The following is a 57,671-nucleotide window of genomic DNA, read 5'->3' on the forward strand; positions in this document are numbered from 1 at the left end:
TTCGGGACTTTCACCCATTAGAGCGCGCCCATGGCGCGCAAACCAAATATCTGTCCCACATCTATGTGGGGCAGATATTTAAATTTTATCACTCTCTTTTTATTTTGCCACCATTTTCAGCAATTTTATCAGCCTCCGAACAGGTTGGATAATGAAGATGTCTGGCTCTGTAATTTAGACAATGCTGTCTCCATTGCAGAGAACTTCTTGTAATATGCGTCCTCCTGATCCTGCAGTTTCTGCTCCCACTTTTTGATCGTGGTGGTGTAATCACTGTATTCAGAAGCCATCTCTTTATCATTGTATACTTTATAAATACTGCTTAAAGTTGAAGATTTCATCTTCGTTCCAATTGCATCGTATAAATTGGTCGTAAGCTGCTGCATAAAGGAAACGACCGTATCCGGATCAGAGTTGATCATTGCCATCAACTTATCTTCGTTTCCGGAAGTTGCTGTATCGTCCTCGTCACCGTCAATATGATATGCATTCTGCTGGTTCTCCGGTGCATTCAAGAAACCTAATGTCTTGATTCCAAAACTTGACAGATAATATTTCTTGCCATCAATCGTAACCGGCTGACTCATGGCATTCGTCATCAGATTCATGACACTTTCCAGGCTGTCATCACGGCGGAGCAGTGAAGATTTAATTTTTTCTTCCCACTTCTCAACTTCTGAATCGGACATTGCACTCTTTTCATCATCTGTCAAAGGCTCATATCCCTTTGCCGTATCTGCGTTGTAAAGTGATGTCATTTCGTTGATCAGAGAATTGTACTGTGTCAGGAAACTCTTGATCTTGTCATAAATCGCCTGTGTATCGGTCGCAGTTGTGACAGTGATCGCATTGGTATCCCCATCTCCGGTTGCCTGCATTGCAGTAATGGAAAGTCCGTTGATAGAGTAGGTATTGAGCGAACTGGTGTATGTAATGCCGTTTAACTTAATCTCAGAATCACAGCCGTCAATCTTCTTTGCACCTGAGTTTGTTAATGTAGAACTCTGATCAAGGATCCTCTGTGAATCCTGTACTTTGTTTACAAATGCAGCCAAAGCTGTTGTATAATCCGATGAAGTCGAATCCATCGCAGCCAGATCTGCAAGTACCGAATTGTCATCCATTTTTTTCTGTGCAGTAGTCATAGCAGTCTGATTCTCGGTAATTTTCTCTGCATACTTGTTAGTTACCTCTGTAACTGCACTTGCACCGCCACTCTGATATGCCTGCTGGATGGAAGAGATAATATTCTTTTTTGAATATGTATCAGTGTCATCCAAAGAATCCTCAGCACTCTCATATACATTAACCTTCTCAATATTAGAGGTCAATTTGGAAACAACGTCATCGGTAAGTGTATCCTTATGATCTTCCCTGAACCTGCTCAGTAGATCTGCTGCACGGGTTGTATCAGACAATACTGTATTTCCATGACTGTAAGTTGTCTTAACTTCTTTTTTCTGATCTTCTGTAACTGTCGCTGTTCTTCCATTGCTAACCGCATTGCCATCGCTGTCGATTTCTGTAAACGTATTGTTTTCCAGCTTATAAGTTTTTCCATCGGATCCGGTATAGTTTCCTTTTTCATTTGACCTATAAACAATGCCATCATTATCTGTGTATTCCGTGTATCCTTTTTGTGCTACATCAGCCTGATAATAATTCGTTGTCTCATTTTTCATGGCAATTTTGGCTTCCTGTCCATCCGGAGCAGTGTAAACATAATATTCATTGCCGTCACTGTCCTTCTCACCGGTTGCCTTATAAACCAGACCTGCACCTGAATCTACATAGTTTCCATCTGCATTTTTAGTATAAATGTTGTTATGATCATCTTTTGCTGTCGTGATCGCCTGAATGTATTTTTTATCATTTCCACTTCCGTACTCATAAATAGTACTTCCATCATCCAAAGTCGTTGATTTGGTGTATACATTTCCAGACGCATCCATCACAGAATTCACTCTCTGTGTTGCGCTCATTCCAAGTAATGTGGTAAGTTTCTTCTGCTCATCTGTAGTTAAGCCACTATTTTTTAATGCATCCTGCATTTCAGAATATGCCGTCGCATATCCATATGCAGATGTAAGATTTGTATTCTGTCCAGATGCTGTCTTATAAGATTTCTGCGCGTCCTGATATTTTTGAATAGCATCCACTACATTCTGCTGTAATTTATTGCCATCTGCATCATAGTACTGCGTATAAGACTTATATGTTGCATTTGTTGCATCAGAACCAACACTGAGTCCTAACTGATACAGTGCTCTTGCGCCTTCCGTGTTTCCACCGGTCAGAGTGAAATCGTTATCTTTTCCGGTATCCTTTGAACTGATGAAGATACGATGGTTTGTCGCATCATAGTTTGCGCTGACTCCGGCATCTTTTAATGAAGCGATCACATCACCAACGGTTGATCCCTGTGTCAATGTAATCTCTTTTGTTGTACCATCACCCTTTGTCAGGTTGATCTTTGCATCTCCACCTGTATAACCTAGTTCAGCAAGTGTTGTGGATGTCGTCGTCTTGCTTGAAAGCTGTGCTCCGGTCAGATAACCTGCCTGCGCAACTTTGATAATATTTAACTGTTGTGTTCCGGTCGGTGCATTATTTCCTGCCTTTACCGTTGCTTTGGTAGAATCGGAAACAGTTGTTGATTTTAAATTATATGCGGTAGATAATTTCATGCTGCCGACGCTGCTGTAAAGACTGTAAATCTTCGTATTCAAAGATTTCCACGCATCCTGTTTCCAGGATAATTTTGTCTGCGCCTTTTTGTACTTATTTGTCTTATAGTTGTATGAAGATACCAGAGCTGAAATGATTGACTCTGTATCAAGACCTGATGTCAGACCGGTAATTCTGATTGGCATATTATCACTCCTATCTGATGAAAATTCCATCTGTTATTGTGTATACTCTATAGACAGTCCGTACTGTCTTTGTTTACATTTTCTCGTCCACCAAAAGTCCTGCAACTTCCCAGACTTTTGCGATCATATCAAGTGTTTTCTCCGGCGGATATTCCTTTAAGACTTCTTTGGTGTCCTTGTCCACGATCTTGATCATAACACGGTTTGTAGCATCATGGATTCCAAAGACTGCTTCCGAATTGTGTGCTCTCTTATTGATCTCTTCTACAGCTTTTCGGATCTGGGTGTTGTTTCCTGCTCCTACGAGTGTTTCCTGTTCCTCATCCTTGTCGTTTCTGGCGCTCAGACTGTTTTTGGTTTCCGTACTGTTTTTGGTTTCTGCCTTCCATGGAGCCGTGATGTTCTCCACTGTCTGCGTTGTGCCGCCTGTAGCACTTCCGCTGCCTGCAGCACTGCTATTTCCTGCTGCAGCTGCCTCTACGGATTTGCCGTAAGATGCTGTCGATGTTTCCTGTATCCGTTGAACTCCCATGATCCTGACCTCCGTTTCCATGGTATTCTCAGCTTCTTTCTGCTGTAACCTGCACTTCCCTGTGTCTATCTGCGCTTGTCAGTTATATACCAAACTATGCGCATACTTTTACCTAATCTGCAATTTATATCGGTTTCTTTGCAGATAAAATTAATACCGGAGCCGCATTTTTCTGTCTGAATCAATAGAAATCACGCGCTGCGGACATTCTATCATCCTGAATTATGAGCTCCGGTATTTTTCAAAGCAGATCCTTTAAAGATGCGATTGCATCGATATTGAGAGCTGCCTTATTTTCATTCTGAATCTGAAGATATACTTCCTTGCGGTATATCGGCACTTCTTTGGGTGCTGATATGCCGATCTTTACCTGATCTCCGCGGATTTCAAGCACTGTGATCTCAATGTTATTGTTTACCACCAGAGATTCACCTTTTTTTCGTGTCAATGCCAGCATTTTTATTCCTCTGCTTTCTTTCTGCCTTTTACAGCTTCATATACATTAAACTTGATCGGATAATCATCCTCGACGATCACCTGGCAGCCTTTTCTGGTGTCTGTATTAATCACCAGCGGTGCCTTTAGATTAACAGTCGTATCTTTTTTATCCGCCGCTGCTGTGAGCGTTACAAGTATGTAGGTATTATCCTCTGTAAGATCTCCAAGTGGCGTTAGCATCTCATCGCTTACCGATGGTGCATAATCAGGTTTGATCTCATTCGGATGCATGACCGGAAATGCAATTTCCGGTTCGTCCATGGACTGAAACCACATGATCGAGGACGGTGTTCTCTCTTTTTCCTTATCAAAAATCAGGGTAAACTTTCTTAAATCCGGGAATCCGATCATTCCATTCTCTAAAGTAATGATCTTCTCCTCGTCAATATCTATCTCCCCAAAAAGCCTTGTATTTGCTTTCATTCCCTTTTCCTCCTGGTGCAATCTGTATGGTCACGACATGTATTCTAAGAATATTGCCGTTATTTCTGCTGTTAATATAATTTACAGATAGCTGAGCAGTGTCACCTGATTTACTTTGGAAGCTGCCTGCAGTGATGACTGATAAGCAGTATATGCCGCTGTATATTCCAAAATAATATCAGAGAGTTCACGATCTTCGTTCTTAGACTTCAGCTCTTCCATGGTCTCCTGCTCATTTGACATACGGTTTTTGGTCAGAGCAAGGCTCTGTCCTTTACTTCCGACATCCGTTAATGCAAGATTCACTTTGTTCAGGTATTTGTCACAGTTTCCGATGTAGCTGTTATAAAGTTTTTGCATATTATCATTTGCATAATCGCGCTCTTTTTCGGCTGCTGCGATCCACTCTTCTAATTTTGCCTGACAGTCATCGGAAGAATATTCCTGCATTTTCTTCATGGCATTTAAATCTGTCACTTTCTGTTCTGCGTCAAGTGAACGCTGTACAGCATCGATCAGCTCATCCACATCTCTGCTGAGTCCGTGATCAAATACATTTGATGCCTCTGTATTGACAGTAAGTGTCTGGTTTGCAGCCACTACATAATCGATATCCTGATAGATCTGATTGCCATCTTTATCATATTTCTCATACTTTAACTTATTGTTCGTATCTGTAATATTCGTGCAGTTGTAATAATATTCCGGGCGAAGTTCACCATTTGTAAATCCGGTCTTTGTATAGGAAATATCAAGAGATGCTTTATTAGTGGAAAGTGTATCTGCTGCTGTTTTGCTGAATACCATTTCTCCGGTATTACGGATCAGCACTGCCTCACCATCTGCAATGTCATATGATTTTGGTGTTTTCGTGGATGCTTCTAACCATTTATCATAAGAATCGTATACCGTGACGTTCATATTTCCAGTCTGCTTCGCACCTGCCGCATCCGTATAATTATAATCAATGGTTACTGTACTTCCATTTGCAGAGGTTTTCGTGGTAGTTCCTGTTGCATCTGTCACATCCAGACTGTCAATGCTGTCATAACCAAGACGGATTCTATTATAAGCAGCCTGGGTTGGAGAAGCGATCTTTGTGCCATCTAACACATCTGCCTGATTTCCCGGAACTGTAACATCATTTCCATAATACCGGTGTTCCTGCAGATCAGCATACGACATCTTCTGGTCGATCTCGTATGAAGTCTTTTGTTCGTCTTCCGTAAATGTCAGCTTTTTATTTGTGCGGTATCCGGTAAATACCGTTCTGCCGGCATAATCCGCATTTCCTTCTGAATATAATTTATCACGCAGTTTTTCCAGCTGTGTCAGGATCGTTTTTCTGTTGTCTGTTGTAAGTGAATCCTGTGCGCCGTATTCACACTGGGTACGGATCGTCTTGATAACGTCCTGCATACTGGAGATTGCAGTCTCCGTTACATCCAGCCATGATTCTGCATCTGGAATGTTCTTCTCGTAGTACTGGTCGATCTCGCTTAAGGTACTGCGCAGACGGAGTGCACGGATCGCTGTTACCGGGTCATCAGAAGGACGCTGTATTTTTTTCTGGCTGGTCATCTGATTGTTCAGTGTGTCCACATTTCCTTTATTTCCATTGATATTAATGGATGTATTATGCAATATGATATTATTTGTAATACGCATTGCCATTTCCTCCTGTTATAAATCCGTTTATACTCCGGTTTCCTCGATCAGTTTGTCATATACTTCTGCCATAACTGAGATCATCTTGGATGATAAATTGTAGGCATTCTGGAACTTGATCAGATCAAGTGCTTCCTCATCCTCATCCACACCGGAAACAGACATTCTCTGTGTCTCAAGCGCCGCCTGTATATTTGTATAATTGTTGCTGAAGATCGTAGACTGCTGTGTATCAATGGAGATATCAGAAATCATACATTTCAGGAATCCTGATGCATTTCCTGCACGGAATAAAACCGTATCACTCTTTAATTTTGCCAGATCTTCAACCAGTTTATACTTATCTACACCATCTTCTGTATCGGTCTTATACTGTGCAGCAAGTTTAGATGAATCTTTTACACAAATGGAAGAAACGCAGATATTGGATGCTGTCAGTTTGTAATATGAGCTGGCACCACAGTCTGTTGTGTTTCCATTATTCTTATCGCTCTTTCCTAATGCATATTCCTCGCCGGTTACCTGATCTGCCCCGGTAAAGAATGAATAATAATCGGTTGCATTTCCGTCTAAATCCTGTCCTTTTAACATAATATCATTAAACAAAGAACAGAAAGAACGTAAAAACTGGTTCATCTGTGACATGTAATACGGAACACCCATGGTATCAACAGAGTTTCCGATGGATGCCTGCATTCCATCTACCTTATTGGACTGCTGCTGGCTTAATGCATCCTCAAGTTCGAAAGTATAGGATGTGATCTTGCCATTGGCGTCTGTCTCAAAAGTAAAGTTTGTATAATTGTAATCTTTTCCGTAAATGGTGAGTGTACCGCTCTCCGGCACTGTCATTGCCTCAATATCTGTGATGGAAGGACTGACTACTTTCACATGTTTGCTGTCGATCACTCTTGCCTCACCGGTAAAGTTCTCTCCGTTGTTGCCATCACGGATATCAAACAATGCCTTTAAGGTACCTGACATGGAACTTGCGCCAGCTTTGAAGCTGTTGCCGGTTTTCTCCCATTTAACATCATATAAACCGTCCATATCGGACTGGTTTACTTTATTTTCCCTTGCAACACATTTTAATGTTTCATAATCGTAGGTATCTACCAGTACCTGACCACCGATCTTAACTGTAAAGTAATTAGCTCCTGTCGGCAGTTCCGGATCGTTTGAGTTCTGTACCGGAAGTTCCTCTGCCTCTGTCGGAACAATCTTGGATAGCTCATCGATCAGTAAGGCTCTCTGGTCACGCAGTTCGTTCGCATAACCACCCTGAATTTCAATGACGTTGATCTGATGATTTAAACTTGCAATCTTTTCTGCGATGGAATTGATATTCTGAACCGTGGATTTGATCTCCTCGTTGGCATTATTCTGAATATCTCCCAGACCGGATGCAACGCTGTTAAAGAATGTTGCAAAGTTCTGGGCACTTCCGATAAACTGCTGACGTGTATTCACATCTCCGGCATTGTTCTTTAAGGTATCTAAGTCATTAAACATCGTGTTTAAGATTGTTGAAAAACCTTTGGAAGAATCATCATCAATAAAATAATTTTCAATCTGCTTCAGGTAATTGAGCTTCGTCTCATATAAACCGACAGATGACTGGTTGTACCAGTATTTATTGTCATAATACTGGTTACGGAGCTGTTTGACAGACTCGGTCGTAACACCGGTTCCCATACTGCCGTATTTTGCATAGGCACGGATGGATTCGGAAGCAACACGGTTTGCCTGCTGTTTGCTGTATCCTTTTGTCTGTACATTCGATATATTATTTGCACTCGTATTTAAGGCAACCTGATATGCACTTAATCCTGAAGATGCAATCGTTAATCCAAAAAATGTTGATGGCATGTTAACCTCCTATGCTGCTATCCAAGCTGTGTGATCAGATGCTCGATCATCTCATTAATAACATTAATAAAACGGCTGGATGCATTGTATGCGTTCTGGTATTTGATCATATAAGTCAATTCTTCATCCGAAGAAACTCCGATTACCTGCTGTCTCTGGTTATCAACTGACTGTACCGTCTGGGACAGGTTTGTTGCAGTAGAATTGTATACATTTCCGTAGGTAGCAACCTCTCCGATCATAGCTGCATAATAGTCCTTAAAGCTGTATGCCTTTGTGTCATTCGGATTGACTGTAAGGCTTTCTTTATCCCACACTGCTGCAAGTGTCGCCATCAGTGACTGGTCTACATCTCCATTCTGCCGTAAATGTGGAAGTAGTGTTTCATCTGTGATCAATGCGCTGTTCACACTTGTACTTCCCATCGTGTACTGCTTTGTTGTATCAGCCGGATCTTCTTCATTGTATAAATAATAGGTCTTTGTCTCACCAGAAGCCGGATCTGTATAGGAAACCTCCGTATAACGTTCTGTTCCAAGTCTTGTAAATAACTCCTGTGGCGGAAGTTTGCCATCTGATCCCACTGCGCATTTATCTGCATCTAAGATCTTCGTATTTGCTGTCACGGTATAGGTATTGCCGTCTGCATCGGTCATGGTAACAGATCCGTTTCCTGTCAAACCTGTGATGTAATTCGATGCTTCCGTATTCGGGCATAAGATATCGTTGATCGCCGTTGCAATTCCATGGAACAACTGATCCATCTGTGCTTCTGCACGGAGCATAACAGACATGCCTGTCGTATCATCATAAGTCTTGCCGTCCACTCCAAGAATATCCTTGTAATTGGCAACTTTATCTCCTCTCGCAAGCACAAGAGCTTTGATCTCTCCCATATCGTTTTTATTTTCCGTGGAAATATCACGGTTAAAATTAAACAGATAGGTATACTCACCCTTGTCCGGATCTGACAGATGGGACCAGTATGGTGTCACAAATCCTGTCGCTTTGTCCGTCTGTTTTTCTACTTTATAGTAGCCGTTCTCATTGACAAACTCGTTGCCTTCCACGCTGACGCGCACGACACCGTTTACCTCTTCTTTATAAGAAATATCAACAAGACTTGCCAATTCATCTAATGCCAGATCTCTTGCATCACGCAGTGTCATTGCAGTTTCAATATTTCCTGCCTCGATCTTCTGGATCTGCAGATTTAGTTCACTGATCGTCTTTCCAAGTTCATTGACCTGATCAATGTCATCGGAAATCTGTGAATTGATATTATACTGATAACTCTTCAGTCCAGAATAAACAGCACTTGATCTGCTGGTAAAAAGCTGTGCCTTCTGAATAACAAGATTCTGATATACGCTATCCTCCGGGTATTTATATAGCTCCTGAAATGAGCCCCAGAAATCGGTTAATGCATCCTGAAAAGCCTGTCCCTCTAATTCCTGATAATAGTTCTGCACCTCTGTCAGTGCCTCACTGGTCGATGCATAAAAAGACTGACGGCTTGATTCCGTACGATATAACCGATCTAAGAATACATCTCTTGAATGGACAACATCTCCGATCGTTACACCAAGACCGGATTGCTGATTGCTGATTGCTGCTGTTGTATTAAATGTGACATAGTCACGGTCTGCAAACAAAACGCTCTGACGCACATATCCTGTTGTGTCTAAGTTCGCCAGGTTGTTTGATGTTACGTTAAGTGCATTCTGACTGCTCTGTAAACCGGCTACGCCGATAAACATACTTCCAAAACCATTTGCCATGGTAGTTCCTCCCTGCTTTTACTATTGCTTCGCGTCGAATCCACTGCTGCCTAAGATATCGCCTGTATTATAGGCATTCTTATCATAGTTGGCAGTCTCAGGTGCCTGTCGCGTACTTCTCAGCAAGGTAAGGTCAAATTCCACCATCTCCAATGCCTGTTTTAAAAGTGCTTCATTCTGTCTGTTTAGCTGCTGCATCTTAGCACCGGCCTCAAGCAGCCTGTCACGCTGTCTGGTAAGTGCTTCCTGTTCTTTTGGCTGCTTGTTAAGATATCCGATCATCTTTGTGATCGTCATCTCTTCCGGGCTCTGACCTAAGACAGTCGCCATATCCGTCAGGACACGGTTTCTTTTATTGGAAAGATTAAGAAGCACGCTCGCAGCATCCTGCTCTCTCGTCGTAACATCCGTAAGATGTTCGATATTGCCCTGCACCACTGCGTCTGTTTTTTCAGTCGCAAGTGTGATCAGTTCCTGATACTGCTTCTCCTCTTTACCCAGCACATCCAAAAGCTCTTCCATTAAACTAGCCACAGATTCATCCTCACTTTTACTTTACTAAAGCATTGTACTTTTCTAATAACTTATTCGCGAAATCATTCATATCCACGTTATAATTACCAGAGTCCAACCTTTCCTTAAGCTGTGCGACTCTATCTTCCCTGATATCCGAAGCATCTGCCACTGCCTGCTTTGCGATCTGGTAATCACGTCCCATAGAAGAGATCTGCACTTCATCGCGTCCGGTGCTCATCTGCTTTGTGTTCTGCACTTTCTGCGTTTTCTCTCTATTGTAAAGTTGTGCCACCTGATTATAAGCTTCTACTCGCATAATGGCATCTCCTTTCTTCCTTGAAATTCGCTTTCTAGTTTTTATATCGGACGAATCATTTTTTTCATTAGCGCAAATATGAAAAAAGAAAATGACAGGTCACCACTTTTCGCAGTATCCTGTCATTTTTCTACTGGTATTCACGGATCAGGCAGTATTGTTTCAGTGGGAAGTTCTTCTCCACAATTCCATACACCTGAAATCCAAAGTTTTTATAAAAATCTACATTTTTTTCATTGTGTGTTTCCAACGATATCATCATGTGGTGTTCCTGCGCATATGCGATCGTTTCGTCTAACAGTTTCGCAGCGATCCCATGGTGCTGCATTTCCGGATCGACTGCAAGATAAATAATATGAAGTCTCTGTGTCTGGTGCAGCTGATCGGTCCAGCTTGAGTTCAGGTAATCCCCACCCTTGATAAAATTGTGGAACGTCGCAAGTGTCGGATCTTCCTTGATCAGGAAAGCGTCCGTATGGATCGTCGCCCATGACTCTGTCAGGAAAAAATGAAACATATTGATGTGCTCTGCTTCATCCGACACAACAAGAATACTGTTTAGTTCCTCACTGTCCGCAAAAATCTCGCAGGTTTCATAAAATTCATCCATATCGCATTGAAACAGTTCCGGCATCAGCCTTTTTCTTACTTCGGCATCCGGGATCAGTGTTTCATAAAGCGGATCGTGTGCAAAGCAGCGGTATAAAAGCTGTTCTAATTTTGGCAGGTCCTCGCGCTGTACCCGGTATAATTTGTCCGATTTCATATTTTTCTTATCCCCTTTTTATTGTATCAGAACATTTCCTTTACCGTCTGACTGATTTCTTTTAAGGTCTCGCAGAGACGTCTGGTCTGTTTTTTATAGCATTCCTTTAAGTAATGCAGTTCTTCCCGGTAATCTGTGTCTGCTTCTTTTTTCTTTTTCAGCAGGCATTTTACCACATGATAAAGATCTTCATGCTCTAACAGCCTGCCGTAACCCCATTTCAGACGATCTTTGGGCTGATTGAACACATAGTCCGTAAAATGGCGGTAAACATATTCATCAAACATAAATGCATACGCATTGTTATCCACCTGATATATTTTTTCCAGTGCTTTATCCACATCAGATTGTTCCAGAGCGTTTACAGAGTCCTGCAATAAGCCAATATTTTTCCACAATATCTCATGTGGGAAAAATACCTCTCCATACCAGTCAATGCGGACAAAATGATCCTGCTCCTGTTTGAATTTTACAAGCAGTTGTTTTTCTCTTTCCCTGTTTTCCGCAAAGAGCTGTTCTGCCTCTTGCATGTTACCTTCTGCAAGAAGTGCGTGGTAGCGGGTATTGATAGCGGCAGTCTCTTCGTAAGACTGTTTTGCTTTTTCCTGTGCCTCTTCTGTTACCTGAATTAATTTTTTTGTGATTGCAGCGATCTGTTCCTGTGTTTCTTCCACTTTCGCTGTGATTTCACTGTCTCCGGCAAGTATGCGCTCTAACACCGGTGTAAAATCAAGCGGCACAACTGCCGTTTCATCCAGTGCTAAGATCAGCAGTGCGAACAGCTCATGGTGCAGCCGGTAAACCGCTTCATCATAGAAATCATCATTGTCAAACTGGGAATGGTAATGCGTCTCCATGAAACTTCCGCCGGTAAAATCATTGACCATGGATGGGATTCCTGCGATTGCCATCGAAAAATCATCTGACCAGGTTTCGATCGGTGCCGTCACGCTTGTCATCTCAGGATAAGCCTTTGTCAGTTCCGGAAGTCCGTCTAAATATTCTTTTATATAATGTACATATTCATAACAGCAGCGGATTCTTGCACGCGTGCCGTGTGCCAGCGCCGGCAGCTCAAAATTCAGATCTGCGATCACTTTTCCGACCCATTCCGGATGTGCGGTAAAAATCTGCTCGTAAGCTCCGGTCGACCAGTCAAAGTTGGAATCAACAACGCCCCATTCCTCTGCCGCCATCGCACAGAACACGATCGTGTTGTTCGGCTTGAATCCGCTTTCAATCAGCGTTTTTGCAATGCCAAACATCATGGCGACTGCCGTATTATCATCTTGAAATCCACTGAAATAGGAGTCATAGTGTGCAGATAACAATACCATGCGCTCCGGGTGTTTTCCCGGAATACAGCCTGAAATGTTATAAGTCGTGCAGTCACGTTTTACCCTGCTGTCGGCCTTCAACCATACGGTTGCTTCTTTCTCTCCATCCAGCAGTTCCCGCAATAATGCAGCATCCTCCCTTGAGATGGAAAATGCCGGTGCATCCTCCGGTCCGGCGATATCCTGTGCGTTGAGTGCCTTCGCATCGACTTCTCCATAACCGCCACACTGCACAGCGATCACTGCCGCCGCACCTTTTAAATGTGCCTGATAAACCGGATAATTGATCCACCACTCATCTCTCTGGTTGATATCCACTAACACCAGTTTTCCGGTTACATCTTTCCCTTCATAATCCGCTTCTGTTCCCTTTCCAAGATACATCAGGGAAAATGCCTGCTCACCGTCCGTTACAAAATCTGTCTGATATGCCCCGAGCAATGCGGTATGCCTTTTTCCCTCTTTCGTTTCAAACGTAAGCTCCGCATTTTTAAACTCCCAGCCATCCACGGTAACCGCATTTTTACATACATCCGACAGTCCAAGTTTTTGCATCTCATCCTTTAACATTTCCCCTGTCAGGAATTCTGCCTTCGAACCCGCAGGACGGTAACCGAGTTTCTCGTTTGAGCGAAACTGCTCCATCCGTTTTGCAAGCTGGTACGAGTAATCCGTATCAATATTTTTTATGACCGCTTCCTGCATTGTCATGTGTGTCACACCTTCTTTTTTGCTGCTATTTTTGCTGTTTTTTGTGTTATCTATTTCTTTTTGTGTTCAAATTATTTCCTGTTTTTGATTATAGCACACTTTTTTGTTATGAACAGTCTTGTGGGGGGATTTTGAGCCGATATAATTATGTGGATGGGTTCGATTCGGATGGACATGGCTGTCGGTATTATTATCGGCGGTGCTTTTACAAGTATTGTGTCGTCACTGGTCGAGGATATTATCAACCCGTTTCTTGGAATTTTCGGTGGCATGAATTTTGACAAGCTGCACTGGAATATTGTTGGGGATGTCACATTGAATTACGGAAAGTTTCTGACTGCTGTGATGAATTTCCTGATCATGGCTTTTGTTGTATTTATACTGGTGAAAGCGTTAAATACCGCTGCTTCGAAATTAGCGGTCAAAGAAGATGCGCCGGAAGAGAAAAAGCCAGCTAAGATCTGCCCGATGTGTAAAAGTGAGATTGCGATCGATGCCTGCCGCTGCCCGCATTGCACCTCTATCTTAGATGCAAAGGCAGTGGAAGCATTTGAGAAAAATTTGTAATTTTCATTTGCCACAGCAGATGAAAATTCAGGCAAGTAATTATACGAAATGTGAATGATACATTACACTAGTTCAGGCTGTCTGTCTTTGTGTCATGAACGATACAAAGCAGGCATGTCTGTCCATCCATTTTCCGATCAGTCCGATCACTTTTCCCATAGTAAATGCGGCTAAAATGGTTCCGATCCCAAGGCCGTCAAGATGTCCTAAAAATGCAAAGGTCAGTCCGGCTGTCACGGCAAGGCAGGTAACATCAAATCCAACTTTGATCTTAGAATAGGTAACGGATGTGATATCCGACAATTCTCTCGGGAATAAATCCGTCGGTATGATCGGCAGTTTGCATCGGTTCGACAAAGCAATTCCAATACAGAGCAAAATATAACTGATCAGAAAATAGATTACACGATATCCCGGCGTCAGCGGCAAAACATTGATCCAGCTCTCATGCACATCCAATAATTCGCTGAATGCAAATCCCACTACAAAACTGAACAGATACTGCGGCACAAATTTTTTCCGCAGGATCATGAGACTTAGCACCAGAAGTCCCTGAAATATATAAGTCCAGGTTCCAAGCGATACGCGTGTGAAAACTTCGGAAAATGCATACGGCACGCTTGATATTGCCGAGATGCCTGCACCGGAATGCAGCATCAGTACAACACCAAGACTGTTGATGGCAACTGCGACCATGAGTGCAAGTTCCCCGCGGACCGTGCGGCGGGATTTTTCTTTCTGTATTTCTGTTTCTTTCATTTTAAATATTTCCTCCCGGGGATGTTTTTACAGAAGTCCTGCTTCTGCATTTATGGCCATCCCCAAATTTCAGAAACACTTTACACCTTTCTAATTCATTTAACAAATCAATAGTTTTTATAGTTCGATAGACAGTATCTATTAATCGTGATAAAATGAGCAAAACAGGAAGGAAAATCCTCTCCTCGCCATTGGGCTCGGATTTTGCTTCGCAAAACAAGGAGGATTGCCATGAACTTATTCCAGCTTCGTTATTTTGTAACTTTAGCAAAAATGCAGCACTACACAAAGGCTGCACATGAACTTTGTATCACACAGCCGAGTTTAAGCCATGCGATCTCGCAGTTGGAGGCAGAACTTGGCGTGGCACTTTTTGAAAAAAGCGGACGCAATACTACACTCACAAGTTTTGGGGAAGAGTTTTTAATCTGCGCAAACCGCACGCTTGCCACATTGGATTCCGGAGTTTCATCCCTGCAGCGGAGCGCACGCGGTGACGGATTGATCCGGCTTGGCATGCTGCGTTCCCTCGGTGTCAGTTTCATTCCGCAGCTTGCCGCGCGTTATCTGGCATCCCATCCTGAGCATGATGTGCGTTTTACATTTCATACCGGCTCGACCGGCGATCTTGTCAACGGTCTCTCGGCAAGGGATTATGATCTGATTTTCTGTTCCATGCCGCCGGAGACAGAATCGTTAGACACTGTGCCGATCACCCACGAGGATCTGGTACTTATCGTTCCAGACCATCACCCACTGGCAGCAAAACAGTCCGTTGCATTGACGGAAACGCTCATCTATCCACAGATTTATTTTTCCCACGGTTCCGGTATGCGTGCCGTTGTGGACCATCTGTTTTCACAGATCAATGCAGTACCGCAGATTGCCTATGAGACAGAGGAAGCCGAGGTGATTGCGGGACTCACTGCACAGGGTTTTGGCATTGCCGTCGTTCCTTATATGGATCTTTTATTAAAGCTGGATGTGAAGATTCTGCAGATCAGTGCGCCTGTATGGGAGCGTAATCTGTATATGATTCATGACCGGCAGGCGTTTATGCCGCCTGCCGTAAGAAATTTTTGTGAATTTGTTTTAAAAGAATGTAAGTATCCTATGATACCAGATTAATTCTGCCACAGGATCTGTTGTTTTGTGAGCATTGGATAATGCACCGGAACACTTCCGTCAAGATCTTCTCTGTGCATGTCCACCGCCGTGATCTGGCTGTTGGAATATGTGGTGTAGTAATAAATTCCACGGCTTGCATTACAGCAGGAGGTGTAGATCGTGATCTCATATTTTCCATCGGATACCTCGCAGCAGCCTCTCTGCTGGTCGACAGATCCTAAGATATGGAAAAACTGTGCCACACTCTCCTCCTCGGAATCGTCAGAAACTGCGTTCATTTTTGTAAACGCGACTCTCGCAAAACGGGAAGCTGATGAAAGATCACCCGGCAGTCCTAATGCTCCCATGCCACGACTGTACATATTCAGATCCAGTTTATCCGTAAAATGATTTTCCGGCTGTTTTGGTGACAGTCCCATGTAATTATTCAGCATAAACATCTGCTGCTCAAATGGCGGATTGTTTGTCAGGACACCAACCGGATTTTCATGGATATGCAGTCCGTCTTTCATGGATTCTACTGTAATCGATCCACTCTTATCTGAGATGATCCAGTGTAGCATGCCGGACGGCAGATTTTCACTGAACGGCGTATCCACAATATTTAAATCTGCAATCAGCTCCCGCACCTCATCTAACGTTGCGCACTGCGCAAGCACCGATGGAATAAATTCAAAGGATGCCACATTTTTTTTACCGCTTTCTTCCTTATGATAATATGCATTGCCGACAAAATTAAGTCCCGCCATGCCGACGCCTTTTTCGTTCACCGCATCATAATAAAGCGGATAATCTCCTGCCATGTGCGCCATGCCAATGATCGCATAATGTTTTTCCAGATTTTCCGTGTGACGGAAATGAAATGGATAATTCCGCGGTGTCACCGCGATTTCCTCGCCATAAGAAAATTCATAATCTAATGTTCTTCCAAAATAAAAGTCTTTCGTCAGGTAAGTTGCTGCTGTACACATAAAATTCTCCATTCTTATATTGTTTTCAAGCCGGGGCTTTCGTACGAAAAATCTAGCCAATCTCGTCCACGTTTGCCCCACGCAGTTTAATTCCGTCTGTCTGTTTTAAATCCTGCTGGTATGGATTCGACTCATTATAATATCTGATCTGTGTGTCCGTCACACCACCGGAAATATAAGAACGGCCACATTCCGGGCAGATCGATGTCTGGACTCTGACGGATGCAGATACCACTTCGCCGTTTTGCGTGGCAGCTTTGTGATACGCATTGGAAACATGCTGCCCCTCATGTGCCCTGACAGCAGAAGATGCCGCTTCCGGTGAAATATGCGCAGCATTTTTAAAGGAAACGTTCGCTTCGTTAGAGCCATCAACATATTTGCGGTTTTTACAGGTCTGGCACTCTGTGGTCTTAGATTTATCGACCGCGCCTTTTTGTCCCAGTTCATCTTTATTATTAACATTATTCCGCTGATTTAAATTATTATCATAGGAATCTGTGATATTCCATTTGTATCCATCCACGCCACCGATCATAACGCTCCTCCCCTCCATCCCCATAGGTCTTTTATACCCAAGATTCATCATACGGCAAATCTGCAATTCAATATGCCAATTTTTACAGTTGAGATAATATGATTAGGGTGTCAAAAGGTGGTTCATAACTTAGCGATTGTCAAATTGCACAAAGCCGAGACTGTTTTTGTGACTTTGGGAGAAAATTAGAAAATCTTAGTATGCCTGTCTATTTACAGTAATGTTCTGCCACGGACGGCAGAACAAGGCTTCACGAGCCATGGAAGGCTCGTTGAATGCCGTTTACGTCACTCTGTGAAAAACTGATTCAGGCATACTTAGTTTTTCTTATTTTCGGACAACGGAACAAAACAAGTTCGGTTTTGTGCAATTTGACAGACCCAAAATTGAAAACCACCTTTTGACACCCGAATCATAATATGCGACAAATACGAAATTCATCCTACTAATTTTCATAACTGCAGGTTTCAAAATTGCTCGTTCACCTTTATTATACGCCCGATCTTACCGTCTTTCAATCCGTCTTCTGATTCTCATCCATAAAACAGCCGACAAAATGTTGCTGGTCACACACTCCGCTCAAAATGCCGTCTTTGCAGGTAACATATTGGATGGAAATGGAAAAATATTTACTTTTCTTTAAAAAATACCACAGGTAATAGATGCTTGCCAAAATATTTCCGATTGTCGTCGCAACTGCGGCTCCCGCAGCTCCCATTCCCATACCGCTGATCAACACCGGATCTGACACGATATTGGCGACGGTGCCGATCATTGCCTCCTTACTTGCACCCTCCGCGCGCACAACAAAGCTTGCCGCTGCCGACCAGATGATAAACGGCGCCCCGTATGCAATGTGAAAAGTGTATCCTTTTGCATAGAGAAACGTCTGCTCGTTTGCCCTGAACATATTTAAAACCGGCATCATAAATACCATTAAAATGACTGCAAGTGCCACACCGACGATCAGTGACGCATATGTCGCAAACGCGGATGCCTGTTTCATTCTTTTTTCATTTTTCCCGCCCATCGCCATGGAGGCAGGCGCACTGCCGTCCATTCCAAACATGTTAGCAAATGCCATAAACAATATGAAGATTGGATTTGTCAGGCTGACTGCCGCCACCTGCAGCGGATCGCCGGTCTGTCCGACGAAAAAAGTATCCGCCATGTTGTATACAACTGTTACCAGACTGCTGATCACACTCGGGATCGCCATCTTTGCAACCGCCTTCGGGACGGGAAGGCTGCTCATCAGTTCATTTTTTCTCCTTTCTTTCGGTGGTTTTTCATGAAAAAACGCTTTCACACTAATTACCATTTCTACACCGATATTATCCTCAATATATAATGGGCGAAAGTTCCTTTGTTCAAGTCCCTTTCGCCCATTTCTTCTTTCTTTTTAACATTTTCACAGTCTTTTCGGGCGAAACCATCTTCTGTTCTCCTGTTTTCGCCCTGATTTTTTCATTTTCGCGGGCTATTGGCTTCATCCTTATAACGCTTTCGCCCATTCTCTTCTAAATCTCCATTAGACTTCGGTAAAAATGGATGAATCTCTTTCATTTTCCGTTCACTTCGCCAATTTTTTCTTTCTTATACACCCTGCACGATTTCATTTAAGAAATACGCGTGCACCCTTGCATCTTCACTCACTTCCGGATGAAAACTGAGCGCAAGCTGGTTTTTGTAGCGGACTGCTACCGTATTGCCATCCACTATCGCCAATGTCTCCACCTGCGGATTTAAAATTTCATCAATATATGGTGCACGGATAAAATTCATCCGGTAGGTTCCAACGTGTGTGATCTCAGCATCCGTGACAAAGCTTCCGAGCTGTCTGCCATAGGCGTTGCGCTTCACGCTTACCGGCAGGGTTTTTAAATACGCTCTGTCATCGTTGGAAACACGCTCTGCTAAAAGGATCAGCCCTGCACAGGTCGCAAGCACCGGTGTACCCGCTTCGATCAGTTCTTTTAACTGGTCAAACATGCCAAGATCTCTAAGCAGTTTTCCCTGTACCGTGCTTTCACCTCCGGGAAGCACGATCCCCTGCAGTCCGCCATTCTGCACAGACTCTTCCAAATCCTTTTTCTGACGGATCAGGAATGTATCCGCGCCAAGCCCGTCAAGCATCGCCCGATGCTCCGCAAATGCGCCCTGCACCGCAAGGATTCCGATTGATACTTTTTCTGACATGATATTCTCCATTCTTGCGCTGTTTTTTGCGCATCTCAAGTTTGTGCGTAAGCACAAATCCTGCGTGTGAAAAATCTTATTTTTCACACTAATCTCCATTTCTGAGCAATTTATTTTCCACGCTCTGCCATAAGCAGCTGTATCTCGTCCTCGTTGATGCCGACCATCGCTTCTCCTAAATCTTCAGATAACTCTGCAATCAGTTTTGCATCATTGTAATTGGTCACTGCCTGTACGATTGCTGCTGCACGTTTTGCCGGATTGCCGGATTTGAAGATACCGGAACCTACAAATACGCCCTCAGCGCCAAGCTGCATCATCAGTGCCGCATCTGCCGGAGTTGCCACACCGCCTGCTGCAAAGTTTACAACCGGAAGTTTTTTGTGGTCATGCACATATTTTACAAGATCATATGGAACCTGAAGCTGTTTTGCTGCCTCGAAAAGTTCATCTTCACGTTTTGCCGCAACTGCCGCGATCTCGGAGTTGATCAGTCTCATATGATGTACCGCCTGAACCACATCACCGGTTCCCGGTTCCCCTTTGGTACGGATCATCGCTGCACCCTCAGCGATTCTTCTGAGTGCCTCTCCTAAATTTTTTGCTCCGCAGACAAACGGCACCTGAAATTTTGTCTTGTCAATGTGGTAAACATCATCTGCCGGAGAAAGCACTTCACTCTCGTCAATGTAATCGATCTCTAATGCCTGTAAGATCTGTGCCTCCGCAAAATGACCGATTCGGCATTTTGCCATAACCGGAATGGAAACCGCACCCTGAATCTCCTTGATCAGCTTCGGATCACTCATTCTTGCCACACCGCCTGCCGCTCTGATATCCGCCGGGATCCGCTCTAATGCCATAACCGCACATGCTCCTGCTGCCTCTGCGGTTTTTGCCTGCTCGGCATTTGTGACATCCATGATGACACCACCCTTTAACATCTGTGCCAGTTCACGGTTTAATTCATACTGCTCTTTTGTATTATTTATATTACTCATAACTAACTTCTCCTTTTTCAGACAACCAGTTTGATTTTCTGCGCAGTTTTTCAAACAGTTACTCTGTATCAATTTCTTTCCGGATCCTGATGTTATGAAGTATAAGAAAAAACTGGACGCATGAAAACATCCAGTTTTTTCTTTTTCAGCCATGCCAGTTTGTAATTAACATGATCTGAGCATTCATTTTTTATTTCAATCCATGATACCATATCAGCACCAATAAATCTTCTATGCCCGGACTGCCCAGCGCATCTTCGTAGACCGCGCTCTTCCATTCTGTGCACATTCCTGTGCACTCGGTCTTACAACATCTTTTGAATAATCTGCATAAATTCCTGCCCGATAGCCTTCTTTTAATGCTTTTTTGACCAGTTTATCCTCCCCAGAATGAAACGTGAGGATCGCCACACGTCCACCTGGTTTTAAGGCGTCTGGCAGTTTTTCCATGAATTCATATAAGACCTCAAACTCACGGTTCACATCGATGCGGAGTGCCTGAAATGTACGCTGACAGGTCTTTTTGATCGTGTCTTTTTTTTCTTTTTCCGGCAGAAAATCCAGTGTTTTTTCAATCACTTCGCGCAATTTTGTCGTCGTGTCGATCCGGTTGCCTTTTCGTATCTCGTCGGTGATCGCCTTCGCAAGCTCCTCACAGTAAGGTTCATCGGAATTTTCATAGAGCATTCCGGCAAGTTCCTCCCTTGTGATGGTATCAAGACGTTCTGCCGCGCTGATTCCTGCTTTCTGATTTAAGCGCAGGTCAAGTGGGCCATCCACCTTAAATGAAAATCCACGCTTTGGATTGTCGATCTGCATGGAAGATACACCCAGATCCGCTAAAATGAAATCAAAACCGCCGACTTCTTTTGCGATCTCATCGATCATACAGAAATTCTGCAGCCGGATCGTCAGGATATCCTCTCCGTACCCGAGTTCTTCCAGTCTCTTTTTCGTCTTGGCGGACTCCTCCGGGTCAACATCGGTTGCATAGATATGCCCCTGTCCGTTCAGACAGGCAAGCATTGCTTTTGTATGCCCTCCATATCCTAACGTAGCATCAAAACCGGTCTCGCCCGGCTGGATCTTTAAGGTATCAAGGATTTCCTGCACCATAATGGAAATATGCATTCCTGCCGGCGTATTTCCCTTTTTGATGACATGTTCGATCGTATCCTGATATTTTTCCGGCTGAAGTTCTTTATATTTCTCTTCAAACTTCTTGGGGTATTTTCCCTTGTAACGTACACGCCTCTTGTGCGGTGTCTGCTGTTCCTGTTCCATATGTCTGTCCTTTCTGTTTCCAAATCATGGTTTCAAAAAAATATTTCTTATGATGATCTCAAAACCATCCTTTTCCATCAGCAACTAATGTCTTTCATTATAATTGCTGGATTGGAACAATTCAATGCCTGATTGCTTTGCGCATTATAAAAAATCCCACAACACAAAAAATGCCCTCTTCTGAGAGACATTTACCCGCCTGCTTAGAAAAGAGCATTTTTACTTCATCTGAAATTGTATTCACTGACAAACTGCATGTAATCTCAAATTACATGTAATCTCAAATTACATGTAATCCCAAATTATATGTAAGCCTAAATTACATGTAATCCTAAATTACATAGAATCCCAAGTTTACACCATCATCCGTATCTACTAGATATTCAGCAGATCACTAAATACTTTCAGTGCACCGTCTGTCTCATGTGCAAGAACACGTTTTGCAAGGACTTTACCAAGCTGAACACCTTCCTGGTCGAAGCTGTTTACATTCCATAAGAATCCCTGGAACATGATCTTGTTCTCGAAGTGTGCTAATAACGCACCAAGAGAACCAGGATTTACCTGATCACCGATAATGATGCTGGATGGACGGCCGCCCTCGAAGTTCTTGTTGCGGTTCTCATCGGATTTACCACATGCAAATGCAACGATCTGTGCTGCAACGTTTGCACACAGTTTCTGCTGGCTTGTGCTGTCCTGGATCACAACATCAGTTCCGATCTGGTTATTTTTAAATCCAACAAACTGTAACGGAACAATATCTGTTCCCTGATGTAATAACTGATAGAAAGAATGCTGTCCGTTGGTTCCCGGCTCACCAAAGATTACCGGACCTGTCGGATAGTTTACAGGTTCACCGAAACGGTTTACAGATTTACCGTTTGACTCCATGTCAAGCTGCTGTAAATGTGCCGGGAAACGGTTTAATGCCTGGGAATATGGCAATACTGCGGTGCAAGGATAACCTAATACGTTACGCTCATATACACCGATCAAAGCATCGAGCATCTCCGGGTTCTTTAATACGTCTTCATTTGCAGAAAGTTTATCCTCAGCGGCTGCACCCTCTAAGAACTGTGCAAATACTTCCGGTCCGAATGCAAGTGATAAAACAGCACCGCCGACTGCAGATGTGGAAGAGAAACGTCCGCCGATATAATCATCCATAAAGAAAGCTGCCAGATAATCATCGCTCTTTGCCAGTGGAGATGTCTCACTGGTAACTGCGATCATGTGTTTCGAAGCATCAAGTCCTGCTTTCTTTAATGCGTCTTTTACAAAAGATTCATTTGTCAGTGTTTCAAGTGTGGTACCTGATTTAGAAACCAGTACGAAGATAGAATGAGCCACATCGATGGAATTTAAAACTGCTGCTGCATCATCCGGATCAACATTGCTGATGAATTTTGCTTCCATTTTAAAAGTATTATTTTTCTTTGCCCAGTTTTCTAATGCAAGATACATTGCGCGAGGACCGAGGTCACTGCCACCGATACCGATCTGAACAACTGTTGTAAACTTCTCACCTGCTGCATTGGTGATCTCACCTGCATGTACTTTGTTTGCAAAATCAGCGATTCTGTTCTGCTGCTCTACATAAAAAGCACGTTTGTCCACGCCATCAGCGTTTACAGCATCACCGAGCTGTCCACGTGTCATATGATGAAGTACCAGACGTTTTTCACCGGTATTTACAACTTCTCCATTGTAGAGAGCCTTAAACTTCTCTGCAAGCTGTGCCTCTTTTGCAAGTTTTACGAGTGCATCAAGCACGTCATCATCAACAGCTTTTGCTGCATAATTGTAAGAAAAGCCCTCCGCCATAGGAATGCTGTAATTTTTTACACGCTCTGCACCGTTCTCGCCTGACATTACTTCTGCAAGGTTTACACGGGAAGCCTTTGAAAGTTCCTTATAAGAATCAAGGGTATCTAAGTTGTTCCAGGTAATCATAATGTCCTCCTTGTTTTTCAGAGAAAATGTGCTTTCCATAAAAACACGCATTTTCATCTGTAAATAAATTTTTAATCACTTAAAATTTTTTTAGCTTAAGTGATTATACTATTAAATATCTGCAAGTTCAAGACTCTGCCCGAATATCACGAAAAATTACTAAAAAAATGTAAAAATCATGCACTTTTTACCATATTTATATTCTTTATATTGACATTATTCTACCTTTTTGAATGATATTTCTGATGTTTAATTTCTGATCCAGCAACAGCACATTTCCATAATTGCCAACTGCGATCTTACCATAATCTTCCTCCACGCCAATGGCTCCTGCCGGATTTTCCGTTGCCGCTAACACTGCCACTTCAAGTGGGATTCCCATGTTCTGCACACAGTTTTTCATGCAGTCAAACAGATTTGTGACACTGCCCGCAATGACACCCGGATCTTTTGTCAGGACTGCTTTTTTCCCTTTTACGGTCACATCCTGTCCACCAAGCTGGTAATCTCCGTCTAAAAGTCCTGTTGCTTCCATGCTGTCAGAAATCAGTATCACTTTATCTGCCCCGAAGATGCGGAATGTGGTTCTCACCATCGCCGGATGGATATGGATGCCGTCTGCGATCAGCTCCACCTCTGCCCCCGCCTCAAGTGCCGCTATGACTGGTCCCGGTTCCCTGTGATTGATTCCAGGCATGGCATTATAGAGGTGTGTCATGTGGCTTGCACCTTTTTTTAATGCCTTACACGCTGTATCATAATCACAACAGGTATGTGCAATGGAGATTTTTACTTTATCATGGCACTGCTCAATAAATTCCATGGCGCCCTCTCCCTCCGGTGCGATGTCTACCAGCCTGATCAGTCCGCCGCTTCTTTCCTGCAGACGCAGAAACATTTCTTTATCCGCCGGCATGATGTATTCCGGATTCTGTGCACCGGCTTTTTTTATATTGATAAATGGTCCTTCCATATTGATGCCGACTAAATCTGCTCCCGTATCTTCCTGATAGTCCGCTGCCTTATCCATGATATGTCCTAAAATTTCTTCATTATAAGACATGGTTGCCGGACAGATTGCAAGAACACCGTTTTTTGCTTCATACTCCGCTATTTTTAACAATTCCTCTTTCGATGCCTGACAAAAATCATAACCTACCGCTCCATGGAAATGGATATCCACAAGTCCCGGTATTGCATACATTTCCGCTCCATCAACCACATCCTCCTCTGTGGCTTCCAGTGCACCATGCTCTGCAATCTCTGCAATGCGCTCGTCTTTAATTCTGATATCCTTCTTTTCAAACCTGTGGTCTGATGTATAAACCATTGCATTTTTTATGATCATAATTAATCTCCATTCCTGCGCTGCTTTTAAGCGCATCACAAGTTAAATCTTGCATGTGAAAAATGTATTTTTCACACTAATCTCCATTTCTACGCTTCTTTTAGATCTCAGTAAGCGCTTCTTCATCTGCGATCAGTGTGAAATCCGGATGCATCTGCAGAATGGATGCCGGGACTTCCGGTGTGACCGGTCCGGTAAATGCTTTTTTGATGATATCCGCCTTATTTTTTCCATTTGCGATCATGATGACTTTCTTTGCCTGTACGATTGGCAGGATGCCCATGGTATAAGCCTGACGCGGAACTTCATCCTTACTCTCAAAAAATCTCTTGTTTGCCTCGATCGTGCTCTCCGTCAGTTCCACACAGTGTGTATTTTTTTCAAAATGATCCGCCGGTTCGTTAAAACCGATATGTCCGTCCAGGCCAATTCCAAGAAGCTGCATATCAATACCACCGGCAACTTCGATGATCTTGTCATATTCCCTGCAGACTTCCTCACTGTTAAGATTTTCTCCGTTTGGAATGAAAATGTGGTCTTCCCTTACATTTACATGTTTAAACAGATTTTCCTGCATAAAACTCCAGTAGCTCTGTTCGTGGTTTCTTTTGATTCCTCTGTATTCATCCAGATTGATCGTCGTAACCCCGGAAAAATCAACCTCACCGTTGTTATATGCTTCCACGATCTTTTTATATGCCCCCACAGGTGAACCACCGGTAGCAAGTCCTAAAACCGCATCCGGTTTTAAATTTACCTGTCCTAAAATCAAATTTGCTGTCTTTACAGAAACCTCATCATAGTTTTTCACTTTAATAATTCTCATGTTATTTTCCTCCCTCTCCCTACTGGTATGAATCATATGACATCATAAAACGTTCTTTTACCGGCTTTGTATCAACCCCACATAACAGGCAGCACATGATACATGCGCCATATACCGGCGGATAGTCCGGAACGTCTAATTCAATATCCGGATGCAGCATCTCTTTTAGCATTTCCCGGAATGCCGGTTTCTGTTTTAAAATTCCGCCGGATGCAACCACATATTTTCCGATATCATAATGATCCACGGCAAAATTGATAAGTTCCGCTAAACATGCTGCATTGTTCTTTAAAATCTGCTCGGCGATTTTATCCCCATTTTCATATGCCAGAAATACGCACGGCGTAAACGAAGCAATATAGGACTGGTTTTTACTGTAGATGTCCTGGATGCTCTCCCATACCGTATTCCCTAATTTTTCCTCAACAAGATCCGTCAGTATCGTATGTTCTCCGATCCCGTCCCTTGCATCCTGCGCTGCACAGATCGCATCCCGTCCGATGTGGTAGCCGCTGCCGCCTTTATCAAGCAGATAGCCGCGCCCGCCAAAATGCTTTAAATTTCCATTCTGGTTTGCGTAAATGATCATTCCGGTTCCGCTGATTGCAGCCACACACCGGTCAAGATTTTTTCCACAGGCAATGACGTTATAGATGTCATTTTCGCACTGGATTTTTACTTTCGGATATTTTTCTTTTAACATCTTTTTGATCTTTGATGTATTGTTTCCGGAATCTAATCCTGCAGCACCCACAAAGATTCCGCTGATCTTCCCTTTGATCTTCATGAGCGTATCAATGCCAAGCTGCAGGATGTTCATTGCCTCCTCCATTCCTACCGTATTCGGATTGCAGCCGTCTAATACGATCCGGTTTAAGATCCGTCCACTCTCAGAAAATAAGACAAACTCGGTTTTTGTTCCTCCCCCGTCAATTCCGATCATCATCTTTTCGCCTTCACTGCTCTCTCCGATCAGTGTATCAATGGATACATCTAAAATCTCTGAAATTACACAGAGATTCTCGATACTCGGACAGGACTGCCCGCACTCCCACTTCGATACTGCCTGCGGGCTGATCCCTAACTTTTCTGCAAATTCATACTGGTTCATTCCCCTTTTGTTCCGGTATGTTTTAATGTTCTCCGCCATTGTCATGATATCAAACATTTCGCATCCCCCATTTCGTTTTTTCTAATTTCATTATAAAACTAATAGTTGTTATTTCAAGCATGTACTAGTTGTTATTTCTATTTGTACATCAACCATTAGTTGATACATAAATAGAAAAACAGAGCGGACATCGTACAAGTACAATACCGCTCTGTAAAAGTTATACTTTTTAGTCCATATAAGCACCCTTCATCGCACTGGTCGCGTGCTGTGCATACAGTTTTAACAGACCACGTTTATATTTGCTGGTAAATCCTTTCCAGTTCTTTTTCCGCTCCTCTAAAATCTGTGCTATTTCTTTCTCCGTCTTTTCCTCACCTTTCACACCTACGATCGCAAGACGGCGGTTTGCAACATCAAGTTCAATGAGATCTCCCTCTTCCACAAATGCGATCGGGCCGCCGGCTGCTGCCTCCGGAGATACATGTCCTACGACCGGTCCTCTGGATGCGCCGGAAAAACGTCCATCTGTGATCAGGGCAACACTTGCTGCAAGTTTCGGATCAGAGCAGATCGCCTCACCGGTATAAAACATCTCCGGCATACCGCTGCCTCTCGGTCCCTCGTAACGGATAAATACAGCATCCCCCGGAACTACTTTACCCTTTAAGATCGCATCGATCGCTTCTTCCTCACTGTCATAAGGTTTTGCATTTAATCTTGCATGGAACATTTCTTTCGGACAGGCAGTGTGTTTGATGACTGCTCCCTCCGGTGCAAGGTTGCCACGCAGAATCGCAATACTTCCATCCGTACCGATCGCATGGTCAAAGTCTGCGATGATATCGGTACGTTTAATTTCTTTTCCGATCAGTGCTGATTTTTCTTTTAAAATTGCATCACAGTGTTCGTAAAAACCGTTTTTCTTTAACTCTTCTAAGTTTTCGCCAAGTGTCTTTCCGGTCACTGTCATCACATCAAGATGCAGCATGCTCTTGATCTCTTCCATAACTCTTGGCACACCGCCTGCATAGTAAAAATACTGTGCCGGCCAGTCTCCTGCCGGGCGGATGTTCAACAGATAATGCGCACCGCGGTGCATTCTGTCAAATGTATCTGCATCAATCTCAAAACCAAATTCGTGAGCGATTGCCGGAATGTGCATAACCGCATTGGTAGAACCTGAAATCGCTGCATGTACCATGATCGCATTCTCAAGGCTTTCCATCGTAACGATATCTTTTGTAGCAATGCCCATCTCGACTAATTTCATCAACTGTTTTCCCGCATCATAAGCAGCCTGCTTTAACTCCGGTGCAGTCGCCGGCATCAGCGCTGTTCCCGGAAGCATCAGTCCGAGTGCCTCCGCCATAACCTGCATCGTTGAAGCAGTTCCCATAAAGGAACATGCACCACAGCTCGGACATGCATTGTGCTTGTAATAACGAAGCTGTTCTTCCGGAATCTCACCACGCTCATACTGTGCGCTGAATTTTCCGATCTGCTCTAAAGTTAAAAGCTCATTGATCTTGCAGCCCGGATCATTTTCTACATATTCCGGTTTTACAACGGTTGCTTCCATAACTCCGCCGGTCACAACGATCGCACTCATTTCTTTTAAACGACCGATACTCATAAGCATCGCCGGCATTGCTTTATCACAGCTTGCGATAAACACTCCGCCGTCAAAAGTTGTTGCGTTCGCCTGTGCTTCCACAAGGTTGGTAATCGCATCTCGGTGTGCTAAGGAATAATTGATTCCATCATGTCCCTGTGACATGCCATCACACATATCTGTCGCATAATAACGCGCTGCTTTTCCGCCGTTTTCATCAACACCTTTTACTGCTTCTTCCACAAAAATATTTAAATGACTTGAACCCGGATGGCTGTTTCCATAAGTGCTCTCTATGATGATCTGCGGTTTGGAAAGCTCCTCCGCTTTCCATCCCATACCCATGCGGAGCGGATCCATCTCCGGTGCAAGTTCTCTTACTTTCTGACTTCTTAATTCCATATTAATCTCCATTCCTGCGCTGCCGTCCATCGCATCTCAGGTTTGTGCATAAGCACAAATTCTACATGTGAAAAATGTATTTTTCACACTAACCCTATTTCCTGCGCTGCATTCGCGCATCTTAAGTTTATTTTTCACATTTCTTCTATACAAAGAAAGAAATAATAAGTGCTACGATAAATCCGGTTCCACCAACTAATGTCTCCATGATTGTCCATGTTTTTAAAGTAGTTTTCTCATCAAGTCCGATCAATGATCTTACCAGCCAGAATCCGGAATCATTAAAGTGTGAGCAGACTGTCGCACCACCGGCAACAGCTGCAACCACACATGCAAGATACATCGGTGATAAAGATGCAATCTCTGGCATTGCTGCTACGATTCCTGCTGCCATGGTCATTGCCACGGTTGCAGAACCTACACAGATTCTGACAAGTGCTGCAACTAAAAATGCTACAACAACGATCGGCAGATTTACGGATGCGACTGCATTACCAATGATCTCACCTAAACCGGAATACTGTAAAATGTAACGAAGCACACCGCCGCATGCTGTCACAAGAAGGATCAGTCCTGTCGGCTCTAATGATTTTGTGAGGATCTTCTCTAATTCTGCCATAGAATAACCATGTCTGGTTCCAAGGATAAACATTGCTGCTAATGTTGCAATCAGGAGTGCTGCAAACGGCTGTCCTAAAAAGTTAAACAGCGGCTGTACACCTGCTAATGCCGGTACCACTCCTGCAACGGATTTTAATATGATAAGTACCAGAGGAATCATGATAATGGTAACAACGGATGCAAAACTCGGAAGTTTGGATTCATCGATATCTTCCTGATTTGCGATCTGCTCCGGAACCGGAACATAAAATTTCTTCCCACAGATTGCTCCCCAGACCGGACCTGCAACGATCATCGCAAAAAATCCACAGCATACACCGACTAAAATAACCCAGCCAAGTTCCACGTTTAACATGGTAGCAACTAAAACCGGTCCCGGTGTCGGCGGAATGAATGCATGTCCCACGGCAAGTCCTGCTAAAAGCGGGATTGCATAAAACAGGGATGATTTCTTTGTTCTTTTCGCAAGAGAAAATGCAAGCGGAATTAAAATGATAAGTCCTGCATCAAAAAATACCGGGATGGAAATAACAAGACCAGTGATTCCAAGCGCCCATGCAGCCTTCTCATCTCCAAATTTCTTTACCATTGTAACTGCCAGCGTCTGTGCTCCACCCGATGCTTCCAATATCGCACCAAACATGGAACCTAGTCCTACCAAAAGAGCGATTCCTTTTAGCGTGTTTCCTATACCATCATCGACCGCTGTTACGATCTCTTCAAATGGCATTCCTGCGATCAGTCCGATTGCAATCGCACCGATTAAAATGGAAAGCATGGCATGAACCTTAAATTTGATAATCAGAACTAACAACAATGCCAGTCCGATAATTGCTGCGATAACCAGTCTTGTGGTATCTAATTCTGCGACGTTACCCATGATATACCTCCTTATCAACTTTCGTATGACGTCTGATGTTTTGTTGTGTTTATTCTATTTTACAGGGCATTTTTTGTCAATACATCTGATGTCTAGTTCTTTAAAACCTCTTTTTTAGACAAAAAAACAAGGCTTTTCTCTTAAAAACAGCCTTGTTTTTTGTGTATTTTTCCGATATTGCCTTATATTATCAGCACCTGGCGGATGATCATAGGACGTCTTTGCATCTAATTCTCTTTTTTCAACGCCTCTTCCTGTTTTTTCAAAATCATCTGACGATTATAATTAAGGTGCATGATCATAGCATACTTTGCCCCTGCACTGTCCCCTCTTAAAATTGCATCCGTGATCGCACGGTGCGTATCGATCGTCTCCTCTTTTAACTGGCGGTGTGTCAGATTCACGAATGTAATGACTGCAGACTGGATGATCGGCACAAGTTTTTCGATCACTTTATTTTTGCTGCAGCGCGCAATGCAGGTATGAAATTCCACATCCTTCTGAAGGTGGTTCTCTCCTGCAAGATAAAGTGTTTCCACCTCATCACACAGACGTTTTAACTCTGCTTTTTCCTTGTCCGTGGCATTTTCGCTTGCTAACATTGCAATCTCCGGCTCTAACATCAGACGCACATTGCAAAGGTCAAGCGCCAGTTCAAATTTATCCGTAAACTTTGAAAGTCCAAGCGGATCATCCTCTAATCGGTTTGTCCCGATCACATAGGTTCCGGACCCCCGGCGGACTTCAAGCACTCCTTTGGAAACCAGGCTTTTTACAGTTTCACGTACCGTACTCCGCCCAACACCAAACAGTTCTGCCAGCTCAAATTCATTTGGCAGCTTCTCACCTATTTTTACCGGCGTATGTAAAATATAGTCCATCAATTCTTCTTCTACATGCGGTGCTAACAATTCCCGGCTCTTTTTCTCCATATTGTTTCATTTTCTCCTTTGTGCTGGATGATTTCTAAAGACATCATACCACTTTTTTCCGGATGTTTGGAAACTTTTATCTCGCCTTCGCAAAATATTCGTTTAATATCTCTTTGATATAGTGATAACGTCTCGCATAGGAATTTTCCACGCGGATGATCTGCATATGGTGTGCTTTGCAGATTTCATTTTTCTGTCTGTCCCTCTCCCGCACCACCTCATCCTCAAAATGCTCCTTGCCGTCAAGTTCGATCGCAAAAACAGGCATCTCCTGTTTTCCTCTTTTTTCGTAGACAACAAAATCAAATCTTCCCATATAAAACAGGTTATCGTAAGTGACATTTTCCTTAAACACCTGTGATATGGCGACCTCTTTGTGAATCGTGTATCTGTTTCTGGTGAGCCAGATATTTTCCAGCGCATGTGTCAGATTCTTTAAAAATGCAGTTTCTGTCTCTGTGGAAAACGGCTGTATTCCAAGTGCCCTCGAACTGACATGTTTTTCCGTGATCTTTGATTCACCGTTCGTTTTCACATATTGCACCAGCTCGTATAGGTCATCATCCTCATTTCCCTGATGAAGACGTTCTAATTCCTTTTCGTCTGCTAAAAGGATCAGCTTGTCTTTCGCCCGCGAAGTTGCGACATTGATCAGCTCTTTATTATTTTTAAGCCAGTCATAAGTGCCTTTCCCGGTCCGGTCACTGAGTGCTGTAGAAAACAGCACTACGTCCTTCTCATCTCCCTGAAACGCATGTACCGTCCCACACACAACATGTTCAAATCCATTTTCTCTGATCCCCTGCTCAATCAACATCCTCTGATTTACAAACGGTGTAATGACAGCAATGCTTTTATCCTGATTTTCCGCTGCATAATGCATAATCTCTTCCACTTCTGCGGGTGAGGTATTTTTGATGTCACTTTGACCTCCAGCCACATTTACATAGACAAGCGGCTGTTTTTCCCTGCTGTCAGAATGCACCTGCAGCTTTGAGTTATAATATTTTTTATTGTTAAAGTCGATAATTTTTTCATTACAACGGTAATGATTGCGCAGCAAAATCTCATCACTGACCGCATCACAGGCAAGATAAGTCTTATAAATAGAATTTTCGCGGTAATCATATTCATCTGCGACATGGTATTTTCTGCGCAGCCTGCGGTTAGTAAGCTCATCTAATAAGATCACAGGCTTTAACTGCTGCGGATCTCCCACCAGCATCAGTTTTTCGCCACGGATAATGGGCACTAACGAAATTGCTACATTGCACTGGCTTGCCTCATCCATGATCGTCATGTCAAACAGTGGTTCCGGTTCCCCTAATTTATGGGCGGAAATGCAGGTCGTTATCATGATCGGAAATACCTTCTGCAATTTTTTCACGTTCTCTGATTTCTGCAGATACTTGTTAAATGCCACCGCCTGCTCATTCGGATCGTCATCATCATCCAGAATTTCCCGCAGATCCCCAAATCTGTTACTTTCCAGCTCCTTAATGTATTTTGCTGACATATAAAATAGATACTGATAAAACTCTTCCTCATTACGGTCTAGGAGCACCATCGCATCCTGCTCGGATATCTCACCGATCTTTTTGATTTTTTCATCCAGATTCCGAAGCTGGCGTCCCTGAAGATCTGCATGAAAATGAAAGAGTGTTGCGACATTTTTCATCCGCTCCTGATATTCCATTACCTGTGTCAGCGTCTCTTTACGTTCTGTCAGATCTAAGATTTCCTCATACTCCTTTAATCTGCCGGAAAGCTGTTTTGCACGGTCGATCCTGTCACCCTTCCGCCGGTCTAACGTAGACGAAAACACTTTAATTCCCTGCACTTCTCTCCGAAGCTGATTAATATAGCGGATGCATTCTTTTACCTTATCCTGGTTTCCAAGGCGTAATACCGGAAATGCGATTCGTTTTCCTTTATAGGTCAGGGAACTTAATTTTTCAAATACGTTGTCTATGGGAACATTATTGTAGGATGCAAACAACACCGTCATATTATTAAAAAACGCCGTTACGATCGTATTTAAGATTGTATTTGTCTTGCCGGTTCCCGGCGGTCCCTGAATATAGGCAAGCGGATATTTCATGGCATTATTGATGGCAAGAAGCTGGTCAAGATTGATATTGCGATTTAACAGAGCGATCGGATACGCTTTCGTTCTTCGCGGCCGCTCTAAAAGATCTCCGAAAAAAGCACGGATTGGAAAAGTAATCTGTTCTTTTTCGTACATATCAAGGATTGCCTTATATTCCTCATGCAGGTTCAGTACACAGTCCATACCAAGTCCAATGACATAGGGCATATCATCCACAACCGATTTTGTTCTGCTTTTTTCTGCGATAGCATCTTTTATTTTTTCAAGATTTGTTTCAAAATCGGACAGCAGTTCATATTCATCCGCATCTAAATATCTCCGGATACTTTCCTGTGTTCCTCCTATGGTAAACTGCGTGCAGACCGTGATATCCTCATCCGGTTTAAACGCTTTATTTCTCACATCAAGATTCAGATTCCGGTATGCAAGTACATACAAACCCTTTTTCGTATGGATACTTAAAATATTAAGCGCCAGCTTCTTTATATGGAGTGTCTTTCCCTGTTTATCCTCCCGGCTCATCCTCCACTGAAAGTTCGTCACAATTTCCTTAAACTGCTCCTCCGACAACTGGTACTCTCCGTCACGCACCCGGTCGCCATCTATATAATGCACCAGCTCATAATCTGTGGTATACGGCGTGGCATCCAGTTTGCTGCACATTTCCAGATAACTTAGTATTTTTAAATTAGCCGTGTTTGCAAAAAGGTTCTGATAACGCTCCGGATGCAGTGCAATGTCTTCGGTCAGCTGTTTGTTTTCCGGACAATAAGAACCTTCTATAACCTCGGTAGACAGGATAGCATCAATATAAATTTTATCGTATTCTTCAATCGTGCACCTGTTCAGATGAAGTCCTTCTACTTTTAGTGTCCGGTTACGTGGATCTAAATCCCGGATTCCGATCCAGTAGTTTGTATGTTTGCCTTCTTTGTTCAGATATTCAATTTTCAGCCATTTTCCTTCATGAATGGCTTTGAAGATATCCCTGCATATACTGTTCATATAATCTACACTTTTATTGAATTCTTACCATTTCCGGATTAGTCTTAAAATAAGATGCCCTTGAAACTTTATTTTTTTCCAGATACTGATTTTCTACCAGATTTTCCAACACCTGTTTTCTGAAATAAGTAGAATCACTTACTCCCAGATACGATACAATCTCGGAAACCTTGTGTGCCTGATAATAACAAAATGATAACACCTTTTCATCATAGACCGTTCCATTTGGTACTGGTGCAAAAAGTATATTCGGTACACCACTGTCTTCCACTCCATCTGAATATGTCAGATCCGGAAGCACCAGTGTAAAATGATCTGATGAAGAATATATATATGGCCGATGTGTTTCATCGACATTCTGATATTCTTCCATAATTTTCTCAAATCCTGTCCCTGCTGCCTCCATAACATTGCAGTTTACCAATACAGACGTTATTAATTCATTTCTCCTTTTCGAAATGATTCCGGATAAATCATACGTTTTCCCAATTTTTTCACCTATGTAAAAACCTCCTGGGGAAGAAATTTCCAATCTGTCCTTAAACATATCCATCTGAATCTGTGTTCCGTCTAAAAAGTAATCACGATGTGCAACCGCATTGATCACACCTTCAAACAATGCACGTTTTGGATATGCATCTATATTTTTTCTTGTATTATCCAGTTTTATCATGGAATGATTCATTCTCTGTTCCACAAATTCTATCATGTAATTAATATCTGCAATTATATTTCCATGGAAACGGTTGACTGTAACAATCCGCTCACTTCCCTTATTAAACCCTGAGAACACAGAACATACAACCTCTGTTTTTTTTCCCTGATAGTCATCTCCAAAAAGCACTGCACCATTGACAAGCAGCCCATTTTCATTATAAAACCCCATCGACATTAAAGCTTTTTCCGATAATTCTTTTCCATTATTATGCAATGCATAAAATTCCTGAAGCGTCTTATAATTTTCTGCTTCGTATTTTTTATCCGACAAAAGAAGATCAAACTGTGTGTTCCTGCTTTTAACACTCATTTCTATAATCTCTTCGTAGGTTGCACCATTTGTAAATCCGTCCCGTCTCATAAAAATGGACGGAATATTTTTATACTTTAAAATGACCGGCTTTACAACTGATTCCGGTATATACACATGTATAATAAATCGTTCATTTCCGTTTGCCTCATAACGCACAAAAGATACTTTCATCTGTGGTCTCGGTGACAGATGTTCGTTCACTTGATTATTAAAATAATTCCGTTCATTGTCAGCTTCTTTTCTGTTAAAACCTATCAGCTTATTTGTTTTATCTTCGACTCCGATATAAAAATCTCCTCCGGAAGCATTTGAAAATCCGGCAATGCTTTTCAGCCATCCCACAACATCTTCCCGATTCAACCTGCTCTTACATTCACATTTATCACTTTCCAACTCGACGTTTTCTATAATCTCTTCCAAATACATCGCTTATCACCCCGGTTTTATACACAGTTTTAATATGCTTTATATTTTATTTCAATCATACTTCAAAGTCAACTTCAAAGTCACTTCAAATAGTTTCATTTTACTTTGAAGTATAATTCTATTATTTCCATACTACACATAATTCAAACTTTTTTGCGAAGTTCTTTCTTATTGGCTGATTTTTGGCTCATGTTCTCACATGTTATGTATTTTCCCCATCCCCCTTGCATACTCTGCCAGCTCCCTGTTTGCCTCATTGAACGGTCCAAACTCTTTCACTGTGCAGATGCAGGTCTTGCAATGATCGATCAGCTGTTTTGCTGCCTGCACTTTTTCCATTCCAATCGGGAAAAATGCCTTTTCCGACACGACTTCCGATGCTAAAGCCATTGCTGCATTGTACTCTACATCATTTTCCTGCAGGATTCCTGCCGCAAACGGAATAGCTTCGCGCCACAGTCTGTTGTATACCGGGATTCCGCTGCCTGCACCTCCGATCACAAACACCTGCGGGCTGACCGGATTTAAAATCTTATCGTCACTGCAAAAATCTTTGTTCTGGCAGCTATCGGCACTATGCTCCCAGAAACCTTCTGCATTTTCATATCCCGCACACAAAAAAATCTGCCCTGTTACCGGATCAAAACTTCTGTCTGATACTCCGTATAACTCCTGCACATAAGTCCCGGCAAAAATTTCTTCCGGCGTGCCGACACGGTCGATGCGGTCACCTCTGACACAGGCGATCGTATCGGAAACCTTCTGCGCAAGATCAAGTTCATGCAGCGACATGATGACTGCCATCTTTTTATCTCTTGCAAGCATACGGATATTTGTAAGAATATCCATCTTAAACCCCATATCCAGATAAGAAGTCGGCTCGTCTAAGATCAGTATCTTCGTATCCTGGCAGATCGCACGCGCAAGCATCAGACGCTGGCGCTGTCCGTCACTGATCTTCATAAAATCCTGATCCTGCACCTCTTTCGCATGGACGAGTGCGATCGCCTCATCCACTTTTACCCAGTCTTCTTTTGAGAGGATACCAAATCGCCCCGTGTAGGGATAACGCCCGGAAGCCACTACTTCCCTGCCACTCATCAGTTCCGTGCGAAGCCGTTCCGTCATTACCATGGACAGCCGTTTTGAAATCTGGCTGTCTTTTAACTCATCCATGGAGTTTTCACCCAAAAACACCGTTCCGTCCAGTTTCTTTAGCTGTTTGGTGATCGTTTTTAAAATTGTGGATTTTCCAGAGCCATTCGGACCGATCAACGTCAGTATCTCTCCCGGCCGGACAGAAAGATTCACATCCCCGATCAGCGGCTTTTTCTCATAGCCGACGGTAAGATGCTCTGTACGGATTTCCTGCATATGCGCTACCTCCCCTCCTGTTTTCTCAACATTGCCGCAATTACAACCGGAACTAAAAACAGCGCTGTGACAGAACTGATGCTGATCTCTGTCGGTGCAAACACAGTCCTTGCGATTCCATCACAGAAAAGTGTCACGACTGCGCCGCACAGAAAGCACCCCGGTATTAAAATAATCGGTCTTGCTGTCTTTGTAGCCATCCTTACCAGATGCGGCACCGCGATCCCGACAAAGGAGATCGGCCCTGCAAACGCAGTCACACAGGCAGACAGCAGGCTCGACAAAAGGATCATCGTAACCCGGAGCGCCTTTACATTGACACCTATATTTCTGGCATAAGCCTCCCCCATCTGGTATGCCCCGATCGGTTTTGCCAGACAAAATGTCACAAGAACCGCTGCACCAACGATCACGACGATCATCTTTATATTTTCCCATGTCATGCCGGAGAAACTACCCATTGACCAGTTGTGAAGGTTAACGATATTCGAATCACTCGCAAACGTAACACAGAAATCCGTGATGGCAGAACAGATATAACCGATCATGATTCCGCAGACTACAAGCAGAGACATTTTTGATACACGAAACGAAATAAGCAGCACAAATCCCATTGCGAGCATGGAACCCACAAATGCAGCCGCCACCATGCCAAAGGAGCTGATCATGATCCCTTTTTCCAGCAGAAAAATCATGGTAAGTGCCACTACAAGCTTTGCACCGGATGAAATTCCAAGCACATACGGTCCTGCGATCGGATTCTGGAAAAAACTCTGAAGTAAAAATCCCGATACCGACAAAGCACCTCCAAGCAGGATCGCAGCAAGTATACGTGGCAGCCTGATTTTCCACACGATCTGCGAAAATGTCTCATCTTTTCCACTTCCTGCAAAGATTGCAAACAGGTCTGATGTGGATATGTCAACACTTCCTGCTGCAACATTCCATAAAAAAAGTGCCATCAACAGGATAAATGCAATAACAAACGAAATAATATATCTTCTCTTCATGATCTAATTTTCTCCCAAAGCCACAAAACTACCTTCAGCCTGGTACAATCTGCCAGTCATTATCTTTTATGACACCATTTCCTTTGCGGCATAATATCAATCCAGTTTCTTTAAAAACCGATACTCTGCATCGGTATCTCCAGTCAGAACTTTATTCAGATCCTCGATAAAATCACAGGTTCCACTCGTCTGCTGATAAAAGTTACTGCCGGTCGTATAAACCTGACCTGATTTTACGGCTTTAAAATCTGCAAACAGGCTGTTTTTCTGCACCAGTTCAGCAATCGATGTCAATTCTCCTTCTATTGTACCATTATAAATAAGAATGTCAGCATCTTTTTCGGCCGCATAAAAATCTTCCATCTGCATTTTCAATGTGGAGAGCGCATTTTCTTCCTCCTCCACATAGCCGTTTAGGGAATAAGTGCCGCCCGCAAGTTCTATCATTGATGACACATAATCGTTTGGTTTGCGCACGGTGACGGTTCCATCGGATGCGACTGCAAAAAATGCCACGGAAAGTCCTGTTTTTTCTTTCTCTAAAATTGGTTCTATATGCGCCACCTGCGCATCAAAAAACTCTTTGGCCTGCTGTTCTCTTCCGAACAAAACGCCAAAAAGTTTTATCCATTCGAGTCTTCCCAGCGGATGTTTTTCATAGCTGGAACGCTCGATCATGACCTTGATCCCAAGTTCTTCTAACTTCTCTTTCACTTCCGGATTATGTGTGATCATCGTATTTTCAATCGCAAACGTACATCCCCCGGAAAGTAAAAGTTCGTAATCCGGTGCATTGTATTTTCCGGCATAGATCAGCTTTCCCTCTGCCATGGCATCTGCGGCTGTCTTTACATACCAGTCTTTTTCTTTTACTCCTGTATATTTCAAATCAGAGACCGCACCGATCTGGCAGACTAAATCCATCACCGCACTCGACACCAGATATACATTTTCAAGCGGTTGCTCTAAAACCGTCACATCCCCCGGCACATTCTTTGGTACAGACACACCTTTTGGTACAAGCAAAAAACGACCGTTATCCACGATCGTAATCAGCTTATAAGTACCATATTGTTCTACTTCAAACTGATCGGCGTAGGATAACTCCATACGCCCATTGCAGTTTAAGTCTGTAAAATCAGCCGTTTCCAGGAATCGGAAAGTCAGTGTATAATCGATCTCATGCGGTGTACTCATTGCCGTTGTATCACCGATCACATCCATCTCACATGGGATTCCATCAATTGGAAATGTGAATGTAGAGTTTCCACCCTCATTTTCATTGAGATATTTCTCCCCGTTCACGATCATGTAATCGTAATGCGTACTGCTCCATGTGATCGTCGCATATGCCACTCCATCCTTCACAGTAACTTTCGCCTGTGAATCCACGGTTGCTTTTCCGCTGCCGCCCTCTAATGTGACTTCCACCGTATATTCGCCATCCTCAGGAACTGAGACTTCTGTGCCGTCTGCCTGTTCTGTGGCATCTTTTCCTGCGATGCTTTCTTCTGCTCCATTCTGCTCTGCCATGCCGCCTGCATTTTCCTCTGTGGCATTCTGTCCTGCTGTCTGTGTATTTTCTCCTGCTGCTCCCTGTGCATCTTCCGTTGCAGCCACACTACTCTCTGTCTGGGCAGCATCATTTTTTGTTCCGCATCCTGCAATGATCTGCATGCACATCATTGCAGCTAAAAGCACTGCAGTCACTTTTCTTTTCTTCATATATCTCTCCATCTATATCCAAGTCTGTATCTGACCGACCAGCCCGGATCAGTTAATCTGCTTTCTGTGGATCAGAAACACTTACCTTATGATCGTACCACTCGCCTTTTGTGCCGAGGATTGCAAGATCAAACTCTTCATCTAATGCTTCCACCGGAACATCAAAACCATATACTTCTTCACTGGTTCCATCACTGTATTTCACAGTGTCAGTTGTAGGTTCTAAAATAGCAGCGCCATCTTTCTGTGCATCGTCTGCTGTTCCAACGAAAAGGTTTACGATCTTCTTGGATACAAGGCTGATATGGATCGTCATTTTTCCATCCTGTACAGTAAGTATTCCACGGCCCTCGTCTGCTTCATTTACATGGAACATACTGCTGTCGGTATCAAACTTTGCTGTGTAAGTTCCATCCTCGAGAGTACCAACGGTACTCTCTGTGGTGGATGTTGACTCAAGTGCTCCTAAAGAATCGATTGCGTCTTTTGTATGATCTACATAAATCTGCTCGATCGCGTCGATTCTTCCAAGTCCTGAAATCTGTGTATCAATGCTGTCAAAATATCCGCTTGCTGTAAACTGGCTCTTCCAGGAATCCTCATCATCTCCTGCCATATCGTTGTTCGCATGATCTCCTGCAACAACCATAAGCGGTCTTAAAACAACTTTTGTATAACCTGCTTCTTTTACTGCCTCGATCACATTTTCGCAGGATGTATCTTCCGGCTCACCCTCAACAGTTCCGATAAATACATTATCATAGGAAAGCGCTTCCATCTGGGCTGCCATCTGGCTGTAGCTTACTTTTGCAGAATGGGAAGTACCATGTCCCATAAATACGAATGCTGTACCATCCTCTTTTGCAGCATCCAGGGAATCATAACCTGCTGTCTTTACAGCCTCTGCTGTGATCGCCTCTGCAACTTTTGCCTTGTCCTCATTGATCACGGTGGCATCTGATCCAACTTCGCCAAGTAATGGCTCTGCAACGGTTACTGTCTCAAATTTGTCTTTATAATTATCAAGTGCTTCTACAAGCTCGTCATACTCTGCACCATGCATCAGATGTGTCGGCTGGACAACAAGATTTTTTACTCCGTTATCAACGGCTCTCTCTAATGCCTGATCCACATTGTCGATCTTCTCATCATCTCTTGCCTGAACATGGTTGATGATGATCTGTGCTGTAAAGGCTCTTCTTACAGACCAGTCCGGATATGCTGCTTCGAGGGCTTTTTCAATTCCGCCGATATCTTCTGCACGGCTGTCATTGAAAGATGTACCAAAACTTACTACTAAAAGTTCGTTTTCTCCGATATTATCCTCATTTAAAGGATCATCCTTTGTGGCATCTCCTGTATCTCTTCCGAAATAATCAGGATCTGCATTTTCACCGGAAACTAACTCTTTCTGTGCATCTGTCAGGGCATCCCATGCCTCTTTTGCTTCTGCACACTGTGCATCTGTATTGTCATTTCTTGTCTGGACATAGATCGCATCGATCAGTTCTGCGACATGATCAGCGGCTGCCTGATCGTCAACTTCTGTGCTCTCTACTGTTTCTGTTGCTTCTGTTTTCTCTGAAGCTGCCTCAGAAGTCTTAACTGTGTCTGTTGCTGTGTCTGCTGCTGTGTTGTTACTTCCGCATCCTGCGACCATGCCTGTGGCAAGTGCTAATGTAGTAAGTAACGCAATGGTTCTTTTCTTCATAATACTCTCCATTCCTGTGTGAAAATGTGTTTTTCACACTAATCTTATATAATGTATTGTTCATAGCTCACAGTATTTTCCCATACAAAGAAACACTCCGCCTTATGATACGGCGGAGTAATAAGTCTGCACATACAATAAAATGTACGCTTTTGCGGACATTCTGTTGTCATGAATAATAGAATGTACGCTCTGCGAACACTCTGTTTATACGGTACGACCAATTACTCGTGATCCGGGAAAATCATTTCCCTGTACCAGACAACTGGCAGGTTTCCTGGCTGAAAGATCATCACACAGATTCCGCCTTCCCAACGCATTGCACAAAAATGCAAAAAACATCAGTGACTTATCTTTAGAATCTGCACTCCCTAATCACAGTGACGAGATCGTACAGGAATCACACCTGTTTCCCTTTTAACCGGCCTGTTCCTGATTTAAAAATACGGCATCTTTTGCATACAGCCACATGCTTTTGGCAATAAACTGCCCACTCTGCACACATTCTATTTCAAAAACGACCGGCACCAATTATCTTCTCTATGAAACTCTTAACATACTAGCATATACGCCCCATATTTACAACAACCACTTTTCTCTTGCAAATCATGCAAAATATGATATACTAATCAAGTATTTGCAAAAACATATCTGGAGACGTATCGAAGTGGTCATAACGGGGCGCACTCGAAATGCGTTAGCCCTCCGGGGCACGAGGGTTCGAATCCCTCCGTCTCCGCTCATTGGAATCGGAAACACGATTTATTTTATATTCGTGTTTCTTTTTTTTACACTTTTTCGCCATTTCTCATAATTTTGCTTCTAAAGTACCATATTTTTTGCAATTTATGTCTATCATTTTTTGTCAAAAAATAGTAAAATAAGTGTAATTAATCTTAGGAAAGGGAGCTTGATATCCATGAAAAGCAAAAGCGTAAAAAATTCACTGACACTAATGTGTCTTATGATTGTTCTTGTAACTGTCATGGTCATTGGCGGTATTTCAATTTCAAATATCAGCACTATGACTTCCACGGCAAACAAGAATTATGAAAATGCCAGGTTAGACGGGTACGATACTGAGATCAAAAGTCAGGTACAGTCTGTCATCGCCATTTTACAGGCAGAATATGACAAATCCCAAAATGGTATTCTGACCGAAGATGAAGCAAAAAAAGAAGCAGTAGAAATCGTCCGCAACATGCGTTACAGAGATGACGGAAGCGGATATTTCTGGATTGATGACACCGACTACAACCTCGTTATGCATCCGATTTTAACCGATCAGGAGGGAAATAACCGTTATGATCTGACTGACCAGAATGGTGTCAAGATCATTCAGGAGATCATGAAAGTTTCTACCGGTTCTGACGGCGGCGGCTTCAATGAATTTGATTTTACGAAAGCCGATGGTGTTACCGTAGCACCAAAAATCGCGTACTCTCAAATCTTTACCCCATGGAACTGGGTTGTTTCCACCGGTAACTATGTAGATGATATGAAAGCGGAAATGAATAGTTCCAAAAACGAAGTTCAGGCGAAATATCATACTATGATCACAGTCATAATCATAATTGATCTGATTTTTATAGTTGTCGTATTCATTGCTTCCCGTATTTTCGGCAATGCAATCTGCAGACCTTTGATCGAGATCCAGAATTTTGCAAACAGGATGTCGACCGGGGATCTGACTACCGGAGTCAGTGTTTCAAGTAACAATGAACTTGGAAAAACAGCCGGTGCACTTGATCTTGCACAGCAGGAAGTTGTCGGACTTATCTCCAACATTGACAAGGTTTCCTCTCATTTACAGTCCGCCGTTGCAGATTTTAAAAAGAATTTCGACAGCATGAACGGCTCTATCCAGAGCGTTTCCGCTGCAATCAATGAAATTGCCCAAAACAGTAACTCTCAGGCAGCATCAACTTCAAGTGCCTCTGAAAATATTGCTGAAATTGCCGATGGCATCGCAGATACTTCCTCAGAAATGGAATCTCTTGATCAGAATGCACAGCTGATGCAGGATCGTTCCAATAAGTCCATGGAAACTTTACACAGACTGATTGATGTCAATTCTATAACCAAGACTGATATTGATTCCATGTATAACCAGACCGCTCAGACAAATGATTCTGTCAACAAGATCAGTCAGGCAGCTACCTTAATCAGCGAAATCGCATCCCAGACCAACCTGCTTTCTTTAAACGCTTCCATTGAGGCAGCAAGAGCCGGTGAAGCCGGACGTGGATTCGCAGTTGTCGCAGAAGAAATCGGCGGACTTGCAACCCAGTCTGCGCAGACAGTCAGTGAGATCAACAATATCATCAGTGAACTGAGCCAGAATTCCGAAAAATCTATGGAACTGATGAAGAAAATGAGTGAGGCTTCCGACGAACAGGTTGCAGCTCTTGAAAGTACACAGCAGATGTTTGAAGACTTAAAAGGTGCTCTTGATTCCTGTATGGCGTCCATCCAGACCATTACCGGAAAGATCCAGAATGTCAATTCTCAGCGTGAGCTTGTCACAGAGAGTATCGATACCCTGACACAGCTTGCAACCGATAATGCATCCTCCACAGAAGAAACTTCCGCAATGGCAACTGAGCTCGATACCGTTGTCCGGAAATCTTCGGATCTGGTATCTGCTTTAGCGGATGATATTGAAAAACTTTCTGCAGATATGAAACAGTTTAAGCTGTAAATCATATGAACTATATACAAATTAATATTTGGTCAAAAAAACCGTGCGGTAATTTTAAACCGCACGGTTTTTATAACTAAAGCAGGACTACACCCGTGCAGCCCCAGCAGTAAAACGAGTGGAGCAGGCTCAATGCCGCTTCCTCTTACGCAAAACATTTTCTAATCTGTTCCGTGATCCCGCCGTCAATCCATCCTTTCTGTACCATATTTTCCAGTATCGCACATGCCTCATCATGCGTCATTCCGGCTTTATATGGTCTGCTCTCTGTCAGTGCCTGATAGATATCAATGCACGCCATGATGCGTTCCTGCCGGTTTAACTCAGCACCTGTTTTTCCGAACGGATACCCGGTACCATCGAGTTTTTCATGGTGGAGCGCCGCCCAATCGCGGATATCCTCCATTCCTTCCGCCTGTGATAAGATCAGATATGTGTATCCCGCATGATTTTTCATTTTGGAAAACTCTTCGTCCGTCAGGCGTCCCGGTTTTTCTAAGATATCATTTCCGATTGCAACTTTTCCGATATCGTGCAGTGCACCTGCCAGATACATTTTTAGCACCGTCTCCTCGTCATCACCGAGATATGTGGATAATCTGGCTGCATTTTCCGCAACACCAAGTGAATGACGGCTTGTAAATTCGGATTTATAGTCAATGATCTTTGCAAACAGATTGGCAAAATTTTTGCACATTTCACCGCTTAAATCCCGTTTTTTCCTTGGTACAATATTCCACAGCCGCTCTTCTAAATCTGCATCTCCAAGGCTTAAAAAATGTTCTTCCCCAAAAACGTCCAAAAAAACATCCACACATGCATCATCAAATTTTGTCCCTTTATTTTTCAAAAGATAATCTTTTGCGCGCTGCCACACGGCATCATCAAATACCGGCGTCCGGCAGAACGCATCTAAAATATCACACAAATGAATGATCCTTGCAAAAAGAGGGATCTCTTCCCACGTTTTTCCAAATGGTCCGCTTCCATCGGCATTTTCATGGTGATATAAAATCACATTTTTCACATCCGTCAGAAACGGGTACATTTTTAAGTTTTCTTCCCCGTAAATGCAGTGGATGCCAAGCTGCTTTGACGTTATATTTTCCGTATTATTTTTTGTAAGGTCATTGTGAAATTCCTCATGAATATACTGCGTCAGCGCATTGTCATGCAACAGCGAACACGCCGCAAGATCCTGCAGGGCATCTCCTGTAATTCCCATTTTTTGTGCGGTACATACGCTCATATATGCAACTCTTTTTCCATGTTTTGTCGCAACATGGGTCAGTTCCGCTTCGACACAGTCAAGTGCATAAGAGCATGCACCAAGCAAACCAATAATGTCTAATTCCATTTCCCATTCACTTTCTTTTTTATTTTTTCTATCTTAGCACACCAAAATGACTTTTTATAATAATACAGACCAAACCCCTGTTTTACAAATGCTTCTGCTATAAAATTTTCAAATAATGCACCTTTATAAATTGCAAGATTTTTATTTGCCCGAAGATCCTCTTCATAATCAATATTTATCTGTCTTTGTAAACTTTCATTTCTGTATCAGAAAAAGGTCTGCATTCCGTCATATTTTCCATCCAGCTTAAACGCTTTCAACGCTGTCGCCATATCGGGATACTCCTTTTATAATTGCTTTCGGCAAAATAGAGGATCGATTCTGTTTTTCCAATCTGCCTTGCCCCTTTGATAATCAACGGTAAATGATCCGGATCACTTTTCCATTCAATTAAATACTGATCTATTTTTTTAATACATACAAATCCTCATTTTAAAGTTTTTTCTTCATACGATATTCCCACGTTTCGCTGCTCATTATAACACATTTTATGAGCCATAAATATTATTTATTTCACATTTTATGAGCTTTATTTTTATATTTTCTCACATTTTATGAGGATTTTTTCTTTAATTTTTCACATTTCATGTTTCACTTTATCATTCCAACAATTTCTGCCACACGCTTTCCCCATGTTTCACTTTCCTGTTGGAGTTCCGTAGCACTGCGAACCTTTTCGATAAACTCTGCTTCATTCAAAACAAACAACCAGCTTATCTGTGGTTTTATTCTACCACGAATAAGCTGGTTTGTGTAAAAATAATTATTGTCTCACTAATAGGAGAAATCCGAAAGAAAATCGGAACTGTCTTATAAGTATCATAAAATTTTAATTCCATAAATTTATGGGAATTATGGAATATATATTGATATCTTTCTTGTAAAAAGATCAAGTTTCCTGTCTGTAGTCATTTTGGCAAACTTGAATTTACTTGCTTTTCTTCTCTTTGCTGCGTCTCACTAATGCGATAAATAGTTCAATGACTCCGCCACATAGCCATATGATACCTAACGCAATATTTTCTGCCCAGAACCAAAACGGTGACATAACAATCCATGTAATCGCTAAAATAAAAATTCCCCTACTGCTCATGATTTTCCTCCTGAAACTCCGATTGTTGCTTACATTATACTTCGTCCATCTCTCTAAGGACAGTGGGATGTTGTGATGAAAGTGAGAGAGATCGCTTACCTGTCAGACAATTTATCTTACTATATTTTTTGCACGATAAATTTACTGATTTAATATCTCTGCAATCGTGTTTGGTGCATATTTATTGAGTTCATGTCCTGCATTTGGAACGATGTGCAAAGTAGCTTGGGGTAGCAATTCTTTTAGCCTTTTAGAAGCCTTTAGATTGGCAGTATCCTTTTTTCCACACAAAATTGTTACTGGACAACGAATATTATTTAATTGCAAAGTAAAATCCAATGACCGCATAGAGTGAGCCAATTTTATGGTGCTGCTTTTTGATAGTCCCATACTTTCAAAAACCTTGTTTGGCATACAACGGAAGATAAGATTTTGAAAATCTATCAGTAAACTTGGAACTTTATATTGTGCGCCAATCAAAACCAGCGAATCCACTTTTTCCTCATGTCGAATAGCAAAATCAATCGCAAGAAGCGCACCTAACGAAAGACCGCAGATACGAAGCGGCTCTTTTACTTCTGAATACCGCTGTTCTAAATCACCCAAAATCTGCGAATAGGATATTTCATCTTCTGTTGAAGAAAAAAGTTCTGGGCAATCGACATCAGAAATTGATAGTTGTTGGACTACTTCTTTCCAGTCCTGTGCAGTTTGTCCCAACCCATGTAAAAAAACAGTTTTCATTAAACGCCTCCTAAGCTCAAGATAACCATCAATGCACAAACAAACTTGAATTTACAGCACCATTTTCCATAACAATGATGAAATAAATGGTTGAAGGAAGAACATAATAAGTGCTACAGATACACATATTATGTAAAAGTCACTCATTTTTGAATTTGAAAAGATTCGCTTCGTAAAATTATCAGTTATCCTATGTACAATAAAATATCCAATTATAGTACCAACAGTATTTGTAATAATATCGTTTATATCACTGGTTCTAAAAGTAAAAATCTGTAATATTTCAATTAAACTTGTAACTATAAATCCCATTAAGGCAATATTTTTAATGTTTCTAAATTTATCCCACAATATCGGCAAAAAGAAACCAAATGGAACAAATAAAAGTATATTCAAACAAGCATTAATGAAATCCGAAACCATATCCAAAAACGGGATAACGTTCACTGCAAAATCAATTTTCAGAGATGCTATATTAGGGAAGCCTACAAGTGCTAAGACTGCAGTAAAATAAAACCCAAATACCATATAAATAATAGTTCGTTTCCAGCTATGAAAACATAACTTGTTATATATGCACCAAATAGGAATTATAAAAACAGCTGCCGCAACAATTTCGATAAGTGCACTATATATTCTATACATATTTTTCTACCTCCACAACTTCCGATTTCTATTTTTCCAGTAATTCTATTGTTTATGTTGTTCCTGCTGTATCGGAAGAAGATATCAAAGCACTGACTTATTGATTGTAATTATATTTTTTTCACTCTGCAAACCCGGAAGTTATATCATCACTTTGCTGCCAGATGCTATATACCTGATACAACATTGATCGGATTCCCTTCCATAAACTGCTTTATATTATCCGCCAGAATAGAAACCAACCGCTGTCTTGTCTCAAGTCCTTTCCATCCCATATGTGGCGTCAAAAGGACTTGATCCATAGTATAAAGAGGGTTGGTTTCTTCAGGTGGTTCAGTTTCCTGAACATCAAGTCCGGCTCCTGCAATCGTACCATTTTCCAATGCTTCTATAAGAGCAGCCTCATCAATAAGTGCACCTCTTGAAGTATTAATGATAAACGCTGAGGGCTTCATAAGTGCTAAAGACTCTTTGTTTATCATATGTTTTGTACTTTCCGTCAATGGACAGTGCATGGAAACATAATCACTATTCTCGAGTAATTCCTCAAGCGATACATAGCGGATCCCCTTCTCATCCGCTCTCGGTGTCCTGGTATATACAAGTATGTTCATATCCAAAGCCTGTGCGATCTGGATAACCTTCCTGCCAATGTGTCCTGCACCTATAACACCAAGTGTTTTTCCATTTACCTCAACATGCGGAACCTGAAGATTTCTGGTGAAATTGTCATGATTTCCGCATGCCAGCATTTTCATCTGTGCCTGCATTGCAGAACTCAGATTCAATATCATCATGATCGCAGTATGTGCCACACGTTCTGTGCTGTATGCCGGGATATTGCAGACTGTAATCCCCTTCTTCCGTGCTGCTTCAAGATCAATATTATTATATCCTGTACCTGCCTCGCAGATCAGTTTAACAGATTCCGGGAATTTCTGTATCATTTCTGCACTTACAGGCATCTCCTTTGTTACAATGACATCTGCACCCTGAATACGCTCTGACAGCTGCTGTTCTGTTGTATCATCATATACTGTAACATCAGAAGATAAAACGGAAAAATCCAGTTTCCCATCAAAATTCATTTTCTTTGCATTCAATACCACACATTTATCGTTCATACTATAAATTCCTCCTTTTGAATTACTTTAGTCTATCGGGATTGCACTTCTTTATCAGTCGGCCATGATCTCCGAAGAGCCATATAGGATATTAAAAAGTTTGCAAACCAACCAGCCGGTACAGCAAGCCAGACAAATGCAATGCCAAAACGCGGTGCGCAAATCAAAGCAACCGACAGGCGTATCGCCAGGTTTACCATATTTGCAATAAGGAACGGGCGCATGATTCCAATGCCACGAAGAACCCCATCAGTTGCCATTTTGATTCCCATAAAGATGAAGAAGTAACCGAGCCATCTCATATAACCCTCGGATACTTGATAAGCCAGGGCCGTTCCATCTTTACCAAGGAATAGCGAGGAAATCTGAGTATGCAAGGTTTCAATGACTATAAAAGCAAGAACTGCAAAACATACATCTAACACCAGTGCAGCGTGATATCCTTTTTTGATCCGTTCAATTTTCTTTGCACCAAGATTCTGGGAAACATATGGGGAAACCGCATTGCCAATGGATACAAAAATCAATGAAAAAACATTCTCTACCCGCATCGTCGCCGCATACCCCGCAAGTGCCTGTGTACCGAAAGGGTTTACAACAGCCTGTACGATCATCATACCGATAGACACTGTAGATTGCTGAAGAACCGAAGGTACAGCAATTTGAAGCATGGAATATAACTCCTTCCTGTCAAACCAATCAAATCGACTTTTATATCGACGCATCCGGCTAAGGAAAAGAAAAAGTGAAAACACCGCAGAAATCCCCTGTGCTATAAGAGTCGCAAGGGCTGCCCCAAACACCCCGAGCCCAAGTCCGGCCACCATCCAAAGATCCATAAAAATATTTAAGATTGACGAGAATACCAGAAGTCCCAGTGGGATTTTCGATTCACCAATTGAAGTGAACATGTTGGAAAGAATGTTATACATAAACAGAAACGGAAAGCCCACAAAATAGACCCGCAGATATAACACTGCATCATTCAGTATATCGCCAGGGGTTTGTAATACCCTCATCATCGAGTGGGAAAAGCAAAAGCCAAAAACACCAAGGACTATGCTTAGAATTAAGAAGCTAAACAAGGACGTTGACACGATGGTCTTCATTTTTCCATACTCCCTGGCACCGAAATAGCGGCTTACGAGCACACCGGCACCGACACCTGCCCCCAGTGCCACACAAATGAAAACATTGGTCAGCGCTGCGCAGGCCCCGACAGCTGCAAGTGCAGAAGAGCCAACAAATTGACCGACGATGATAGAGTCAGCCATATTGTATATTTGTTGAAAAAAGCTGCCCAAAATCATTGGCATTGCAAAAACCGTCAACGCTTTAAGAGGCGTATCTGTGATCAAATATTCATCTTTTGACATTATCATATTCCTCCACAGCCTTTATAATTTCACTTATTCTCCTTCGCCAGAATTTATTCCATGCATTCAAAACGCAAGTTTTAAATTACGTTACGAAATAATTATATGTATTTACAGCTGCCAAGTCAAGCCAACGTTTACTTTCAGTAACATAAATGATATGATATTTAAGAAAAATTACTATCCGAAGGATATTATTTTACAGGAGGGACACTTATGTACCTGAACGGTTTAGATGAACTGGATCAGAAGATCATCCAGTTGCTTATAGAAAATGCACGTATTTCTTACTCTGATATCGGTAAAGAAACCGGTATTTCCAGAGTGGCAATAAAAGCCCGGATTCAGGCTCTGGAGAAAAAAGGCATAATTGAAGAATATACAACTATAATAAACCCTCAAAAGATCAGCGGTGCTGTTTCATGCTATTTTGAAATTGAGACAAAACCAGACCATCTGTCGCAGGTGACAGATATATTACATAATAATGATACCGTCACGCAGATTTACCGTGTCACAGGAAGAGACAAACTGCATGTACATGCCGTTGCCTCATCAAGTGATGAAATGGAACGCTTCCTGCACACAGTCATTGATACACTTCCCGGCGTTATCAGCTGCAGCTGCAATACGATCTTATCACGTATTAAAGATATTAAAGGATTACGGCTATAGAAACCTGCTAAACAATTACTTATATTACATTTTGCTATTATTGCAACACATTATAAATCAGATTAGCACAGCCTTCAATACTGTACAAATCAGATTCGGTTCCAAACAGGCGGACAATGCTCATAGGTGCGAATTGAAAAACACAGAAAGCAGCAACGATTACTGCCGTAATTATAGTCCCAGATGGGCTGTGCACCAGTAGAAAGTCCCACAATTTTCTTCAGGATTTTTGACGACAAAGCAAAACTCTCTTTGTGGAGCTTAACACTCTTAAATTTCCAAATATATACAAAATAGATGATGAACGTTAAAATCTGTCCTATGTTAGTAGCCCATGCAGCACCTTTTATCCCCAGTGAAAAACAAAGATAAATATCGGATCAAGGATAATGTTTGCGATGCAGCCTATCAACATACCAAGCATACTATACTTTTAGGACTTCCATCGGCACGTATGATACCTGCAAGCTTATCCTCATTAAGTGCTTTTGCGAGAGCCTGATTATCTACAATCGGACCTCTTGCACAGTTGATCAAGATTGCTGATGGCTTCATCTTAGCAATTTTCTCCGCACTGATTAATCCATTGGTCTCTGCATTTGCCGGAGTATGCACAGAGATAATGTCACTTTCTGACAGCAATGTATCCAAATCGACATATTTAATTCCAAGTTCTTTTACTTTCTCTCGTTCATGACGCGCATATGCAAGTACTTTGGCACCAAATGCCAGAAACAGTTTTGCTGTCTTGAACCCAATCTGTCCACAGCCAATAATTCCTATGGTTTTTCCTTCAATTTCAGTTCCCGCAAGCCCATATTCTCCTTGGTGTGGTCTGCCTGATTATACACAATTTCAGCCGCAGTCTTACCGGTAATGGCATAGTGGAATTTATTCTGTATGGTGGCATAAAAATGATATGCAGTATCAGAATCTCTATCATAATCAATGCTGCACTCTGCAAAGATATCAGTTATCTGTTGCCATATTCTGCGTTCGCTGGCACGGGCTGAATGAATTAAAAGGAAGATGGCTTCTTACGGTGAAGGAATTACAGAAAACCATTATGGAGAAAGGACGGATGTTATATGAACGAATTACAGGATACTTTAGAGGAGATCATGAAGATTTTCAAATGTCAGGAAGACATGCTGGACATTCTGGAGAACGAGAAGTCTCAAAACATCTTCAGAGAAGCCAAGACAAAGGCAGACTGTATCAATGGTGCTATGGCTGCTTGACCAATCTGTGCTGTGATCCTTAAATGCAGGATACAAAAATCCGGTCTCTTTGATTTCCTCAAATAATTGCCAGATACTTCCCGGTTTTCTGCTTTCATCTGGAATCCTGTACTCTTTTAACTGTTCATTTGTCTTTGAGATCAGCACCGTCTTTGCAAGTTCTAAGTTTTTGGCTCTTTCGGATGCAGACAATTTTAAGAAATGCGTATTGAATGTTCCATCCACATATCCCTCTTCATCAAAATATGCGCCTGCGATCCGGTCTATGGATGCCCGTGCGGGCGTCATCCGTCTGGGGTGAGTTCTAGCATGTCGTCGCGATTGATCATTTTAATCCCCATTCCTGCGCTGTTTTTTGCACATATCCAGTTTGTGCCGGGGCACAAATCTCCATATCATAATAGCTATTTTAACTGATTTAATATCTTTTTCTCATTCATTCTCGTAAAATCGCTCAGTCTGTATGAGCGTATTCTCTCCTTCACGATCACCGGCACTAAAAAACCATTTGCCGAGAGTTTTGCACACCTGTTTATGATCGTTTTACTGGTCACTCCCACCAACTTGCTGACATCAATCGGCGCAAATTCATACAAATGTTTTTTTATCAGAAATACCAACAGCTCTTTCTCCTTCGCATTCAGATAAGACAATCCGACAAGCAGATCCTCCTCACTGGATTCCCTGGACAACTCGCATACTTTCGCGGAATATAATTCCATCATGCGCAGGAAATAATCTACCCATATCTCCGGATGCGGCGGATTATCCCTCCCGGAATAATACAGTGCCGGAAGTCCCATCTGCAAGGATCGGTAATACTCTTCGGCATCATATGCAAAATACTCTTCTAAAGAACCGATCCCATAAAACCCATATCCATTCAGGTCTAATATATACCCGGACATCAGTCTTGCCGTTCTTCCGTTTCCGTCTTCGAACGGATGGATCGTCACCAGTTGATAATGGACAACTGCAGCAACGATCAGCGGATGATCGTCTGTTGTATTCACATAATTGACCAATTCATCCAAAAGTTCTGGGATATCAATATATTCCGGCGGTATATAATCGGCATTTCCCGTCTCCGAATCATACACTGCAAACAAAAATCCCGGCGGCATGGCTCCCCTCAGCCCAATTTTTTCCTTAGATGCTCCTTTTTCCACTAACGCCTGAATCTCCAGAATCAATTCCTTAGAAAACGGGACTTTATCTTTTACCTTCTTTTCTAAAAGACACAATGCCATGAAGTAATTCCTTACTTCCTGCTCCGGCTTTAAGAAATGTCTGTGCGGATCACTTTCGATTGCGGCATCTGCCTGTCCCTCTGTGAGCGGATTTCCCTCTATTTTATTGGATGCATAGGAACTTTTCTTCTTGGAATTTTTTCTTAACTTATTTGCGGTAATACTCGGTATATGAACATTGCCCATTGAGAATTTATTTTTATCAATCTGTGATATCCTCTTTAGAATATTGTTCGTAAGTGTAACATGGATCATTTTGCTCCCTCCTGCATCATTCTATTATACCGGATTTCCGTAATTTATTCCATTAAATTTACACTATTTTTACACTATTTTTCACTATTCTTTCACTATTTTTCTCTTAATTGCTTTCCTTTTTTACACAAGCCCCTGAATCAGGATAAACAGAATCAGCAGCGGCAATATAAACTGAAAATACGGTTTTAATTTTTTGGAGATCTTAAGTCCCTCTCCCGTGTTTGCTTCGTCGATATATTTGTCAAATCCCCATCCCCACTTCGTTACGCTAAACAGCAGATAGATCAGTGAACCGATCGGCAAAAGCAGATTGCTGACGATAAAATCCTCACTGTCAAGTATATCGCGGCTGCCTATCAGATGCAGGCTGCTCCACACATTATAGCCTAATACGCACGGAATACTTGCGATTAGAATGATCACTGCGTTGATGAACGCAGCTTTCTTTCTGCTCCATTGAAACATGTCCATACAAAATGACATGATGTTTTCAAATACCGCCATGACTGTTGAAAAGCTGGCAAACGTCATAAACAGGAAAAACAGACATCCCCAGATACGTCCACCCGCCATATTGACAAATACATTTGGAAGCGTGATAAAGATCAGGCTGGGACCGGCATCCACTTCCACACCATAGCTGAAGCATGCCGGGAAAATGATCAGTCCTGACATGATCGCAACAAAAGTGTCAAGTCCACAGATCTGTGCTCCCTCACCGGCAAGTGAATGTTCTTTTCCCATATAACTTCCAAAGATCTCCATTGCCGCAACACCAAGACTTAAGGTGAAAAATGCCTGGTTCATAGCCGCTGTGATCACATTTTTAAGTCCTGTCTCTGCAACTGTATCCAGATCCGGTACAAGATAAAATTTCACACCCTCAGCTGCCCCCTGCAATGTGATACTATGCACCGCAAGAACAACGATCAAAATTAACAATGCACTCATCATAAACTTGCTTATTTTTTCCAGTCCATTCTGCAATCCCCTGCTGCACACAAAAAATCCAAGTACTACCGTAAGGATCATCCAGAATGCCATCTGCAAGGGATCTGCAAGAAGATTTCCAAATGCTGCTGCCGTGTCATCCGCTGTCATTCCGGTCAGAAATTCACCTTTTAAAAATTTGAAAAAATAAGATACCATCCAGCCAGAGACTGTCGTGTAATACATCATCAGCATATAGCAGCCAAACATTGCGATCCAGCCGTGAATATGCCATTTACTGCCTTCTTTTTCGAGTGTCTTATATCCTAATACAGCGCTGTTCCTGCTTGCCCGTCCCACAGCAAGTTCCATTGTAAGCACAGGAAGTCCCATTGCAACGAGAAAGATCAGGTAAAATAATACAAAGATTCCGCCACCGTTTTGTCCAGCCACATAAGGGAATCGCCATACGTTTCCAATTCCGATTGCACAGCCTGCGCTCACGAGTAAAAATCCCAAACGGGATTTGAAAGATTCTCTTTTCATATTTTTTACTCCATTTCTGGTTTTTTATTGTTATTAAGGTGGATTTTAAATGATATGATACATTTATTATTTTGAGGATTCAAATTCTTTTAATGCCGCAAGTGCCTGTCCGCCAAGCAGATACAGGATTCCTGTATTAAAAATGGTCATCAGTCCGATTCCTACATCGCCAAGATCCCATACAAAAGTATATGCTGCAATTCCTCCAATAAAAAGCATAACCAAGGCAAGTATCTTATACAATGTCTGCCAGATCCATTTGTCACCAAACAGATAAGCAACATTGCTTCTGGCATAAAACAGAATACCTAAGAATGTGGAAAAACTGAATAAAAACAGTGTCACGGCGATGAATATCACGCCAAATTCACCCAGATGATAGCGCATTGCCGATTGAAGCAGATCCATGCCCTCTTTTCCCGCCACGACATTTTCCGGTGCTGTAAGCATGATCATTGCAGTACAGCTGCAGATCACGATCGTATCAATAAATACACCAAGTGCCTGTGTCAGTCCGGCGCTGACCGGCGTCTCACATTCGGCTGCTGCGGCAGCACATGGTGCAGAGCCGGAACCGGCTTCATTTGAAAACAATCCCCTTTTTACGCCATTCATAAGGACAGCGCCGAAGCCGCCGGAGACTGCCTGCCTGAGTCCAAACGCCTCCTCAAAAATCCGACCAAAAACCGCCGGAATGCTACCAATATTTTTCAGGATAATAAATATTGTAATTACAAAATAGCAGACCGCCATAACCGGCACGACCACGTCAAGCACTTTTACCGTCGCATTTTTCCGAAGGACGATCACCGCCGCAATCGCAACCAGTACGATTGTTGTGTAGAGTGGCGGAATGCCAAATGCATTTTCAAAGGATGATGCCACGGAGTTACTGATAACCTGGCTGATGCCGCACCAACAGATCAGTCCTGAAATTGCAAAAAGTACCGCGATCAGCACATGCTTTTTCTTCTTTTTTAATTTTTCTTCACAGAAATGATGGATATAATATGCGGGACCTCCGCGATATCCGCCATACAAAGGATCTTTCTCCTTGTGTAACTGTGCGAGCGTCCCCTCCACAAATGCGGTCGAGGAACCGATCAGCGCTGTCACCCACATCCAGAACACAGCACCGGCACCGCCTGCTGAGATTGCCGCTACAACGCCTACCAGATTTCCCATGCCGACTCTGGTAGCCGTCGATACGATCAGCGTCTGGAATGTGGAAAGACTGTCCTTATTTTCCTTTTTTGCCATAAGTGCTTTTATCATATCCGGGAAAAGCCTGACCGGCAAAAATCTTGTGCGGATCGTAAAATAGATTCCTGTCGGAATCAGAAGAATTACAAGTAAAGAAATACCTATGCTGCTTTCCTGCGGCAAAGGGATCGTAATCAGATCTCCCCATAAAAATGCGTAGACCTTTTCAATAACCGAGACTATCATAGTATATACCTTTTCCATCCTTAGTTTGTACTTTCTCTATCATACTATAGATTGTCTCTTTCATGCAATAAACAAAAAAAAGATCCGCAGCATAAGCCACGGATCTTGTCTACCGTTTATACCACTCATTTTTTACAAATAAAGTGCACTCCATTTTATGTCTGATATTTTTATTCTGTTAAATTTTCAATTTCCGGAACTTTAAATTTCTGGATCATTCCCTGCAGACTCTCTGCCTCACTGCTCATCTCCTGACTGGCAGCCGCACACTCCTCAGATGTTGCAGAATTTGTCTGCACAACATCATTGATCTGCTCAATTCCCTCATTGATCTGCTGGATTTCTGTTGTCTGTGTCTCTAATGTATCCGCAATATGTGTAACTTCTTCCGTAATCTGCTTAGAGTTCTCTGCTACCTCCTCCAGCTGTGCCGCAGTCTCTTCCGCAATTATCATACCTTTTT

48 protein-coding genes, 1 tRNA gene, 1 pseudogene and 1 riboswitch (1 of these 51 running past the window's edge) are annotated in these 57,671 nt (G+C 42.5%); of the genes and pseudogenes, 5 read left to right on the forward strand and 45 right to left on the reverse strand.

All coding sequences use genetic code 11. The features are described 5' to 3' along the window. Positions 1-128 precede the first annotated feature (128 nt). The 11 genes from fliD to DXA60_RS05225 all read right to left on the reverse strand — a co-directional run bounded on the left by fliD (position 129) and on the right by DXA60_RS05225 (position 13,284). Complete coding sequence (gene fliD, locus DXA60_RS05175) at positions 129-2,873, reverse strand: flagellar filament capping protein FliD (protein ID WP_117920128.1); 2,745 nt, start codon at positions 2,871-2,873, stop codon at positions 129-131. Between the two features lie 73 nt (positions 2,874-2,946). Beyond that, positions 2,947-3,474 (reverse strand): flagellar protein FlaG, encoded by a 528-nt coding sequence (locus DXA60_RS05180; RefSeq protein WP_117920130.1) that lies wholly within the window; start codon positions 3,472-3,474, stop codon positions 2,947-2,949. A 172-nt stretch (positions 3,475-3,646) separates the two neighbouring features. Then, the gene (csrA, locus tag DXA60_RS05185) at positions 3,647-3,862 is read right to left on the reverse strand and encodes a carbon storage regulator CsrA (protein WP_006857370.1); all 216 of its coding nucleotides are present in this window, start codon (positions 3,860-3,862) and stop codon (positions 3,647-3,649) included. A gap of 2 nt (positions 3,863-3,864) precedes the next feature. Beyond that, positions 3,865-4,326 (reverse strand): flagellar assembly protein FliW, encoded by a 462-nt coding sequence (fliW, locus tag DXA60_RS05190; protein ID WP_006857371.1) that lies wholly within the window; start codon positions 4,324-4,326, stop codon positions 3,865-3,867. Positions 4,327-4,407: 81 nt separating this feature from the next. Further along, positions 4,408-6,000: a flagellin N-terminal helical domain-containing protein gene (locus DXA60_RS05195; protein WP_117920132.1), complete on the reverse strand. Its 1,593-nt coding sequence runs from the start codon at positions 5,998-6,000 to the stop codon at positions 4,408-4,410. Positions 6,001-6,021: 21 nt separating this feature from the next. Continuing rightward, on the reverse strand, positions 6,022-7,863 hold the full coding sequence (flgK, locus tag DXA60_RS05200; RefSeq protein WP_117920134.1) for a flagellar hook-associated protein FlgK: 1,842 nt from the start codon (positions 7,861-7,863) through the stop codon (positions 6,022-6,024). A 17-nt stretch (positions 7,864-7,880) separates the two neighbouring features. Beyond that, entirely contained in the window at positions 7,881-9,644 is a 1,764-nt protein-coding gene (gene flgK, locus DXA60_RS05205) for a flagellar hook-associated protein FlgK (protein WP_117920136.1), read from the reverse strand. 21 nt (positions 9,645-9,665) lie between these two features. Then, positions 9,666-10,166, reverse strand: coding sequence for a flagellar protein FlgN (locus tag DXA60_RS05210; RefSeq protein ID WP_006857375.1), 501 nt, complete (start codon positions 10,164-10,166; stop codon positions 9,666-9,668). 28 nt (positions 10,167-10,194) lie between these two features. Continuing rightward, positions 10,195-10,476, reverse strand: a complete 282-nt coding sequence (gene flgM / locus DXA60_RS05215) for a flagellar biosynthesis anti-sigma factor FlgM (protein WP_006857376.1) — start codon at positions 10,474-10,476, stop codon at positions 10,195-10,197. Positions 10,477-10,606: 130 nt separating this feature from the next. Then, positions 10,607-11,242 (reverse strand): GNAT family N-acetyltransferase, encoded by a 636-nt coding sequence (locus DXA60_RS05220; RefSeq protein ID WP_117920138.1) that lies wholly within the window; start codon positions 11,240-11,242, stop codon positions 10,607-10,609. 26 nt (positions 11,243-11,268) lie between these two features. Then, positions 11,269-13,284 carry a M28 family peptidase gene (locus tag DXA60_RS05225; RefSeq protein WP_117920301.1) on the reverse strand — a complete coding sequence of 672 codons (2,016 nt, stop codon included), beginning with the start codon at positions 13,282-13,284 and terminating at the stop codon, positions 11,269-11,271. A 174-nt stretch (positions 13,285-13,458) separates the two neighbouring features. On the opposite strand from DXA60_RS05225, the gene mscL reads away from it, so the two are divergent. Then, complete coding sequence (mscL, locus tag DXA60_RS05230) at positions 13,459-13,857, forward strand: large conductance mechanosensitive channel protein MscL (protein WP_243006766.1); 399 nt, start codon at positions 13,459-13,461, stop codon at positions 13,855-13,857. A gap of 72 nt (positions 13,858-13,929) precedes the next feature. Here mscL and DXA60_RS05235 read toward each other — a convergent pair whose 3' ends face one another. Beyond that, positions 13,930-14,616: a DUF6198 family protein gene (locus DXA60_RS05235; protein ID WP_006857379.1), complete on the reverse strand. Its 687-nt coding sequence runs from the start codon at positions 14,614-14,616 to the stop codon at positions 13,930-13,932. A gap of 231 nt (positions 14,617-14,847) precedes the next feature. On the opposite strand from DXA60_RS05235, the gene DXA60_RS05240 reads away from it, so the two are divergent. Continuing rightward, the gene (locus DXA60_RS05240; protein WP_117920142.1) at positions 14,848-15,744 is read left to right on the forward strand and encodes a LysR family transcriptional regulator; all 897 of its coding nucleotides are present in this window, start codon (positions 14,848-14,850) and stop codon (positions 15,742-15,744) included. Here the strand turns inward: DXA60_RS05240 and bsh are convergent. From bsh to DXA60_RS05335, 20 genes and pseudogenes are all read right to left on the reverse strand, one after another. After that, positions 15,741-16,715, reverse strand: coding sequence for a choloylglycine hydrolase (gene bsh, locus DXA60_RS05245; RefSeq protein WP_182432239.1), 975 nt, complete (start codon positions 16,713-16,715; stop codon positions 15,741-15,743). The genes DXA60_RS05240 and bsh overlap by 4 nt on opposite strands. Before the next feature lie 52 nt (positions 16,716-16,767). Then, entirely contained in the window at positions 16,768-17,304 is a 537-nt protein-coding gene (locus tag DXA60_RS05250; protein WP_117920146.1) for a hypothetical protein, read from the reverse strand. A gap of 463 nt (positions 17,305-17,767) precedes the next feature. Continuing rightward, the gene (locus DXA60_RS05255) at positions 17,768-18,508 is read right to left on the reverse strand and encodes an MATE family efflux transporter (RefSeq protein ID WP_158570862.1); all 741 of its coding nucleotides are present in this window, start codon (positions 18,506-18,508) and stop codon (positions 17,768-17,770) included. 115 nt (positions 18,509-18,623) lie between these two features. Beyond that, entirely contained in the window at positions 18,624-18,767 is a 144-nt protein-coding gene (locus DXA60_RS18830; RefSeq protein ID WP_199536188.1) for a hypothetical protein, read from the reverse strand. A gap of 82 nt (positions 18,768-18,849) precedes the next feature. Next, the gene (gene pdxT / locus DXA60_RS05260) at positions 18,850-19,452 is read right to left on the reverse strand and encodes a pyridoxal 5'-phosphate synthase glutaminase subunit PdxT (protein WP_117920148.1); all 603 of its coding nucleotides are present in this window, start codon (positions 19,450-19,452) and stop codon (positions 18,850-18,852) included. 110 nt (positions 19,453-19,562) lie between these two features. After that, positions 19,563-20,453: a pyridoxal 5'-phosphate synthase lyase subunit PdxS gene (gene pdxS / locus DXA60_RS05265; protein WP_117920150.1), complete on the reverse strand. Its 891-nt coding sequence runs from the start codon at positions 20,451-20,453 to the stop codon at positions 19,563-19,565. Between the two features lie 231 nt (positions 20,454-20,684). Further along, positions 20,685-21,737 (reverse strand): 16S rRNA (cytosine(1402)-N(4))-methyltransferase RsmH, encoded by a 1,053-nt coding sequence (gene rsmH / locus DXA60_RS05270; protein ID WP_117920152.1) that lies wholly within the window; start codon positions 21,735-21,737, stop codon positions 20,685-20,687. Positions 21,738-22,112: 375 nt separating this feature from the next. After that, positions 22,113-23,693, reverse strand: coding sequence for a glucose-6-phosphate isomerase (locus DXA60_RS05275; RefSeq protein ID WP_117920303.1), 1,581 nt, complete (start codon positions 23,691-23,693; stop codon positions 22,113-22,115). Positions 23,694-23,898: 205 nt separating this feature from the next. After that, positions 23,899-25,041 (reverse strand): N-acetylglucosamine-6-phosphate deacetylase, encoded by a 1,143-nt coding sequence (gene nagA, locus DXA60_RS05280; protein ID WP_117920154.1) that lies wholly within the window; start codon positions 25,039-25,041, stop codon positions 23,899-23,901. A 100-nt stretch (positions 25,042-25,141) separates the two neighbouring features. Continuing rightward, positions 25,142-25,867: a glucosamine-6-phosphate deaminase gene (gene nagB / locus DXA60_RS05285; protein ID WP_199536189.1), complete on the reverse strand. Its 726-nt coding sequence runs from the start codon at positions 25,865-25,867 to the stop codon at positions 25,142-25,144. A gap of 19 nt (positions 25,868-25,886) precedes the next feature. Next, positions 25,887-27,035, reverse strand: coding sequence for a BadF/BadG/BcrA/BcrD ATPase family protein (locus tag DXA60_RS05290; RefSeq protein WP_117920158.1), 1,149 nt, complete (start codon positions 27,033-27,035; stop codon positions 25,887-25,889). A 172-nt stretch (positions 27,036-27,207) separates the two neighbouring features. Next, the gene (gene ilvD / locus DXA60_RS05295; RefSeq protein WP_117920304.1) at positions 27,208-28,995 is read right to left on the reverse strand and encodes a dihydroxy-acid dehydratase; all 1,788 of its coding nucleotides are present in this window, start codon (positions 28,993-28,995) and stop codon (positions 27,208-27,210) included. A gap of 145 nt (positions 28,996-29,140) precedes the next feature. Continuing rightward, the gene (locus DXA60_RS05300) at positions 29,141-30,496 is read right to left on the reverse strand and encodes a GntP family permease (protein ID WP_117920160.1); all 1,356 of its coding nucleotides are present in this window, start codon (positions 30,494-30,496) and stop codon (positions 29,141-29,143) included. Positions 30,497-30,723: 227 nt separating this feature from the next. Next, entirely contained in the window at positions 30,724-31,428 is a 705-nt protein-coding gene (locus DXA60_RS05305; RefSeq protein WP_117920162.1) for a FadR/GntR family transcriptional regulator, read from the reverse strand. Positions 31,429-31,504: 76 nt separating this feature from the next. Next, a complete protein-coding gene (locus tag DXA60_RS05310; protein ID WP_117920164.1) occupies positions 31,505-34,543 on the reverse strand; it encodes an AAA domain-containing protein in 3,039 nt (1,012 codons plus the stop codon). 13 nt (positions 34,544-34,556) lie between these two features. After that, positions 34,557-35,999 carry an ATP-binding protein gene (locus tag DXA60_RS05315; protein ID WP_117920166.1) on the reverse strand — a complete coding sequence of 481 codons (1,443 nt, stop codon included), beginning with the start codon at positions 35,997-35,999 and terminating at the stop codon, positions 34,557-34,559. Between the two features lie 195 nt (positions 36,000-36,194). Then, a complete protein-coding gene (locus DXA60_RS05320; RefSeq protein WP_117920168.1) occupies positions 36,195-37,373 on the reverse strand; it encodes an ABC transporter ATP-binding protein in 1,179 nt (392 codons plus the stop codon). A 5-nt stretch (positions 37,374-37,378) separates the two neighbouring features. Then, on the reverse strand, positions 37,379-38,383 hold the full coding sequence (locus tag DXA60_RS05325) for a FecCD family ABC transporter permease (protein WP_117920170.1): 1,005 nt from the start codon (positions 38,381-38,383) through the stop codon (positions 37,379-37,381). A gap of 96 nt (positions 38,384-38,479) precedes the next feature. After that, a complete protein-coding gene (locus DXA60_RS05330) occupies positions 38,480-40,108 on the reverse strand; it encodes an ABC transporter substrate-binding protein (RefSeq protein WP_243006767.1) in 1,629 nt (542 codons plus the stop codon). Between the two features lie 469 nt (positions 40,109-40,577). Then, a pseudogene (locus tag DXA60_RS05335) lies at positions 40,578-41,819 on the reverse strand (sirohydrochlorin cobaltochelatase); the annotation flags it as partial. Between the two features lie 250 nt (positions 41,820-42,069). Then, positions 42,070-42,263: riboswitch (cobalamin riboswitch) on the reverse strand. A gap of 209 nt (positions 42,264-42,472) precedes the next feature. Here DXA60_RS05335 and DXA60_RS05340 point away from each other — a divergent pair. Together DXA60_RS05340 and DXA60_RS05345 are read left to right on the forward strand one after the other, a co-directional pair. Beyond that, a tRNA-Ser gene (locus DXA60_RS05340) sits at positions 42,473-42,558 on the forward strand. Positions 42,559-42,738: 180 nt separating this feature from the next. Continuing rightward, complete coding sequence (locus DXA60_RS05345) at positions 42,739-44,520, forward strand: methyl-accepting chemotaxis protein (protein ID WP_117920176.1); 1,782 nt, start codon at positions 42,739-42,741, stop codon at positions 44,518-44,520. A 145-nt stretch (positions 44,521-44,665) separates the two neighbouring features. On the opposite strand, the gene DXA60_RS05350 is transcribed toward DXA60_RS05345, so the two are convergent. The 6 genes from DXA60_RS05350 to DXA60_RS05370 form a co-directional block, all read right to left on the reverse strand. Then, positions 44,666-45,877, reverse strand: a complete 1,212-nt coding sequence (locus DXA60_RS05350; protein ID WP_117920178.1) for an HD-GYP domain-containing protein — start codon at positions 45,875-45,877, stop codon at positions 44,666-44,668. A gap of 928 nt (positions 45,878-46,805) precedes the next feature. Then, positions 46,806-46,970: a hypothetical protein gene (locus tag DXA60_RS18835; RefSeq protein ID WP_006857209.1), complete on the reverse strand. Its 165-nt coding sequence runs from the start codon at positions 46,968-46,970 to the stop codon at positions 46,806-46,808. A 141-nt stretch (positions 46,971-47,111) separates the two neighbouring features. Next, the gene (locus tag DXA60_RS05355; protein ID WP_005342549.1) at positions 47,112-47,714 is read right to left on the reverse strand and encodes an alpha/beta fold hydrolase; all 603 of its coding nucleotides are present in this window, start codon (positions 47,712-47,714) and stop codon (positions 47,112-47,114) included. 51 nt (positions 47,715-47,765) lie between these two features. Beyond that, complete coding sequence (locus tag DXA60_RS05360) at positions 47,766-48,359, reverse strand: VanZ family protein (RefSeq protein WP_117920180.1); 594 nt, start codon at positions 48,357-48,359, stop codon at positions 47,766-47,768. Positions 48,360-48,526: 167 nt separating this feature from the next. After that, the gene (locus DXA60_RS05365; RefSeq protein ID WP_117920182.1) at positions 48,527-49,483 is read right to left on the reverse strand and encodes a 2-hydroxyacid dehydrogenase; all 957 of its coding nucleotides are present in this window, start codon (positions 49,481-49,483) and stop codon (positions 48,527-48,529) included. 32 nt (positions 49,484-49,515) lie between these two features. Continuing rightward, complete coding sequence (locus tag DXA60_RS05370; protein WP_117920184.1) at positions 49,516-50,859, reverse strand: MATE family efflux transporter; 1,344 nt, start codon at positions 50,857-50,859, stop codon at positions 49,516-49,518. 216 nt (positions 50,860-51,075) lie between these two features. On the opposite strand from DXA60_RS05370, the gene DXA60_RS05375 reads away from it, so the two are divergent. Next, the gene (locus DXA60_RS05375; RefSeq protein ID WP_117920186.1) at positions 51,076-51,534 is read left to right on the forward strand and encodes an Lrp/AsnC family transcriptional regulator; all 459 of its coding nucleotides are present in this window, start codon (positions 51,076-51,078) and stop codon (positions 51,532-51,534) included. Positions 51,535-51,942: 408 nt separating this feature from the next. Here the strand turns inward: DXA60_RS05375 and DXA60_RS05380 are convergent, their stop codons facing one another. The 7 genes from DXA60_RS05380 to DXA60_RS05410 form a co-directional block, all read right to left on the reverse strand. Further along, positions 51,943-52,332 carry an NAD(P)-dependent oxidoreductase gene (locus DXA60_RS05380; RefSeq protein WP_117920188.1) on the reverse strand — a complete coding sequence of 130 codons (390 nt, stop codon included), beginning with the start codon at positions 52,330-52,332 and terminating at the stop codon, positions 51,943-51,945. Beyond that, complete coding sequence (gene rhuM / locus DXA60_RS05385) at positions 52,314-52,565, reverse strand: RhuM family protein (protein WP_330418382.1); 252 nt, start codon at positions 52,563-52,565, stop codon at positions 52,314-52,316. The genes DXA60_RS05380 and rhuM overlap by 19 nt, the downstream gene beginning before the upstream one ends. 78 nt (positions 52,566-52,643) lie before the next feature. Continuing rightward, complete coding sequence (locus DXA60_RS19895) at positions 52,644-53,063, reverse strand: hypothetical protein (protein WP_330418379.1); 420 nt, start codon at positions 53,061-53,063, stop codon at positions 52,644-52,646. A gap of 116 nt (positions 53,064-53,179) precedes the next feature. Continuing rightward, entirely contained in the window at positions 53,180-54,280 is a 1,101-nt protein-coding gene (locus tag DXA60_RS05395; RefSeq protein WP_117920190.1) for a Fic family protein, read from the reverse strand. Between the two features lie 123 nt (positions 54,281-54,403). Further along, complete coding sequence (locus DXA60_RS05400; RefSeq protein WP_117920192.1) at positions 54,404-55,759, reverse strand: sodium-dependent transporter; 1,356 nt, start codon at positions 55,757-55,759, stop codon at positions 54,404-54,406. Between the two features lie 66 nt (positions 55,760-55,825). Then, positions 55,826-57,208, reverse strand: coding sequence for an alanine/glycine:cation symporter family protein (locus tag DXA60_RS05405; RefSeq protein ID WP_117920305.1), 1,383 nt, complete (start codon positions 57,206-57,208; stop codon positions 55,826-55,828). Between the two features lie 170 nt (positions 57,209-57,378). Continuing rightward, positions 57,379-57,671 carry the 3' end of a methyl-accepting chemotaxis protein gene (locus tag DXA60_RS05410; protein ID WP_117920194.1) on the reverse strand. It continues 1,429 nt past the right edge of the window, so only the last 293 of its 1,722 coding nucleotides appear in the window; its start codon lies beyond the right edge, outside the window; it ends in the stop codon at positions 57,379-57,381.

Origin of the sequence: Roseburia sp. OF03-24, assembly GCF_003463035.1 — a bacterium.
Classification (GTDB): Bacteria; Bacillota; Clostridia; order Lachnospirales; family Lachnospiraceae; genus Roseburia; species Roseburia rectibacter.

Excerpts from the sequence above, each read along its gene's own strand:
- fliD (WP_117920128.1), bottom strand. The coding sequence starts at position 2,873 with ATGCCAATCAGAATTACCGGTCTGACATCAGGTCTTGATACAGAGTCA.
- csrA (WP_006857370.1), bottom strand. The coding sequence starts at position 3,862 with ATGCTGGCATTGACACGAAAAAAAGGTGAATCTCTGGTGGTAAACAAT.
- fliW (WP_006857371.1), bottom strand. The coding sequence starts at position 4,326 with ATGAAAGCAAATACAAGGCTTTTTGGGGAGATAGATATTGACGAGGAG.
- DXA60_RS05195 (WP_117920132.1), bottom strand. The coding sequence starts at position 6,000 with ATGGCAATGCGTATTACAAATAATATCATATTGCATAATACATCCATT.
- flgK (WP_117920134.1), bottom strand. The coding sequence starts at position 7,863 with ATGCCATCAACATTTTTTGGATTAACGATTGCATCTTCAGGATTAAGT.
- flgK (WP_117920136.1), bottom strand. The coding sequence starts at position 9,644 with ATGGCAAATGGTTTTGGAAGTATGTTTATCGGCGTAGCCGGTTTACAG.
- DXA60_RS05210 (WP_006857375.1), bottom strand. The coding sequence starts at position 10,166 with ATGGAAGAGCTTTTGGATGTGCTGGGTAAAGAGGAGAAGCAGTATCAG.
- flgM (WP_006857376.1), bottom strand. The coding sequence starts at position 10,476 with ATGCGAGTAGAAGCTTATAATCAGGTGGCACAACTTTACAATAGAGAG.
- DXA60_RS05220 (WP_117920138.1), bottom strand. The coding sequence starts at position 11,242 with ATGAAATCGGACAAATTATACCGGGTACAGCGCGAGGACCTGCCAAAA.
- DXA60_RS05225 (WP_117920301.1), bottom strand. The coding sequence starts at position 13,284 with ATGCAGGAAGCGGTCATAAAAAATATTGATACGGATTACTCGTACCAG.
- mscL (WP_243006766.1), top strand. The coding sequence starts at position 13,459 with ATGGACATGGCTGTCGGTATTATTATCGGCGGTGCTTTTACAAGTATT.
- DXA60_RS05235 (WP_006857379.1), bottom strand. The coding sequence starts at position 14,616 with ATGAAAGAAACAGAAATACAGAAAGAAAAATCCCGCCGCACGGTCCGC.
- DXA60_RS05240 (WP_117920142.1), top strand. The coding sequence starts at position 14,848 with ATGAACTTATTCCAGCTTCGTTATTTTGTAACTTTAGCAAAAATGCAG.
- bsh (WP_182432239.1), bottom strand. The coding sequence starts at position 16,715 with ATGTGTACAGCAGCAACTTACCTGACGAAAGACTTTTATTTTGGAAGA.
- DXA60_RS05250 (WP_117920146.1), bottom strand. The coding sequence starts at position 17,304 with ATGATGAATCTTGGGTATAAAAGACCTATGGGGATGGAGGGGAGGAGC.
- DXA60_RS05255 (WP_158570862.1), bottom strand. The coding sequence starts at position 18,508 with ATGAGCAGCCTTCCCGTCCCGAAGGCGGTTGCAAAGATGGCGATCCCG.
- DXA60_RS18830 (WP_199536188.1), bottom strand. The coding sequence starts at position 18,767 with ATGGGCGAAAGCGTTATAAGGATGAAGCCAATAGCCCGCGAAAATGAA.
- pdxT (WP_117920148.1), bottom strand. The coding sequence starts at position 19,452 with ATGTCAGAAAAAGTATCAATCGGAATCCTTGCGGTGCAGGGCGCATTT.
- pdxS (WP_117920150.1), bottom strand. The coding sequence starts at position 20,453 with ATGAGTAATATAAATAATACAAAAGAGCAGTATGAATTAAACCGTGAA.
- rsmH (WP_117920152.1), bottom strand. The coding sequence starts at position 21,737 with ATGGAACAGGAACAGCAGACACCGCACAAGAGGCGTGTACGTTACAAG.
- DXA60_RS05275 (WP_117920303.1), bottom strand. The coding sequence starts at position 23,693 with ATGATTACCTGGAACAACTTAGATACCCTTGATTCTTATAAGGAACTT.
- nagA (WP_117920154.1), bottom strand. The coding sequence starts at position 25,041 with ATGATCATAAAAAATGCAATGGTTTATACATCAGACCACAGGTTTGAA.
- nagB (WP_199536189.1), bottom strand. The coding sequence starts at position 25,867 with ATGAGAATTATTAAAGTGAAAAACTATGATGAGGTTTCTGTAAAGACA.
- DXA60_RS05290 (WP_117920158.1), bottom strand. The coding sequence starts at position 27,035 with ATGTTTGATATCATGACAATGGCGGAGAACATTAAAACATACCGGAAC.
- ilvD (WP_117920304.1), bottom strand. The coding sequence starts at position 28,995 with ATGGAATTAAGAAGTCAGAAAGTAAGAGAACTTGCACCGGAGATGGAT.
- DXA60_RS05300 (WP_117920160.1), bottom strand. The coding sequence starts at position 30,496 with ATGGGTAACGTCGCAGAATTAGATACCACAAGACTGGTTATCGCAGCA.
- DXA60_RS05305 (WP_117920162.1), bottom strand. The coding sequence starts at position 31,428 with ATGGAGAAAAAGAGCCGGGAATTGTTAGCACCGCATGTAGAAGAAGAA.
- DXA60_RS05310 (WP_117920164.1), bottom strand. The coding sequence starts at position 34,543 with ATGAACAGTATATGCAGGGATATCTTCAAAGCCATTCATGAAGGAAAA.
- DXA60_RS05315 (WP_117920166.1), bottom strand. The coding sequence starts at position 35,999 with ATGTATTTGGAAGAGATTATAGAAAACGTCGAGTTGGAAAGTGATAAA.
- DXA60_RS05320 (WP_117920168.1), bottom strand. The coding sequence starts at position 37,373 with ATGCAGGAAATCCGTACAGAGCATCTTACCGTCGGCTATGAGAAAAAG.
- DXA60_RS05325 (WP_117920170.1), bottom strand. The coding sequence starts at position 38,383 with ATGAAGAGAAGATATATTATTTCGTTTGTTATTGCATTTATCCTGTTG.
- DXA60_RS05330 (WP_243006767.1), bottom strand. The coding sequence starts at position 40,108 with ATGAAGAAAAGAAAAGTGACTGCAGTGCTTTTAGCTGCAATGATGTGC.
- DXA60_RS05345 (WP_117920176.1), top strand. The coding sequence starts at position 42,739 with ATGAAAAGCAAAAGCGTAAAAAATTCACTGACACTAATGTGTCTTATG.
- DXA60_RS05350 (WP_117920178.1), bottom strand. The coding sequence starts at position 45,877 with ATGGAATTAGACATTATTGGTTTGCTTGGTGCATGCTCTTATGCACTT.
- DXA60_RS18835 (WP_006857209.1), bottom strand. The coding sequence starts at position 46,970 with ATGAGCAGTAGGGGAATTTTTATTTTAGCGATTACATGGATTGTTATG.
- DXA60_RS05355 (WP_005342549.1), bottom strand. The coding sequence starts at position 47,714 with ATGAAAACTGTTTTTTTACATGGGTTGGGACAAACTGCACAGGACTGG.
- DXA60_RS05360 (WP_117920180.1), bottom strand. The coding sequence starts at position 48,359 with ATGTATAGAATATATAGTGCACTTATCGAAATTGTTGCGGCAGCTGTT.
- DXA60_RS05365 (WP_117920182.1), bottom strand. The coding sequence starts at position 49,483 with ATGAACGATAAATGTGTGGTATTGAATGCAAAGAAAATGAATTTTGAT.
- DXA60_RS05370 (WP_117920184.1), bottom strand. The coding sequence starts at position 50,859 with ATGTCAAAAGATGAATATTTGATCACAGATACGCCTCTTAAAGCGTTG.
- DXA60_RS05375 (WP_117920186.1), top strand. The coding sequence starts at position 51,076 with ATGTACCTGAACGGTTTAGATGAACTGGATCAGAAGATCATCCAGTTG.
- DXA60_RS19895 (WP_330418379.1), bottom strand. The coding sequence starts at position 53,063 with ATGACGCCCGCACGGGCATCCATAGACCGGATCGCAGGCGCATATTTT.
- DXA60_RS05395 (WP_117920190.1), bottom strand. The coding sequence starts at position 54,280 with ATGATCCATGTTACACTTACGAACAATATTCTAAAGAGGATATCACAG.
- DXA60_RS05400 (WP_117920192.1), bottom strand. The coding sequence starts at position 55,759 with ATGAAAAGAGAATCTTTCAAATCCCGTTTGGGATTTTTACTCGTGAGC.
- DXA60_RS05405 (WP_117920305.1), bottom strand. The coding sequence starts at position 57,208 with ATGATAGTCTCGGTTATTGAAAAGGTCTACGCATTTTTATGGGGAGAT.